The following is a 57,671-nucleotide window of genomic DNA, read 5'->3' on the forward strand; positions in this document are numbered from 1 at the left end:
ATGGTGGCCATGGTGGCGAGGATCGCGTAGCCCTGCTTGATCGAGCCGACCATCACGCCGAAGGTGCGGGTCAGCGCGAACGGGATGACCAGCAGCAGGAAGATCTCGAAGAGGTTGGTGAAGGGCGTCGGGTTCTCGAACGGGTGGGCGGAGTTGGCGTTGAAGTAACCGCCGCCGTTGGTGCCGACCTCCTTGATGGCCTCCTGCGAGGCGACCGCACCACCGTTCCACTGCTGGTGCCCGCCCATGAACTGCCCGACTTCATGGATGCCGGAGAAGTTCTGGATGGCACCACAGGCGACGAGTACGAGCGCGGCCACGACGGACAGCGGCACCAGGATGCGGATCGTGCCGCGCACCAAGTCGGCCCAGAAGTTGCCGAGTTCACCGGTACGGGAGCGCGCGAAGCCCCGTACGAGAGCCACCGCCACCGCGATGCCGACGGCCGCGGAGACGAAGTTCTGCACGGCCAGGCCTGCGGTCTGCACGACGTGACCCATGGTCTGCTCGCCGTAGTACGACTGCCAGTTGGTGTTCGTCACGAACGACACGGCCGTGTTGAACGACTGCGCCGGGTTCACCGAGGAGAAGCCCAGCGAGCCGGGCAGGATGCCCTGGAGGCGCTGGAGCAGGTAGAGGAAGAGAACGCCGACCGCCGAGAACGCGAGCACGCTGCGCAGATACGCGGGCCAGCGCATCTCGGTGTTCGGGTCGGCACCGATGCCCTTGTAGATCCACTTCTCGACCCGCAGGTGCTTGTCGGAGGAGTAGACCCTGGCCATGTAGTTGCCGAGCGGGATGTAGGCGAGTGCCAGCGCGCCTATGAGGGCGAGCAGCTGGAGGACGCCTGCGAGTACGGGACCCATGTCGTGGCTCAGAACCTCTCCGGGAAGATCAGGGCGAGGACGAGATAGCCCAGCAGGGCGACGGCCACGACGAGGCCGACGATGTTCTCGGCGGTCACAGCTTCGTCACCCCCTTGGCGACAAGGGCCACCAGCGCGAAGACCGCGATCGTGGTGACGACGAAGGCCAGATCGGCCATCGTGAGCTCCTGGAATGAGGTTCGAATGGAACGGACGCTTAGAGGTAACCGCGCCCGTGACCGGATTCGGCCGCCGTTGACGGGTCCCTTACGGCGACGCACACGCCTTTGACGCGACTCTTACGGCGGGGCCGCGAACCGGGCGCGTGCACCGGACCGGGGATCAGAACAGCCGGAACCGCAGCCGGCAGATCACCGCGTCCGTGTCCCGCCGTACGGCATGGGCGACGACGGCCCCGCGCTGGTTCTGGAGCAGCCGCTGCCACAGCCGTACGGGCTCCACCTCCGCGATCAGGACGGTGACCCGGGTGTCCGGTTCCGTCGCCGAGACGTCCCGTACGTAGGCGGCGATGGGGCGGCCCAACGTGCGGCGTTCGCAGGGGAGTTGGACCAGGGGGACGCCGGGGTCCCATTGGGCCCAGGCGCGTTCCAGGGCGTGGAGGTGGGCGCGGTCCTCGGGGTCCGGGTAGCAGACGGTGACCGCGCGCACCTCGTCGCCGAGGGAGGCGGCGGCCGTCAGTGCCTCGGAGGTGAGGCGGGAGAGCGACGAGACCGGCACGATCACGACGGACCGGTCGCGGTGCGGGGGCTCCGGGATACGGCCGAGGCCGAGCCGTTCGCCGATGTGCGCGTAGGCGCGGTGCACGGTCTCGAAGGCCAGCACCAGCAGCGGCAGGGTGATCACGATCAGCCAGGCGCCCTCCTCGAACTTGCTCGCGGTGACGACGACGGCCGCGACGCCGGTGAGGAGCGCGCCGAACCCGTTCAGCAGGGCCTTGCCACGCCAGCCGGTGCCGCGTTCGCCGCGCCAGTGCCGGACCATGCCGACCTGCGCGACGGTGAAGCCGACGAAGACGCCGATCGCGAAGAGCGGCACGAGGGTGTTGGTGTCACCGCCGGAGAGGACGAGCAGCGCCGCCGAGACCGCGGCCAGCGCGAGCACGCCGTGCCGGTGCACCTGGCGGTCGGCCTTCAACGCGAAGACGTGCGGGAGGTAGTTGTCGCGGGCCAGCAGCTTCAGGAGCACCGGCAGCCCGCCGAAGGACGTGTTCGCGGACAGGGCGAGCAGGATCATCGTCGCGAACTGGATGACGTAGAAAGCCCAGTTGTGGCCGAGGGAGGCGTCCGCGAGCTGGGCGAGGACGGTGACGCCCTGGACCGGCTGGAGATGGAAACGGGAGATCAGCACCGACAGACCGATCAGCATCACGCCGAGCACCGCGCCGAGGGCGACCTCCGCGCGCTGGGCCCGCTTCGCGCGGGGCCTGCGGAAGGAGGGCACGGCGTTGGCGATGGCCTCGACGCCGGTGAGGGCGCTGCATCCGGAGGCGAAGGCCTTCAGCAACAGCAGGGTGCCGACGCTCGTGGCGTTGTCGGCGAGCGCGGAGGCGTGTCCGTCGGCGGTCGCGGTGCTCACCGGCGCGGACCGGAACAGGCCGACCGCGATCAGCACGAGGATGGAGCCGACGAAGACCACGGTCGGCACGATGAAGGCGCGGGCCGACTCGACGATCCCGCGCAGGTTCACCCCCGTGACCAGCACGAGCACGGCGAGGCAGAGCCACAGCCGGTCGTCGTACAGTCCCGGAAAGGCCGAGGTCAGAGCGGCCACCCCGGCCGTGACGGCGACCGCGACGTTCAGTACGTAGTCCAGCACCAGCGAGGCAGCCGCCACCAGGCTGGTCCGTGCGCCCAGGTGGGTCTTCGCCACGGCGTAGGAGCCGCCGCCGTCCGGGAAGGCCGCGATGACCTGCCGGTACGAGGCGACGAGCACCGCGAGCAGACCGGCGATGGCGAGCGTGACCGGCAGGGTGAAGCCGAGCCCGTGCGCACCGGCGGCGGCCAGCACGAGGACGATCGCCTCGGGGCCGTACGCGACCGACGCCATGGCGTCCAGGGACAGGGCGGCGAACCCGGCGAGAGCGGTCAGCCGGTGGCGTTCGCCGGTATCCGGGGGCTCCTCGTCGGCCGGTGTCTCACCCGGCTGGACAGTCAGAACGGTCATGCTGATGGCTCCTTCACGTACGGACGCGCGGTGACGGGAACGCGCGAGTGCGCTCCAGGTTCTGTCCCGCCGCCGCCGGTTTCTCCTTCTCCTTGCGTCTTCTTCGCGCCGAACACGCGTTCTTTGACGCGAACTTGACGACCGTGTGACCTGCGCGACCGCCCTCCCCCGCTGCGACGGCGTCAAGAAGCACCGGCCGCCCGTCAGAGTCCCGTCAAGGCCCGGCCGTCGTACGCCCGGAGTCCCTACCGTCGCCACCATGGGACGCTCCGACGACGCACCCGCGTCCGTGCACGACCGCCGGTGGAGGCGCGACCTGCGCGACACGTTCCGCTGCGCGGGCGCGCTGCTCGGACTCCTACTGCTCGTCGACCACTTGAGCGGCCGTCTCACCCTCTGGCGCGGCGCGCTCTGGCTCGCCCTCGCGGTCCTGCTCCTCGTGGTGCTGTACCCGGCCCGGGTCCGGGCGGGCGAGGGCTGGCTCTCCTCACGCGGCCTGCTGCGCGAGCACCGCGTCCGCACGGACCGCCTGGTGTCGGTGCGCTGCCTGGACGGGATCTCTCAACGACTTTTGCTACGGGACGAGTTGGGCGGCCGGGTCGAGATCGACCCCGACGTCCTGGTGCACAACCCCGACCTGTGGCACCGCGTCTCCGAGGACTCCCGCAAGTCGGTCACCTCCGGCTCGCTCACGTGCGGGGCAACGGCGCTGCGCCGGATCGCGGAACGCGTCGAGCGCGAGACGGCGGAGACCGTGTTCAAGGTGTCCGGCCTGGAGTAGCCACCGCTGTTGAAGCCGAGGGGTCCGCCCCTTCGGCCAGCGGCAACGACACGACCATCGTCAGGCCACCCCCCGGTGTGTCCTCCGGCGTGAGCGTCCCGTTCATCGCCTCGGTGAGGCCGCGTGCCAGGGCGAGCCCGAGTCCGAGCCCGGCGGTGTTGTCCGTGTCGCCAAGTCGCTGGAAGGGCTCAAAGAGGCGCTCACGTCCGGTAGTCGGGAGCCCGGGTCCCCGATCCACCACCCTCAACTCGACCCGGCCGCCCAGCGCACTGGCGGTGACCATGACCCGGCGCCCGGCCGGGGTGTGCCGGGCCGCGTTGCCCGCCAGGTTGGCGATCACGCGTTCCAGCAGCGGCGGATCGACGAGCACCGGCGGTATCGACTCCACGTCCCGCAGATCCACATCGGGCACGTCCGCGAGCGCCATCGGCAGCACCTCCTCCAGGCTCGTGGCCCGCAGGCTCAGCGGAAGAACCCCGGCCTCAAGGCGGCTGAGATCGAGAAGGTTCTCCAGCAACCGGTTCAGCTTGGCCATCGACTCGTCGGCGGTGGCGAGGAGTTCGTCCCGGTCCTCTTCCGAGAACTCCACATCCCGCCCGCGCAACGACGTGACCGCCGCCCACCCCGCCGCGAGCGGCGTCCGCAAGTCGTGTCCTACGGCCCGCAGCAGCGCCGTACGCAAACGGTCGGCGGCCTTCACCGGCTCGATCTCGGCGGCGGCCTCGGCGAGTTGGGCCCGTTCGACGGCGGAGCCGACATGCGCGGCGAAGGCGGCCAGCACCCGCCGCTCCGACGACGACAGGGTGCGTCCGCGCAGGACCAGGAAGGCGCCGGGGCCCGCGGGGACGGTCGTGACACCGCCGCCGATCTCGTGATCCGGTGGCCGGTCCACGAGTTCGGCCGAGTCGGTGCCGAAGGTCTCCCGCGTGCGTTCGAGCAGCGCCGGGATCGTCTGGCCGCCGCGCACGATGCTGCCCGCGAGGGACGACATCGTCTCCGCCTCGGCGGTGGCACGCGCCGAGCGCCGGGACAGTCGTAGCGAACGGTCGACGACGGCGGCCACGGTCGCCGCCACCACCGTGAACACCCCCAGCGCCAAAATGGCGTTGGGGTCGTCCAGGGTGAACTGCCCGATGGGCGGGATGAACCAGTAGTTGAGCAGCAGCGAGGCCGTGACCGACGCGATGACCGCCGAGGTGACCCCGCCTATGCAGGCCACCCCGACCACGGCGAGCAGGAACAGCAGTGCCTCGCTGGTGAGGTTGACCGTGCCGCGCACCTGCGCGAGGCAGACGGTGAGGAGCACCGGCAGCACAAGTCCCGCCACCGGACCGGCGATCAGCCGTGCCGTCGACAGAGTGCGCCGACGCGAGGGCAGCAAGGTGCCGCGTCCTGCGCGCTCGTGGGTGACCCGGTGGACGTCGATGTCACCGGAGAGTTCCGTGACCGTCTCGCCCGTGCCGGGGCCGGTCAGGAACCGCTCGAAGCGGCCCCGGCGGCTGGTGCCGAGGACGAGTTGGGTGGCGTTCTCGGTGCGGGCGAAGTCGACCAGGGCGGTGGCGACGCCGTCGCCGACCACCGAGTGGTAGCTGCCGCCGAGGTCCTCGACGAGGCGCCGCTGCCGGGCGAGCGAGGCATGTGAGACCCCGGCGGCGAGTCCGTCGCTGCGGGCCACGTGCACGGCGAGCAGATCACCGCCGGCGGAACGGTCGGCGATGCGGGCGGCACGCCGGATGAGCGTGTCGCCCTCGGGTCCGCCGGTGAGCGCGACGACGACCCGCTCCCGGGTCTCCCACACCCCGCCGATCGCGTGCTCGGCGCGGTAGGTGTGCAGCGCCTCGTCGACCCGGTCGGCGACCCACAGCAGCGCCAACTGCCGTAGGGCGGTGAGGTTTCCGGGCCGGAAGTAGTTGGCGAGGGCCGCGTCGATCTTCTCCGGTGTGTAGATGTTGCCGTGCGCCATGCGCCGCCGCAGTCCCTCGGGCGGCATGTCGATCAGCTCGATCTGCCGGGCCCGGCGTACGACGTCGTCGGGCACCGTCTCGTGCTGCGGGACCCCGGTGATCTTCTCGACGACGTCCTTGAGGGAGGCCAGATGCTGCACGTTGACGGCGGTGACGACGTCGATGCCGGCGGCGAGCAGCACGTCGATGTCCTGCCAGCGCTTGGCGTTGCGCCCGCCGCCGGGGACGTTGCTGTGCGCGAACTCGTCGACCACGGCGACCTCGGGGCAGCGCGCGAGCACCGCGGGGAGGTCCATCTCCTCGAAGTAGCCACCCCTATAGGCGCATTGGGCCCGGGGCACCACCTCCAGGCCGTCGAGCATCGCCTCGGTCAGCGGGCGCCCGTGGCACTCGGCGAACCCCACCACCACATCGGCGCCGCGAGCGGCCCGGCGCCGTGCCTCGTCGAGCATGCGGTAGGTCTTGCCGACACCCGGGGCCGCCCCGAGGTAGACCTTCAGTCGCCCGCGTCGTACGTCGTTCATCGCCTCCCAGACAAGCGTCCCGCGGCCGCTCGGGCGGCCTTCTTGACGCGTCTCTGGCGCCGCCCGCAAGGACGTTGACACTGTCTTGACGGCGCCCGGCCGGGTTAGGGTGAGCGCGGTGTGCCGGGAAGTCTGGTCGGCGGGGAGTCCGCATGGGCTCGTCCAAGACCACAAGGGGACGGCATGCGCGGCGTCGGTACGGTTCTGGCACTCGTGGTACTGGCGACGCTGGTCGCGACGTTCGCCCGCCGCTGGCGGATCCCCGCACCCTCCCTCCTCGTGGTCGCCGGTCTCGCCGTGGCCCTGCTGCCGGGCACCCCGTCGATCGAGATCAGCCCGGACGTGATCGGCCTGGTCGTCCTGCCGCCGCTCCTCTACGCCAGCGCCGAGGACATGTCGTGGCGTGAGCTGAAGGCGGTGTGGAAGCCGGTCGGGATCCTCGCGATCGGCCTGGTCCTCGCGTCGGCGGCAGCGGTCGGCTGGGTCGCGTCGACGGTCACCCCGCTCTCCTGGCAGATGGCGCTCGTGCTCGGCGCGGTCCTGGCCAGCACCGACCCGGTCGCCGTCACCGCACTGGGCCGCCGTCTCGCCCTGCCGCCCCGGGTCCAGGTCCTGGTCCAGGCGGAGTCCCTCTTCAACGACGCGACCTCGCTGGTCCTGTTCCGGGTCGCGGTGAGCGTCGCCGTGGCTTCGGCGGCGGCCAACTGGGGTGCTGCGGGCGGGGAGTTCGTCGTCCTCGCGGGCGGTGGCACGGTCATCGGGGCGGCCGTGGCGTACGTCGTGACCCTGATCCGCCGACGCACCGAGGACCCGGTCCTGGAGACGGTGATCTCCCTCGTCACGCCGTACGCGGCCTACGTCCTGGCGGAGGGCGCCCACACGTCCGGCGTAACTTCGGTCGTGGTCGCCGGAGTTGTCCTCGGCGGTCGCGGGGACCGCCTCACCAACGCCCGCATACGGCTCCAACTGCACGCCGTCTACGGCACGGTGGTGTTCCTCCTGGAGAGTGTGGTCTTCTCCCTGATCGGCCTCGCCCTGCCCGCCCAGGTACGGGCGCTGTCCGACGGCGACCGGGCATGGCCCCTGTACGCGCTCGCGGTGGCGGGCACGCTCATCGCCGTACGACTGCTGTGGCTGGCGCCGCTGTCGGCGGTGGTACAGCGCAAGGGCGGTGTGCACAGGGTGAATTGGCGGGTCCCGATGGTGTTGACCTGGGCGGGCACCCGGGGCGTCCTCCCCCTGGCGGCGGCCCTGTCGATCCCCGAGGTCACCAAGACCGGCGCCACCCTCACCGACCGCCCCCTCGTCCTGGTCCTCACCACCTCGGTCGTGGTCGTCACCCTCGTCGTCCAGGGCTTCACCCTCGCGCCGGTCGTCCGCCGTTCCGGCATCGCCCTGGAACCCGACCACACAGAACGCGAAGAGGCCTCCGCCCGCTGCCGGTTGGCCGACGCGGGCATCCGCCGCCTCGACGAACTCGCCGAGCTGGAAGCCGTACCGGACGTCGTCCTGGACCGCCTCCGCCGCGGCCTCAACGCCCGCCTCGACGACGCCCGAGACCGCCTCTCCGACAACAACTCCCAAGCGGCACACGCGGAATCGGCCGACCTGGTCTACCGCCAACTCCGCCGCGACCTGATCGCCGTGGAAACCGTCGAACTACAGCGCCTCTACGACGACCACACCATCAGCGACACAACGCGTAGGCGGCTCCAGCGGTCGTTGGACCTGGAGGAGGCACGACTGACGGACGTGTGACTGCTCCGTGGAGATCAGCGGGCCGCGCCCGCAGCCCGAGAACGACCGATTGACACACGCCAAGCCCGCCAACGTCCCCATCCCGGCCCCCTACACCCCCTAGGGGCGCGGGGAACTGCGCGACCAGCCCCAACGCACCCGCACTCGCCACACAAGAGCGCCCCCCGAGCTCCAAGGCGACAAAACGCCCCCCGCCCCGTAACGCTGGGTATCCGCCACCCCCACCCACCCACACCCCACCCCCCATACAGCCCAACCCACCCCCAACCAGCCCCATCCCCCCTTCCTTGACGCACCCCCTCCCCCAACCAGGCCAGTCTTAACGCAAGATTGACGCCGAAGCCCCCCACATCCATGGGCCCACACGTCACTCTCCGCTTACGCTGGTGCCGCCGTCCGCGTGATGGCCAGAGCCCACACGCCGACCCGCACCCGCACCTCAGGAGCACGCCGATGGCCACCACCGAACCCCCTCCCAGTCGTATGCGCGCCTGGATGCTGGAGGGCCTGGCCGACATGGGCAAGGGCGGCCACCAGATCGCGCAGACCGCACCGGAACCCCAGCAGCACGTCCACCAGGGCCAGCGCTGGTGGCGGGTGATGTGCCTGACCGGCGTCGACTACTTCTCCACCCTCGGTTACCAGCCCGGCATCGCGGCCCTCGCCGCCGGACTGCTCTCCCCCGTCGCGACGATCGTGCTCGTGATCGTCACCCTGGCCGGCGCCCTCCCCGTGTACCGCCGCGTCGCCGAGGAGAGCCCCCACGGCGAGGGTTCCATCGCGATGCTGGAACGGCTGCTGTCCTTCTGGAAGGGCAAGCTGTTCGTCCTGACCCTGCTCGGGTTCGCGGCGACGGACTTCCTGATCACGATCACCCTGTCGGCGGCGGACGCCTCCACCCACCTGGTGGAGAACCCGCACCTCACGAGCATGCTGCACGACAAGCAGATGCTGATCACGTTGATCCTGGTCGCCCTGCTCGGCGCGGTGTTCCTCAAGGGCTTCCTGGAGGCGATCGGCGTCGCCGTGTACCTGGTCGCGGCCTACCTCAGCCTCAACGTCGTCGTCGTGATCGTCGGCATGTGGCACGTGGTCACCCAGGAACACGTGGTCACCGACTGGACCAGCGCCCTCACCACCGAACACGGCAACGTCTTCGCGATGATCGGCGTGAGCCTGCTGGTCTTCCCCAAGCTCGCGCTCGGCCTCTCCGGCTTCGAGACCGGCGTCGCCGTCATGCCACACGTCGAGGGCGACCCGGACGACACCCACGACAACCCCAAGGGCCGGATCCGGGACACCAAGAAGCTGCTGACGACCGCCGCGCTCATCATGAGCGTGTTCCTGATCGCCACCAGCTTCATCACCACCGTGCTGATCCCGGAGAAGGAGTTCAAGGCGGGCGGCCAGGCCAACGGCCGCGCGCTCGCGTATCTCTCGCACGAGTACCTGGGCAACGCCTTCGGCACGGTCTACGACCTCTCGACCATCGCCATCCTGTGGTTCGCCGGCGCCTCCGCGATGGCCGGCCTCCTGAACCTCATGCCGCGCTACCTCCCCCGCTACGGCATGGCCCCGCACTGGGCCCGCGCCGTCCGCCCGATGGTCATCGTCTTCACCCTGATCGCGTTCCTGGTCACCTGGATCTTCGACGCCAGCGTCGACGCCCAGGGCGGCGCCTACGCCACCGGCGTCCTGGTCCTCATGTCCTCGGCGGCGATCGCGGTGACCATCGCGGCCCGCCGCGCCCAGCAGCGCAACTGGACCGTCGTCTTCGGCATCGTCTCCGCGGTCCTCCTCTACGTCACCGTCGTGAACGTCATCGAACGCCCCGACGGCGTGAAGATCGGCGCCTGCTTCATCGCCGGCATCATCCTGGTCTCCCTGCTGTCCCGGCTGGCCCGCGCCTTCGAACTCCGCGTGACGAGCGTGCAGTTGGACCCCATGGCGGAACGATTCATCCGCGACGTGGCCAGCCGGAAGATCCGCTTCGTCGCCAACGAGCCCGACCGCCGCGACAAGGCCGAGTACCGGGACAAGATCGAGCAGATCCGCAACGACAACGACATCCCCGGCGAGGACTTCGTCTTCGTGGAGGTGACGGTGCTCGACGCCTCCGAGTTCGAGGCGGGCCTGACGGTGCGCGGCGAGGTCCTGCACGGCCGCTACCGGGTCCTGACCCTGGAGTCGTCCTCCATCCCGAACGCCTTGGCCGCGCTGATGCTCAACGTCCGCGACTCGACGGGCCGCATCCCGCACATGTACTTCGAGTGGACCGAGGGCAACCCGTTCGCCAACTTCCTCCGCTTCTTCCTCTTCGGCCAGGGCGAGGTCGCCCCGGTCACCCGAGAGGTCCTCCGCGAGGCAGAACCGGACCGCACCCGACGCCCCCGCGTACACACGGGCTGACACCGACCGGGCATGACACCCCGGGTCGGCACGCACCGCCCCACCCGCTCACACCCACCCCCGACCACCCATTCGAGCCCACCCGAGCCGACCCCACCGTAAGAGGCACGACAAAATCCGGCACCGGTGTGTAAGAGCCCCGTCAGCGGCCCCCGCAGCGCGCCGTCCGCGGCCTACCGTCGGCCTCATGCGGCACAGCACACTCCCACCGGACCCGGCCGGCGACCGCCACTGGCGTGGCGACGCCCGGCTGGCGACGGGCTGCGCGGTCGGCTTCCTCGGCATGACCCTGCTGGTCGACTGGGAGGCGGGAACCCTCACCCTCACCCGCGCGCTGCTGTGGTTCGCCCTGTCGACGACGCTCTTCGCCGTCCTGCTGCCGCACCGCGTCACCGCGGGCCCCGGCTGGCTCACCGTGGACAGCCCGCTGCTGCGGCGCACGGTGCACACGGACGCGCTGACCGTCGTACGGCAGTACGGCGACGTCTCCACGCGCCTGCTCCTGCGGGACACGCACGGACAGTGGCTCGAACTCGACCCCCGTGTCCTGGTCGCCAACCCCCTGCTCTGGCACGAGCTGGACACGGGCATGCGGCACTCGATGGAACGCGGCACACTGCTCCAGGGCACCGATGTCCGGCGTCACCTGGGTCATCTGATCGACGACGAGACCGCGCGGTCGGTCCTCAGGGCGTCGGGGATTTCCTGACCGCGCGACGCGTCCGGCGCACCCTGACCTTCCCGAAGCCCAGTTGCCCGGTGATCTCGATCCGCAGCTCGATCGGGGTCCCGGCGTCACCGGCCCCGCGCGTCTTGACCTTGCTGTAGTTGAGCACCAAGGAATCCGTGTCCACCACGATGCCCGGCGGCACCAGCAGCCGTAGCGAACCGCAATGCATGTCCAGGTCTATGCGCAACGTGCCCTGGGTGATCACCGCCTGGGTGAAGTCGAGGGTCACATCGCCCAGACGCGACTGGATCTCCAGCCGGCGCGGCACCACCCAGCCGTCACCGCGCCGCGTCGATCCGCCGTTCTGCTCGATGCGGGCGACGTCCTCCACCTCGACCGGAGTCGCGCCCGCCACCACCGGCAGGTCGGCCGTCAGGACCGCCAACTCGCCCATCGTGCGGGCGGACAGGGCCGCCTCGACCCGCTCGTCGAGTTCCTCGGCGGTCAGTCTGCCGTCGCCGGCCGCGCCGGTCAGCACATCCACGACGCGGTCCCGGTCCGCATGCGAGGCCCGCAACGCGGTCGTGCTCATCAGCTCACCCGACATACCCTCACCCCGATCGACGGACTGACGCTATATCGCGTTATACCCCAGAGCCAACCCCCCGTCCACCGGTTACCGTTTCTGGCCCTAGGGTTGCGCGTATGCAGTCCTACACAATCGGCCAGGCGGCGCGGCTGCTCGGCGTGAGCCCGGACACCGCCCGCCGGTGGGCGGACGCGGGCCGGGTCACCACCCACCGCGACGAGGGCGGGCGCCGGCTCATCGACGGGGTCGATCTGGCCGCGTTCTCCGTCGAGTTGGCGAAGGCGGGCGAGGTCGAGGAGGACCCTTCCTACACCTCGGTCCGCAACGCGTTCCCCGGCATCGTCACCGCGATCAAGCTCGGCGATGTCGCGGCCCAGGTCGAGATCCAGTCGGGCCCGCACCGGCTCGTCTCCCTGCTGACCCGCGAGGCCGTCGAGGAACTCGGCCTGGAGGTCGGCATGGAGGCCACCGCCCGCGTGAAGTCGACGAACGTGCACATCGACCGCGTGTGAGGCGTGCGGTGACCTCCGTCCGTCACCTGGAGGGAGCTTCCGTCACTTGTTGACCGAGTAGGAGTGCGCGCCGGTACCCGCCAACGCGCCCCCGTCCACGATCAGATACTCGTCCCGGATGGGCCGCCCCGCGAAGAACGCCTCCAGGATCTCCCGCGTGCCCGCCGCGTACCGGGCCTGCGCCGACAGCGACGACCCGGAGATGTGCGGGGTCATCCCGTGGTGCGGCATGGTCCGCCACGGGTGGTCCGCCGGAGCGGGCTGCGGGAACCACACGTCACCGGCGTAACCCGCCAACTGCCCGCTGCGCAGGGCCCGGTCGACGGCGTCCCGGTCGACGATCTTCGCCCGCGCGGTGTTGATGAGATACGCCCCGCGCTTCATCTGCGCGAGCAGCTTGTCCCCGAACAGCCCCTCCGTCTCGGGGTGCAGCGGCGCGTTGATCGTCACGACGTCGCAGTGCGGGACCATGTCCTCGGCGCTCTCGTGCCAGGTCAGCCCCAACTCCCGCTCCACGTCCCCGGAAAGCCGGTGCCGGTCGGTGTAGTGCAGCTTGACGTCGAAGGGCGCGAGCCGCCGCAGCACCGCGAGCCCGATCCGCCCGGCGGCGACCGTCCCGACGTGCATGCCTTCGAGGTCGTACGAACGGGCCACGCAGTCCGCGATGTTCCAGCCGCCGTCGAGCACCACCTGGTGGGACGGCAGGTAGTTGCGCACGAGGGACAGCGTCATCATCACGACGTGTTCGGCGACGCTGATGCTGTTGCAGTACGTCACTTCGGCGACCGTCACGCCGTGCGAGATCGCCGAGTCGAGGTCGACGTGGTCGGAGCCGATGCCGGCGGTGACCGCGAGCTTGAGGTTCTTCGCGGCGGCGATGCGCTCCGGGGTGAGGTACGCGGGCCAGAACGGCTGCGAGATCACGATGTCGGCGTCGACCAGTTCGCGGTCGAAGACCGAGCCCGCGCCGTCCTTGTCGGAGGTGACGACGAGGGTGTGCCCGGCCGCCTCCAGGTAGGCGCGCAGGCCGAGTTCACCGGAGACACTGCCGAGGAGCTGTCCCGGGGTGAAGTCGACCGCCTCGGGAGTGGGGGTGGTCTGGCCGCCGGGGTAGTGGTCGATCACCGGCAGGTCGTCGCGGGCGTACGAGGTCGGGTATCCGTCGATCGGGTCGTCGTACAGGACACAGAGAACCTTGGCCATGTCGCGGCTCCTCAACTCCGTTGTCGGAAGGTGCACTTCACGATCCTCGGGGTCGATCGCCCTGGTCAAAGCGAACGTTGCTATGCCGACATAGCCCGCTCCTATCAACGGCTGTCAGCGTCCGTCGCCGCCCAGATAGGTGTGCAGCAGCTCGTCGAGCGCGTCCCGTACGCCCGCTTCCCTGGCCACCTTCAACAGCGCCTCCGCCAGCACCGATCGGGGCTCGCTGCGGGCGACGACCAGTCCGACCCGGGGGCCGTGCGCGGGCCCGTTCAGCGGTACGACCCGCATCCCCTCCGGCACGTCGAACATGTGCAGCCAGGCGTGCGAGATCACGCTGGACCAACGGCCCCCGGGCAGCAGGGTGTACAGCCCGGCGACGCTGTCGGACTCGACCGCCGGGGAGGCCGTCGCGCCCTCGGCCGCGAAGCACTCGTCGATGATGCGGCGGTTGCGCATCCGCGAGTTGAGCAGGCAGAGCGGAAGCGTGGCCGCCTGCGCCCAACTCGCCCTGGAGACACTGCCGAGCGGCCCGTCGACCGGGGTCAGGAGGACGTACCGCTCCTCGTAGAGCGGGAGGCGGCGGACGTTGCGCAGGGTGTCGTCGTCCAGGTACGTCATCGCCGCGTCCAGCTCGAACTCGGCGAGCCCGTGGGTGATGTCGACGGACGCGAGCGACTCCAGGGCGACCCGGGCCTGGGGATGCCGTACGCAGAACGGGGTGGTGAGGAGGGACGCGGCGGGCAGCGCGGTCGGCACCACCCCGAGTCGCAGCGTGCCGGTCAGTCCACCCCGCAGCACCGACAACTCCTGGTGCAGCGCGTCCCGTTCGGCCAGGATGCGGTGCGCCCAGGCCAGCACCACCTCGCCCTCCGGGGTCAGCCCCTCGTACCGTCTGCCGCGCCGCACGATCGGCACGTCCAACTCGTGCTCCAGGCGCCGGATCGCGGCCGAGAGCGAGGGCTGCGAGACGTAACAGGCCGCCGCGGCGCGCGCGAAGTGCCGCTCACGGGCGAGCGCGACCAGGTACTCCAGCTGACGCAGCAGCACGCCCAACCTCCCCTGGACTGTTGGAGCGTAGAACGTGCAGGTTAGGCGCTGTCCGTCCGGCACAACAGGGCCGCCCACAGGTCGAGGCGGTCGTAGAGGCGGGAGAGGTCACGGCCGGTGAAGTGCTCGATGCGCCCGATGCGGTAGTGCACGGAGTTGACGTGCAGATGCAGTGCCTCCGCCGTCCGCGCCCAGGAACCGTCACAGGCCAGGAAGGTCTCCAGGGTCTCCAACAGCACGGCGTTGGACCGCAGTTCACCGAGGACGGTACGGCTGTAGGCGGTACGGACCTCCGCCGGAACACCGGTGAGCAGCGCGTCGAGCCCCGTGAGCGTCGCGGCATCGGTGAGCGCGGAGCCACCCGCCCCAGCGGTGCTCCGCGCCGAGGCGAGTGCGTAACGCGCCTCCGCCAGCGCCCCGTTGAGCTCCCGCGCACTGTCTACGGGCGCCCCGGTCCCGCCGTAGAGCGGCACCGCTGGTTCGGCCGCGGCGACAAGCGGCCACACCTCGTGCAGCGCGTCGGCCTCGGCCCCACTCACGACCGCGAACGCGGCCCCGTCCGGCAGCCGCCCCACAGCACCCGCGACCGCCGTACCGTCAGGCAACGCATGCGCGACAACCTCCGCCAACGCCCCCTCCGCCAGCCCCGCCCGCTGCGCCCCGGTCTCCGCGACCAGCACCCGGTACGGCCCGTCGTCCGGCAACCCACAGGCCCGCAGCGCAGCCGCCACAGCCGCGCCATCGGCACCCGGCACGGCGAGCAACGCCCCCAACTCGTCGGCCGTCTGCCGCTCTTCGGCCCGCGCGCGGACCCGCGCCTCCTGGCAGCGCCCCAGCACCGAGGCCAGCTCGTGCACCATGCGCGGCGGCGCGTCGTCGGGGTCGGGAAGGCAGAGGTGCCAGCGCTCGTACGGCGAGACCCCGTCGGCGTCGACGGGCACGGCCTCGGCCAGCAGCCCGGCCGCCTTCCCCACCGGTATCGCGGGGGCCCCCGCCGTCGCCGCGACTGACCGTCCGGAGGGCGTGAGGACATAGGCGACCGTCCGTTCGAGGAGAGCGAAGGCCGTTGTCACGATCGCGTCCGGCCCCGCACCCTGCGCGGCCATCCGGCTCAGCCGCCCCCGCACGTTCTCCGGCAGCGTGTGGCGGCGGCTCAGCTCGCCCCACCGCCCGAGGTACACGGTGTCGGTGATCGCGCGGAACATGATGTGCGCCGGTACGGCGGCCACCGGCAACCCGTGCCGCACACAGGCCTCGACGAGATCGTCCGGCACCGAGCCGTGCGTCTCCTCCCCCGCGAGCAGCGCGGCGGCCCCCGCACCACGCAGCGCGGACACGAACCGCTCGGCCCGCTCCGGCCCGTCCTCGGCCGACCACCACACGAGCCCGCTCAGCACGACCTCGTCCCGCCGCACGAACCGCGCGGGGTCCTCCAGGTCGGTCACGGTCACTCCGCTGATCTCCCGGGCCAGCTGGGCGTCCCGGGCCCACAGCAGGCGCAGGCCGAGGGACTCGTCCTGAAGAAGGTGTTCGACGTGCATGGTTCCGGCTCCTCGCATCTCGCATTCGCCAGGTGAATGCGAGTGATTGCATGGTAAGTGCAAGACCAATCGGCCGAAACGCCTCTTGGTTGATCCTCCAGTGTCCGGCCGTGGAACATCGGCGTTTCCGTGCTGTGAACCAGTCGTCCCGACCGGGTCCGCGTTGCTTCACTGGCGGTCATGGACCTGAACACGGTGGCCGAGATCCTCGACGCCCGGCAGCCGACACCCTGGCGGCCGGGCGACGCCTGGCTCGGCGGCGGCACGTATCTCTTCTCCGAGCCGCAACCGCACCTGCGCCGCCTGGTGGACCTGAGCCGCACCGGCTGGACGCCCGTCGAGCGGCACCCGGACGGTTCCCTGGAGATCGCCGCGACCTGCACGATCGCCCAACTCTCCCGTTTCGCGAAGGAGTTGACGACCACCGCGGCCCCGCTCTTCGAGCAGTGCTGCCGCGCCTTCCTCGCCTCCTTCAAGATCTGGAACATGGCGACGGTCGGCGGCAACCTCTGCAACGCCCTCCCCGCGGGCCCGATGATCTCCCTCACCACCGCTCTGAACGCCGAGTGCCTCCTCCTGTCCCAGGACGGCGTACGCCGCCGGGTCCATGTCGCCGACTTCATCACCGGAGCGGGCCGCAAGGACCTCGCCGACGGCGAACTCCTCCGCTCGATCACCGTCCCGCCCCGCGCCCTGACCTGCCGTACGGCCTTCCGCCAGGCCTCCCTCTACGGCCTCGGCCGCTCCGGAGTCCTGGTCATCGGCACCCTGGACCCGCTCGACGGCTCGCTCGCGCTGACGATCACCGCGTCGACGGTCCGCCCGTTCCGCCTGTGGTTCCCGCTGACGCCGACGGCTGACCGACTGCACACGGCGATCGCCTCCGCCGTAGCCGACGACGAATGGTTCGACGACATCCACGGACTGCCGGAATGGCGAGCGCACATGACGTTCCGCTACGCGGAGGAGATCCGCCGGGAGCTGGGAGAGACAGCGGCATGAACATCGACGTCAACGGCCGCTCCTTCACCGAAGACCCCCGCCCGGGTCAGTGTCTGCGCACGTACCTCCGCGAGCGCGGCTGGTACGGCGTGAAGAAGGGCTGCGACGCGGGCGACTGCGGCGCCTGCACGGTTCACGTGGACGGCGAACCGGTGCACAGCTGCCTCTACCCCGCCTTCCGCGCCGACGGCCGCGCCGTCACCACGGTCGAGGGCCTGGCCGCCGAGGACGGCGAACTCCACCCGGTCCAGCGGAAGTTCCTCGACGCGCAGGGTTTCCAGTGCGGCTTCTGCACGGCCGGCTTCCTGATGACGACGGCCGCCCTGAACGAGGACCAACTCACCGACCTCCCCCGGGCGTTCAAGGGCAACCTGTGCCGCTGCACCGGCTACCGCGCCATCGAGGACGCGGTACGAGGCGTCTGCCACGCCGAGGCACCGGGCGCGGGCGAGGCGGTGGGCCGCAACCTCCCCGCCCCGGCCGGACCGCAGGTCGTCACCGGCACCGCCCGCTACACCTTCGACATCGACGTCCCCGGCCTGCTCCACATGAAGCTCCTCCGCTCCCCGCACGCCCACGCCCGCATCACCGCGATCGACACCGCTGCCGCTCTCCAAGTCCCAGGCGTGCACGCCGTGTTCACCCACTACGACGCCCCGGAACGCCACTTCTCCACGGCCCGCCACGAACACCCCACCGAGGACCCGGACGACACCCGCGTCCTCGACGACACCGTCCGCTACGTCGGCCAACGCGTCGCCGCCGTCGTCGCCGACAGCGAGGCCGCCGCCGAGGAGGGCTGCCGACGCGTCGAGGTGACGTACGAGATCCTCCCGTCGGTCCTCGACCCGGAGGCGGCGATGCGCCCCGGCGCCCCGGTCGTCCACGACAAGGACGCTGCCAAGGCCCGGATCTCACGCCCGCAGAACAACGTCGTGGGCGAGGCACACGGCGAGATCGGCAGCGTGGAGACGGGCTTCGCCGAGGCCGACGCCGTCTACGAGGACACGTACCGCACCCAGCGCGTCCAACACGCGAGCCTGGAGACGCACGGCGCGGTGGCCTGGTTCGACGAGGACAACAGGCTTACGGTACGCACCAGTTCACAGACCCCGTTCCTCACCCGCCGCGCCCTCTGCGCGCTGTACGACCTCCCCGAGAAGCAGGTCCGGGTCGTCGCCGGCCGGGTCGGCGGCGGCTTCGGCGGCAAGCAGGAGATGCTCGTCGAGGACATCGTCGCCCTCGCGGTCCTGCGCCTGCGCCGCCCGGTGAAACTGGAGTACACCCGCGCCGAACAGTTCTACGGCGCCACCACCCGCCACCCCTTCACGATCAACGTGAAGGCGGGCGCCCGCCGCGACGGCCAACTCACCGCACTCCAGCTACGAGTTGTCTCCAACACCGGCGCCTACGGCAACCACGGCCCCGCCGTCATGTTCCACAGCGTCGGCGAGTCGATGGCCGTCTACCGCGCCCCGCACAAGAAGGTCGACGCCTTCTCCGTCTACACGCACACCGTCCCGGCGGGCGCCTTCCGGGGCTACGGCCTCGGCCAGGTGATGTTCGCCGTGGAGTCGGCCCTCGACGAACTCGCCCGCCAACTCGACCTGGACCCGCTGGAGTTCAAGGCGAGGAACATCATCGGCCCCGGCGAGCCGATGCTCTCCCCCGGCGGCGAGGAGGAGGACCTGCACATCGCGAGCTACGGCCTCGACCAGTGCCTCGCCATCGTCCGCCGCGCCCAGGCGGAGCCCGTCTCCCAACTCGCCCCGGACGGCTGGCTGATGGGCGAGGGCACCGCCCTGGCAATGATCGCGACCGGCCCGCCCGGCGGCCACATCGCCGACGCGAAGGCCAGCCTCCTCCCTGACGGCGGCTTCGATCTCGCCGTAGGCACAGCCGAGTTCGGCAACGGCACCACCACGGTCCACCGCCAGATCGCGGCCGGTGAACTCGCCACCACCGTCGACCGCATCACCGTCCGCCAGTCCGACACCGACGTCGTACGGCACGACACGGGCGCCTTCGCCTCCACGGGCACGGTCGTCGCGGGCAAGGCCACTCTGCGCGCCTCCCGCGCCCTCGCCGACCAGCTGCTCGACTTCGCCGCCGCCCATCTGCAACTCCCGCGCGCCGAATGCGCGTTGGCCGAGGAAGCCGTACTGCACCCGGGCGGCCGTCTCACCCTGAAGGAGCTGCACGCGGCGGGTGCGGCGGTCGGGGTGGACTTCAGCGCCGACGGGCACTTCGGCGGCACCCCTCGCTCGGTGGCCTTCAACGCGCAGTGGTTCAGGGTCGCCGTGGACCCGGGAACGGGCGAGATCCGCATCCTGCGCAGTGTGCACGCGGCCGACGCGGGCAAGGTGATGAACCCGATGCAGTGCCGGGGTCAGGTGGAAGGCGGGGTCGCCCAGGCCCTCGGCGCGACCCTCTTCGAGAACGTACGGATCGACGAGCAAGGTGCGGTGGAGACGGCCGCGTTCCGCCGTTACCGACTCCCCCAGTACGCGGACGTGCCGCGCACCGAGGTGCATTTCATGGAAACGGCGGACGCCATCGGCCCGTTGGGCGCCAAGTCGATGAGCGAGAGCCCCTTCAACCCGGTCGCGCCCGCCTTCGCCAACGCGCTGCGGGACGCGACCGGCGTGCGCTTCACCGAACTTCCGCTGACCCGAGACCGGGTGTGGCGGGCACTGGCCGACTCGCCGCATACCCACCGTCCACCCGTATCGCCCTGATCCCACTGATGTGCCGGGCCCCGCAACGGTCCTGCGGAAGCACCAGTTGCGGTCCCGCACGGTCCAGCGGGGTGTCATCGATGCTCACGGCGAGCAGAACAGGGGCATGAGCGAAGTCGGGGTCGATCTCGGCCCAGGACAGCAGCGCGTGGTGCCCGTCCGCACCGCTGACCGCGATGAGGAAGCGCAGCCGGTCCTTGCGGCGGACGGGGTCGAAGCCGGGCCCGGCCGAGGACAGGACGTCGTAGAGCCGGGGTCCCGCGAAGCGGTGCTCCTGGGTGCCGCTGGTGGCGCACTCGAAGCTGACCCGGACCCGGTGCAGCGGCCAGTTCGACAGGTCGGGCACGGTCAGCCGGGTGGGTCGGGCGAGGTCCCCCGTCAGGTCGAGCTGTGCGAGCGTCACGAGCCATCACCTCCCGGAATGTGGTACCCGGACGACACTCCCGTACAAACGCACATGCGCACCCCACAAGCGAACAGCGCAGCTCATGCGATGCGACAGGAGACTTATGCCTTGCAAATGCGGCAGTATCATCGCGGCACGGCCGTTGCGGTCGTCCCAGGGCGCGACAACCCCTTTCATGAGCCCCTTTCATGAAGAGACCAGAGGAGTAGAACCGTGATGACCCGTTCCGCGCGTCGGACCCGCCGGACCCTGCAGGTTGCCGGGGCGGGAGCCGCCGCGCTGCTGGCCCTGAGCGCCTGCTCCTCCAGCGACGACTCGTCCTCCTCGAAGTCCGACTCCTCGGCGTCCGCGTCCCCGAAGATGTCCGGCACCGTCACCGTCTTCGCCGCCGCCTCGCTCCAGGAGTCGTTCACGACCCTGGGCAAGGAGTTCGAGAAGGCGAACCCGGGCACCAAGGTCACCTTCAACTTCGGCGGCAGCGACACCCTCGCCGCGAGCATCACCGGCGGCGCCCCGGCCGACGTGTTCGCCGCCGCGAGCCCCAAGACCATGGCGATCGTCACGGACAAGGGCGACGGCGTCGGTACGCCGGCCACCTTCGTCCGCAACCAGCTGGAGATCGCCACCCTGCCGGGCAACCCCGACAAGGTGACCTCCCTGAAGGACCTCACGAAGTCGTCGCTGAAGGTCGTGCTCTGCGACAAGACGGTGCCGTGCGGTGCGGCGGCCCAAAAGGCGCTGACGGCAAGCAAGTTGAAGCTCACCCCGGTGTCGTACGAGGCGGACGTCAAGAGCGCACTGACGAAGGTGGAGCTGAAGGAGGCCGACGCGGCGGTCGTCTACAAGACCGATGTGCACGCCGCCGGCAGCAAGGTCCAGGGCGTCGAGTTCCCCGAGTCCGCCAACGCCATCAACGCCTACCCGATCGTCCTCCTCAAGAACGCGCCCAACGCCGTCGCCGCCAAGGCGTTCATCGCGCTGGTGCAGTCCGCCGAGGGCCAGAAGGTGCTGTCCGCGGCAGGCTTCCTCAAGCCGTGACCCAGCTCGACACCTCCGACGCCGCGGCCGAGACCCTCAAGGGCGGTCCGCGGCGTCGCCGTGTCCGGATGACAGGGCGGGGAGTGCCACTCCCCCTCCTGATCCCCGCGCTGGTAGGGCTGGCGTTCCTGCTCCTCCCCCTGATCGCCCTCCTGGTACGGGCCCCGTGGCGGTCCCTCCCATCACAGCTGACCAGCACGGAGGTCTGGCAGGCGCTCCAGCTCTCCCTGTTCAGCGCGACCGCGGCGACGGCCGTGAGCCTCGTCCTGGGCGTCCCCCTGGCCTGGGTCCTGGCCCGCACGGAGTTCCCCGGCCGCGGCTTCCTCCGCGCCCTGGTGACGCTCCCGCTGGTGCTGCCTCCGGTGGTAGGCGGCGTGGCATTGCTCCTCGCCCTCGGCCGGAACGGCGTCGTAGGCCAGTGGCTGGACTCCTGGTTCGGCATCACGCTCCCCTTCACGACGACGGGGGTCGTGGTGGCGGAGGCGTTCGTGGCGATGCCCTTCCTCGTCATCAGCGTCGAGGGCACCCTGCGCGCCGCGGACCCCCGCTACGAGGAGGCGGCCCAGACCCTCGGCGCCTCCCGGTTCACCGCGTTCCGCCGGGTCACGCTCCCCCTGATCGCCCCGGGCATCGCGGCGGGAGCGGTCCTCGCCTGGGCCCGCGCGCTGGGCGAGTTCGGCGCGACGATCACTTTCGCCGGCAACTTCCCCGGCCGCACCCAGACGATGCCGCTGGCGGTCTACTTGGCTCTCCAGAACGACCCGGAGGCGGCCATCGCGCTGAGCCTGGTCCTGCTGGCCGTGTCGATCGCGGTTTTGGCAGGCCTACGGGACCGCTGGATGACCACGTCATGAGCAACAGCCGTACGACCGCCCGCACATCAGCCCCCTGGACGTGCACGTCATGACCGACACCGCCGACGTCGAACTCACCGGCGCGCAGGGCCTCGACGCCCATCTCGTCGTGGACCGCGGCACGTTCCGCCTCGACGTAGAACTGACAGCCGCCCCCGGAGACGTCGTAGCCCTGCTCGGCCCGAACGGCGCGGGCAAGACGACCGCGCTGCGCGCCCTGGCGGGCCTGGTCCGCCTGACGGACGGTCACCTACGGCTGGACGGCGCCGAGTTGGACCGCACACCACCGGAGTCCCGCCCGGTAGGAGTCGTCTTCCAGGACTACCTGCTGTTCCCCCACCTGACCGCGCTGGACAACGTCGGCTTCGGCCCACGCTGCCAGGGCGCGACGAAGGCGGAGTCCCGCGCGGTGGCCGCCGAGTGGCTGGACCGCATGGGTCTCGCCGAGCACGCGGGCGCCAAGCCCCGCAGACTCTCCGGCGGCCAGGCCCAACGCGTGGCCGTGGCAAGGGCGTTGGCAACCCGCCCGCGCCTGCTCCTCCTCGACGAACCCCTGGCCGCCCTGGACGCCCGCACCCGCCTCGACGTAAGGGCCCAACTCCGGCGCCACCTGGCCGAGTTCGAGGCGGTCGCCGTCCTGGTCACCCACGACCCGCTGGACGCCATGGTGCTGGCCGACCGCCTGGTCGTGATCGAGCAGGGCACGATCGTCCAGGAGGGCACCCCCGCCGACATCGCCCGCCACCCGCGCACGGACTACATCGCCCAACTCGTAGGCCTCAACCTCTACAAGGGCCGCTCCGACGGCCACACGGTCACCCTCGACACGGGCCCCACGATCACGACGACGGAGGACCTACAGGGCGAGGTGTTCGTAGCGTTCCCGCCGAGCGGGGTAACTCTCTACGGGAACCGCCCGACGGGTGCCAGCGCCCGCAACCTCTGGCACTGCGAGGTAGCGGGCCTGGAAACCCACGGTGACCAGATCCGCGTAGACCTCACCGGCGAACTCCCCCTGACCGCCGACCTGACGACGGTAGCGGCGGCCGAACTGGACCTACACCAGGGCGCGTTGGTCTGGGCAACGCTGAAGGCAACCCAGACCCACGCATACCCCGCCTGAGCTACCGCGCCCCAAAGAGGCGCGGGACTGTATCAATTCGCGGCTCGGCCGCGGGGCGCGACCAACCACAACGAACCCGCAGCCGAGGTCGCGCCTGGCTCGGCAGCGCCCCTTAGGGGCGCGGGACTGTATCAATTTGCGGCTCCGCCGCGGGGCGCGACCAGCCACGACGGTGCCGCACCCAAAAGACGGCACCTCGCGGCACTACCAGCAGAACGCTCAGTCCTCGTACGCATCCAACGGCGGGCAGGAACACACCAGGTTCCGGTCCCCAAACGCCTGGTCGATCCGCCGCACCGGCGGCCAGTACTTGTCGGCGACGGACACCCCGGCCGGGAAGACAGCCTCCTCACGCGTGTACGCGTGCTCCCACTCCCCACCGAGCGCGGCAGCGGTGTGCGGGGCGTTGCGCAGCGGGTTGTCCTCCGCCGGCCACTCCCCCGCACCGACCTTCTCGATCTCCCCACGAATCGCGATCATCGCCTCGCAGAACCGGTCCAGCTCGATCAGGTCCTCGGACTCCGTCGGCTCGATCATCAGCGTCCCGGCCACCGGGAACGACATGGTCGGCGCGTGGAAGCCGTAGTCGATGAGCCGCTTGGCGATGTCGTCGACGCTGACGCCGGTCGCCTTGCTGATCGGCCGCAGATCGATGATGCACTCGTGCGCGACAAGCCCTCCGGGCCCGGTGTAGAGCACGGGGTAGTGCGGCTCAAGGCGCTTGGCGATGTAGTTGGCGCTGAGCACAGCCACCTGCGTGGCCCGCTTCAACCCCTCGCCCCCCATGAGCCGGACGTACGCCCAAGAGATCGGCAGGATCCCGGCGGAACCCCAGGGAGCCGCCGAGATCGGCCCAACTCCCGTCTCCGGCCCAGCCGCAGGCTGCAACGGATGGTTCGGCAGATACGGCGCGAGGTGCGCACGCACACCCACCGGCCCGACCCCCGGCCCACCGCCACCGTGCGGAATGCAGAACGTCTTGTGCAGATTCAGATGCGAGACGTCCCCGCCGAAGTGCCCCGGCTTGGCAAGCCCCACAAGGGCGTTGAGGTTGGCGCCGTCGACGTAGACCTGCCCGCCCGCCTCATGGACCTGCGCGCAGATGTCGGCGACGTGCTCCTCGAACACCCCGTGCGTGGACGGGTAGGTGATCATCAGCACCGACAACTCGTCGCGGTACTGCTCGATCTTCGCCCGCAGATCCTCTACGTCGATCTCACCGTCCTCGGCGGTCTTCACGACGACGACCTTCATCCCGGCCATCACGGCACTGGCAGCGTTCGTGCCATGCGCGGACGACGGAATCAGACACACGGTCCGCTGCTCATCGCCATTGGCCCGGTGATACCCACGAACAGCGAGCAGCCCGGCCAACTCCCCCTGCGAACCGGCATTCGGCTGCAACGACACCTTGTCGTACCCGGTGACCTCGGCGAGCCGCTCCTCCAACTCCCGGATGAGCGTGAGGTATCCCTGCGCCTGCTCGGCGGGCGCGAAGGGGTGCAACTGCCCGAACTCGGGCCAGGTGACCGGCTCCATCTCGGTGGTCGCGTTGAGCTTCATCGTGCAGGAACCGAGCGGGATCATGCCCCGGTCGAGCGCGTAGTCCCGGTCGGCGAGCCGACGCAGGTACCGCAGCATCGCGGTCTCGGAACGGTGGTCGCGGAAGACAGGGTGCGTGAGATAGGCATCGGTGCGCAGCAGCCCGGCAGGCAACGTGTCCTCGGCACTCGCATCAAGCGCCTCGATGTCGCCATCCACCCCGAACGCGGTCCATACGGCGGCCAGTTGGGCACGCGTGGTGGTCTCGTCGCAGGCGATGGACACCTGGTCGGCGTCCACGAGGTGCAGGTTGACGCCGTCCTCGCGAGCGGCGGCGACGACCTCGGCGGCCCGGCCCGGAACGCGGACGGTCAGCGTGTCGAAGTAACCACCATGCACGACCTCGACACCGCCGACGCGGAGGCCAGCCGCAAGGATCGTGGCGTACCGATGCGTCCGCCGAGCGATGCCCTTCAGCCCCTCGGGCCCGTGATAGACGGCGTACATGCCGGCCATCACCGCGAGCAGCACCTGGGCGGTACAGATGTTGCTGGTGGCCTTCTCACGGCGGATGTGCTGCTCGCGGGTCTGCAGGGCGAGGCGGTAGGCCCTGTTTCCGTCGGCGTCGACGGAGACGCCCACGAGCCGCCCGGGCAGGCTGCGCGCGAACTTCTCGTGCACGGCCATGTATCCGGCGTGCGGCCCGCCGAAGCCCATCGGCACCCCGAACCGCTGCGTCGTACCGACCGCGATGTCCGCCCCCAGCTCACCCGGCGACTTCAGCAACGTCAGCGCGAGCAGATCGGCGGCGACGGTGACGAGCGCACCGAGCGCGTGCGCCTGCTCGATCAGCGGCTTGATGTCGCGTACGGCACCGGAGGCGCCCGGGTACTGCACGAGCACGCCGTTGATCTCCCGCTCGGCGATCCCGGCAGGGATGCCCTCGCTGAGGTCGGCGACGACGACCTCGACACCGGCCGGCTCGGCACGGGTCTCGATCACGGCGATGGTCTGCGGCAACGCGTCCGCGTCGACCAGGAACAGACCCTTCTTGTTCTTCCCCATGCGCCGCGACAGGGCCACGGCCTCCGCGGCGGCCGTCCCCTCGTCGAGCAGGGAGGCGCCGGAGGTCGGCAGCCCGGTCAGATCGGCAACCATCGTCTGGAAATTAAGAAGGGCTTCGAGCCGCCCCTGGGAGATCTCCGGCTGATACGGCGTGTAGGCCGTGTACCAAGCCGGGTTCTCCATGACGTTGCGCAGGATCACGGGCGGGGTGAAGGTTCCGTAGTACCCGAGCCCGATCATGGAACCGAGGACCTCGTTGCGGTCCGCGAGGGAGCGCAACTCGGCCAGCACCTCGGCCTCGGTACGGGCGCCCGGCAGATCGAGAGCGTCAGCGTTCTTGATCACATCCGGGACCGCTGCGGCGGTCAGCTCGTCGAGGGAGCCGTATCCGACCTGCGCGAGCATCTTGGCCCGCGCCTCGTGGTCGGGCCCGATGTGGCGCTGCTCGAACGGGATGCCCTGTTCGAGCTCGGAGAGCGGAATGCGAGGAACGGTCATTAGGGAGGCCTCCTGGTCGGACACGACCTTCGAGGGCACCACGACAGCGGGGTGCCGGACGGCCTCCCCCTCTGTCATCTCAACCTGAGAGCTTCACCGGCCACCCGAAGGTCACCGGCTTTCACCGTCGGTGAGAGCGCAAGCCGTCGACACCGTCGACGACACGCGCCCTGCTTTCCAGAGTGACCTCGTCCGTGCGGTACGTGAGCCTGAGAGATTCCGGGGAGGATTTGCTCCTTCGGCGCCTCCGATGAAGTCTGGAGGACTCTCCCGCACGGGGTCAGCAGCCGTTCGCCAGCCTACCAGCGCGCGTTGAAGCCGAGCTTTCGAGTGGCCACCTTCCCCAATGTGCTCTTTTGTAGTGCTTACGGATGAGTTGCGACCAGGAGGAGGGCCCGTGCAGACCGATATCGATCCGCGCAACCTGATCGGCCGCAAGGCGTTCGACCGCACCGGCGCCAAGATCGGCACGATCGACGAGGTCTACCTCGACGACGCGACCGGCGAACCGGAGTGGGCGGCCATACGCACCGGCCTGTTCTCCAGGGACGCCTTCGTCCCCCTGGAGCCCAGCGAACTGATCGAAGGCACCCTCCACATCCCCTTCGACCGCTCCCTGATCAAGGACGCCCCCGACTTCGGAGTGGGCCGCCACCTCTCCCCCGACCAGGAACTCCAGCTTTACCACCACTACGGCCTCGACGTGGGCCCGCCTCCGTCAGTCCCGGACCACGACTTCGGCAAGCTGGCGGGGTCGGAGGACAACTGAGCGGGGTCGGCGGGCGGGGCCTTGCTGGGGCTTGGAGTCTCCGGGGGTGGTGACGGGGCGGGAGGGTCATCGACGCCCGACACCACCAAGGGTGTCGGCAGGTCAGGCATGACGTCGGCACACCCCGCGTCCGGTGGCAACGGCTCGGCCTGAGGAACGCCGAGGCTTGGCTCCGCCGACGACAACGGCTCGGCCGACCGATCGCCGGTTCCACGCGCCGCCAGCAGCAACGGCATTGCCATCGCCCCCGCCACCAAGCCCCCCACCCGTCGCGCCACCAACGGCAACGGCTCCGCCAACTCCAGCTCAGGATCATCGGTCCGGAACGTCCGCACCCGCCCCGGCCCCGAATCCTCAGGCGTCTCGAACCGCACGGTCACCCGCCCCAGCCCGCTCCCCTGCACCCACCCGTGCCCGAACCCGGCGTGGCGCACATCGTGCCCCGCGGGCCAGCGCCGCTCCACCGGCGCCGCCGGCTCCTCACCCCCCTCTTCGTCGGTGTGCTCCTCCTCAAGAAGATCGACCTGCTCCCCCGCCGCCTGCGCGAACAGGTCCTCCTGCGTGTAGTCGGCCAGCCCGGAGACCCCCACCCCGAGCAGCCGTACCCCGCCCGTCGTGTCGACAGAGTCCAGCAACCGGGCCGCCGCCTCCCGCACCACCCCCGGGTCGTCGGTGGGCCCGCGCAGCGTCTCGGACCGGGTCAGCGTCGAGAAGTCGTACCGCCGCACCTTCAGGACGATGGTCCGCCCCGACAGCCCGGCCGCCCGCAGCCGTCGCACGCACCGGTCGGCGAGCCGCTGCACCTCCAGGCCGACCCGGGTCCGGTCATGGATGTCCACGTCGTACGTGTCCTCGACCGACACCGACTTGGTCTCCCGCTCGGCCACCACGGGCCGCACGTCGTGCGCCAGCGCCATCGCGTACAGCGCGTGCCCGTGCGCCTTGCCCACCAGCCGTACGAGTTCGTCCTCGCCCGCCTCGGCGATCTCGTCGACCGTGGTGATCCCGGCCCGCCGCAGATGATCACCCGTCGCCGGTCCGACCCCCGGCAGCGTGCGCACCGACAACGGCCCCAGCAACGCCCGCTCGGTCCCGGGCTCGATCAGCACGAGCCCGTCCGGCTTGGCCCGCTCGGAAGCGATCTTCGCGATCATCTTCGAGGCGGCGAGTCCCACCGACCCCGTGAGCCCCGTGACCGCCCGTATGTCGGCCCGCAGCCGCTCCCCGGTCAGCCGCGCCGACTCCGCGTCCCGGGCCGCTCCCCCGGCCTCCAGGTCCACGAACGCCTCGTCCAGGCTCAGCGGCTCCACCAGCGGCGACAACGCCCGCAGCAGCGCCATCACCTGCTCGCTGATCGAGCGGTAGAACCCGAACCTCGGCACGAGATACGCCGCGTTTGGCGCTAGCCGCCGCGCCTGGGCCATGGGCATCGCCGAGTTCACCCCGAAGACCCGCGCCTCGTACGACGCGGTGGCCACCACCCCGCGCGGCCCGAGCCCGCCCACGACGACGGCCTTCCCGCGCAGGCTCGGCTTGGACGCCTGCTCCGCCGAGGCGAAGAAGGCATCCATGTCGAGATGCAGGATCGTGGGCGCGGTTCTCACATCTCCGATGCTGCCCTACGCCACTGACAATGCCCCGCTACGGCTCCCACCCGACCCTCAGACGGCCCGGTTGCGCCGCCTGGCCAGCTCGTCGGCGGGGTTGGACCCGACGAGCGTCTCACCGGTGTCGACGCGCTCCCCGTGCAGCTGCGACAGGGCGCTCTCGACGTCCCGCCACACGACCCCCACGGCGATCCCGAAGACCCCCTGGCCGCCCTGGAGCAGCGCGTGCACCTCGTCCGGCGACGTGCACTCGTAGACCGTCGCACCATCGCTCATCAGCGTCATGCGCTCCAGGTCGCGGAAGCCGCACTCCCGCAGGTGCAGAACGGCGCTGCGGATGTTCTGCAGCGACACGCCCGTGTCGAGGAACCGCTTCACGATCTTCAGGACCACGACGTCCCGGAAGCTGTAGAGCCGCTGCGTCCCCGACCCGTGTGCGGGCCGCACGCTGGGCTCGACGAGCCCGGTACGCGCCCAGTAGTCCAGTTGCCGATAGGTGATGCCGGCCGCCGCACAGGCCGTAGGCCCCCGGTAACCGATCTCCTCGGACGCCATGGACGTCGCCCCTCCGCTGCTCGGCACTGCCGCCGGCCGCTGCGGAATGCGATCGGCCGTACTGCCGTGAAGCGGGTACGGACCTCTGTCCCCGAAACTGCGTTCCGGGGCACCCCCAGCCGTACCGTCGCCGCTGCTTCTCACGCCGACCTCCGTCCTTGACCTGCCTTCTCGACGGTAGGCAGTCACCAGGGGTGCGTCAACGATCGCCACACTCGGCACGCCGAGTGATAATCACCCAAGGAGTGGTTTCCCGTGTCCCACCGCGGGGAAAGGCTAGCCGAATGCGCTCGCGGAGGGCCGCAGGACGCTCTCACACGCCGGTGGCAAATGCCGGCATTTTCTCGCCGGCCCTCGGCTCACTGGCTGTTGGTGCCGAAGTCCTCGGGCGAGATCTGGTCGAGGAACTCGCGGAACTTCTCCACCTCGTCCTCCTGCTCGTCCGGAATCGCGATCCCCGCGTCGTCGAGCACACCGTCACTGCCGTAGATCGGCGTCCCGGTGCGCAGCGCCAGCGCTATGGCGTCGGACGGACGGGCGCTCACCTCGACGCCGCTGGCGAAGACCAGCTCCGCGTAGAAGACGCCCTCCCGCAGATCCGTGATGCGCACTTCGGTCAGCTCCTGGCCGACGGCCTCCAGCACGTCCTTGAACAGGTCGTGGGTCAGCGGTCGTGCGGGGGCCATGCCCTGCTGAGCGAAGGCGATCGCCGTCGCCTCCCCGGGCCCGATCCAGATGGGGAGGTAGCGGTCGCCTCCCACTTCACGCAGGAGCACGATCGGTTGGTTGGAGGGCATTTCGACCCGGACACCTACGACATCGAGCTCGTTCACACAGCAACCCTAGGCCGTGCCCGGGACGTTTGGGTAGTCGGGCCGAGAACGGGTGACCGATCAGGCAGCCGCGGGGCCGCCCGTCTCAGGGCAGGCGGACGCCGAGCGCGGTCTGCACCAGAGCGGCGTGCAGCTTCACCGTGAGCCCCGCCAGTTCCTTCGTACGGGCCTCCGCGTGGGCCCTGGTCTGCGGATTGCGGTGGCGCTTGAGCGGGGCCACCACCTGGTCGACGAGCCCGGCCTCACGGTCGGCGGCGGCCTTCATGGCGCGCAGGTGCCGCGGTTCGATCCCGAACCGCCCGAGTTCGAGGACAAGTCCGGCCACGGTGACGGATTCCGCGTCGTAAACCCCGTCCGGCAGCGGGGCGATGAGTCCGTACGACTCCCACTCGTCGAGCTCCTGCTCGCCGATCCCGGCGGCGGCCATCAGTTCGGCCCGCCCGATCCGGGCCACCGTGGGCCCCTCCACGGGCTCCAGGACGACCTCGCCGTCCCGCTGACGCCCCACCGTGGGCAGGGGCGCGGCCTCACCGCGCTCCATGGCGTCGAGATGCTCGCGGATCACCTTGAGCGGAAGATAGTGGTCCCGCTGCATCCTCAGGACATGGCCGAGGCGCTCGACATCGGCGGGGCTGAACTTGCGGTACCCGGAAGGGGTCCGCTGCGGCTCGATGAGGCCCTCCGACTCCAGGAAACGAATCTTGGAGATGGTGACTTCGGGGAACTCGTCGCGCAGCACGTTCAGCACCGTGCCGATGCTCATCAGCCCGATGTCCGCGGCGGCGGTACCGTGCCCGGCACCGCCGCTCGGTGTTTGAAGCATGGACCTTCCTGGGGGAATCCCCCGGACCCAGTCCGAGGGAGGGTCAGTAACCCCGCTGGCTCGCGTAGAACACCAGCCGGTACTTGCCGATCTGAACCTCGTCACCGTTCGCCAGCGAAACTGAGTCGATGCGCTCACGGTTGACGTACGTGCCGTTCAGGCTGCCGACGTCGGCGACCGTGAACGAACCGTCAGGAGAGCGGCGGAACTCCACATGGCGGCGCGATACCGTCACGTCGTCCAGGAAGATGTCGCTCTGCGGATGACGGCCGGCCGTGGTCAGCTCGCCGTCCAGCAGGAAGCGGCTGCCCGAGTTCGGACCGCGCCGCACCACCAGCAGCGCCGAGCCCAACGGCAGGGCGTCGACGGCGGCCTGCGCCTCCGGGGAGAGCGTGGGCATCTGCGTCTGACCGGTCACTTCGGCGTCGTAGGCCTCAAGACCGGAGATGGAGATCGTCGAGGTCGTCTCGGACGGACGCTCCGGGGTCGCGCCGGGGCGCAGCGGCGCACCGCAGTTGGAACAGAAGCGGCTGTTCTCCGCGTTGCGGTTACCGCACCTCGTACACACCAGGGCCGACATAGGGGAAAACCCTCCACCCGTACTTGAGGTTGACGGTTGCCCGAAACCTATGTCGCCGGACTGCGCAGGGTCAACCGACGGCGCGCCCTGGCCGCCGACCTGGTCGCGGAACAGTGGGCGCTGGCCTTCTGCGTCCGGTTGTGCGCGGTGGCGAGCGGTCTGGTTGTCGCTGCCCTCTTTCGCACTCTTGCCGAACAACTTCGCAAACAACTTCACGGGCGATTCCCCTTGACCGAAACAGACCCGCCCGTGGGGCAGGACGAACCCTGATTGAACACACCGGTTGACCCGGACATCCTCACAACGTCCGTATCCACCAGACAGTTTCCACCACGCACCACCCAATCGGTGCGTCGACCCCCCGCAACCTCATGCCCTCGCACAACGCCCCCCATGCACCCGCGGTTCACCGGGAGGACGACCGAGCGTAGTCAGGCTGCTTCGCCGCTCGCAAGGCATCCACGACGATCTTGGCGGACCGCCCGACGGTAACGGTGGCCTGCTCCTTCTCAAGAGTCTGCACCACACCTCCAGGGATGTTGAGCGCCGGTTCGAGATCCTGCGGCTTGCCGATGACCTTGAAACGATAGGGGGCGTTGATCTTGTTCCCGTCGACGCTCACGCTCTTGCCGGAGTCCGTCAGATACGTGTTGGCGACGACCCGTACGTCGTTCACCTGGATCGCCTCCGCGCCGGCCGCACGCAACTCCTGGACCGCGTCGAGCAGCATGTCCGCCTCGACCGTTCCCTTCGTGTCGTCGATGGTCATCGTGATGCCGGGTCCCTGCGCAGCCACGGTGCCCGCCAGAATGCCGAGTTGCTTCTCCTTCTCGGCGGTCTGCTTGCGGGCCTCCTCAGCCTGGTCGGAGCTGTTCTCCAGCTCGTCGCGCTGTTTCTGCAGACCCTGCTTCTCGTCTTCAAGACGCTGAGTACGGTCGTCCAGTTCATCGAGAATGCGCACAAGATCTTCCTGCCGTGCCCCACGCAGCGCGCTGTCGCTGTTGCTGTTCGAGGCGACCTGTACGGCCAGCCCGAAACCGAGGCCGAACAGCAGCACCGCGACGATGAGTTGGGCCCGGCTCACGCGCGGCGGCCACAGCCCCTGCACCAGCCGCTGCCGACCCGTCACGGTGGGCCCGGACTTCTCCTCGGGGACCGGCGCCTCCGAGGAGACAGACGCCGGAATCTCTTCGGGCAGTTCCCTGCGCAGCCTGTGTTCAGGCCGCTCGTCCTCGTTGCTCATCGACCTCACGCCCGGAAGACGTGCCGGCGAATGGCCGCGGCGTTGGAGAAGATCCGGATACCGAGGACGACCACGACACCCGTGGACAGTTGGGCACCGACGCCCAACTTGTCGCCCAGGAACACGATCAGGGCGGCCACGACCACGTTCGACAGGAACGACACCACGAAGACCTTGTCGTCGAAGATCCCGTCGAGCATGGCGCGCAAACCGCCGAAGACCGCGTCGAGCGCCGCGACGACGGCGATCGGCAGATAGGGCTCGACGACCACCGGCACCTCAGGCCGGACGAGGATTCCGGCCACCACTCCCACGATGAGGCCCAGTACGGCGATCACGATGTGCCCTTCTCAGTTCTCGGCTGTGCTGTACGTACGATCACACTCGGCGCGGCGGGCAGCCGGAGATCGCTCTCCACGGCGATGGTCGCCCTGATGCCGTAGTTGTCTTCCAGGGCGTGCAGATAGAGCCCGTCGGCACCGTTCTGGAACCTGGTGCTCAGCCGCTTGCCGTCCCCCACGGCGAGCACCGTATAAGGCGGTACCAGCGGCCTGTTGTCGACCAGTATCGCGTCCCCCGCGGCCCTGATCGCGGACAGCGCCGTCAGCCGCTGCCCGTTGATGGAGACGGCCTCGGCGCCCGCCGCCCACAGCCCGTTGACGACGCGCTGCATGTCGCGGTCGCGCACCCGCCCGGTGTCGGAGAAGTCCGCGGTCTCACGCGGGTTGTCGCCCCCGCCGGTGCTGGCTTCCTTCGCGTCGTCGACGACGAGCTTCACACCGGGGCCGTGCACCGCGGTGGCACCGGACAACATGCTCACCAGGTCCGCCTGTCCGCTGCCGCCGCTCGTCTTGAGCGCCGCCCGCTGCCGCGCGCTCACATCGTCACGAAGGTCGTCGACGGTGCCTTCCAGCTTGTCCGCCGACGTCGTCTCCTTGTCGATACGGTCGATCAGCTCCTGGCGCTCCTTGGCCACCACGGGGGCGGCCACACGCGCCTGTGCCGCACCCACGGTCACGACAAGAGCCGCCAGCACCAGGCCGGCGGCAAGACCGAGCTTCGCCCGGAGGGTCTTCGGCATGCCGCTCTCGCCCGCGGCCTTCTTCCGGGCGGCGGCCTCGGCGTAGCCGTCGTCGAGGCTGTGGTCCATGACATTGGTGAGCAGCGACATGGACGCGTCCGGGCGCGCAGGGCGCGTGGGTGTGCTCCGAACGGGGGGCTGCTGCGGCATGCCGCACATCGTCGCACGTGGTGGCCTGTACCTCCGAATGGCCCCACCTGCGTGCCGGACAGGCCCCCTTGGGGACGCATGTCCGGCACGCGCGCGTGCGTAGTGTTTTACCGTCCGGCGCTGTCCACGACCGCCGACCACTCGTCCAACAGGGCCTGCGCGGAGGCGTCGTCGGGCCCTTCGGCCCACAGATGCGTGACCGCCTCGGCGGGGTCGGGCAGTACCATCACCCAACGCCCGTCCGTCTCCACGACCCGCACACCGTCCGTCGTATCGACAAAGCGATCGCCGGCCGCCTCGACGACCCGGCGCATCACAAGTCCCTTGACAGCCCAGGGAGTAGCCAGGTCCCGCTTGAGGACATGCGCCCGCGGAATCCGGGCGTCGATCTGGCTCAGCGTCAACTGCGTCCGCGCCACCAGCCCGATGAGTCGTACGAAGGCTGCCGCGCCGTCGAAGACGCTGCTGAACTCCGGGATGATGAACCCGGCCTTGCCGTCCCCACCGAAGATGGTCGTCTCGTCACGCCCGACCCTCGTCAGGTCGTCCGGCGAGGTCGTCGTCCACTCGACCTGCGTCCCGTGGTACGCCGCCACCTGCTCGGCGATCCTCGTGGTGGTCACCGGCAGCGCCACCCGCCCACTGCGGCGCTCAGCTGCCACCAGGTCGAGCATCACGAGCAGGGCCCGGTCGTCCTCAACGATCCGCCCCTTCTCGTCGACCAGCGAGAGCCGCTCACCGACGGGGTCGAACCGCACCCCGAACGCGGCCCGCGCGGAGGCCACGATCTCGCCGAGCCGCACCAGCCCCGACCGCCGTGTGTCCGCGGTCTCGGTCGGCCTGGACTCGTCGAGCCCGGGATTGATCGTCAGCGAGTCCACACCGAGCTTGCCGAGCAGGCTGGGCAGCACAAGCCCGGCGCTGCCGTTCGACGCGTCCACCACGACCTTCAGGCCGGATTCGGCGATCCCGGTCGTGTCGACATTCCGGAGCAGAGACCCGGTGTACGAGTCGAAGACGCTGGCCGGGAAGTGCAGGTCCCCGATCTCGCCGGGGAACGCGCGCCGGTACTCCTGCCGCGCGAACACCCGGTCCAGCTTGCGCTGACTCCCCTGCGAGAGATCAGCGCCCTGGCTGTCGAAGAACATGATGTCGACGGAGTCCGGCACACCGGGGGTGGTCCGGATCATGATCCCGCCGGCACTGCCCCGCGCGGTCTGCTGCCGGGCCACGGGCAGCGGTACGTTCTCCAGGTCCCGTACGTCGATGGCACTCGTCTGCAGGGCGGAGATCACCGCCCGCTTGAGCGCACGGGCACCTCGGGAGTGGTCACGGGCCGTGGTGACTGTGGACCCCTTCTTGAGGGTCGTGGCGTAGGCGCCGGCGAGGCGGACGACGAGCTCCGGAGTGATCTCCACGTTCAGGATCCCGGACACACCGCGCGCGCCGAAGAGATGCGCCTGGCCTCTGTTCTCCCAGATGACCGACGTGTTGACGAAGGCACCGGCTTCGATCGTCTTGAACGGGTAGACCCGCACATTGCCCTGCACGATCGATTCTTCACCGATCAGGCACTCGTCACCGATGACCGCGCCGTCCTCGATCCGGGCCGCACGCATGATGTCGGTGTTCTTTCCGACGACACAACCACGAAGGTTGCTGTGCTGACCCACGTACACGTTGTCGTGTACGACGGACCTGTCCAGGAAAGCCCCGGCCTTCACGACGACGTTCGAACCGATGACGGTGTACTCACGGATTTCGGCACCGGCCTCGACCTTGGCGTAGTCACCGATGTACAGCGGCCCGCGGAGAACCGCGTCGGGGTGCACCTCTGCGCCCTCGGCCACCCATACGCCCGGCGACAGCTCGAAGCCGTCGATCTCGACGTCGACCTTGCCCTCCAGGACATCGGCCTGCGCCTTCACATAGCTTTCGTGGGTGCCGACGTCTTCCCAGTAGCCCTCGGCGATAAAGCCGTAGACCGGCTTGCCTTCCTTCATCAGCTGCGGGAAGACATCGCCGGACCAGTCGACGGGAACATCGGCCTCGACATAGTCGAAGACTTCGGGCTCCATCACATAGATGCCCGTGTTCACCGTGTCCGAGAAGACCTGACCCCAGGTCGGCTTCTCTAGGAAACGCTCGACCTTTCCCTCTTCGTCGACGATGGTGATGCCGAATTCCAGCGGATTGGGCACACGGGTCAGACAGACAGTGACCAGCGCGCCCTTTTCCTTGTGGAAATTGATCAGTTCGGTGAGGTCGAAGTCGGTCAGGGCATCACCGGAGATGACGAGGAAGGCATCGTCCTTCAACGCCTCTTCGGCGTTCTTGACGCTTCCGGCGGTACCGAGTGGCTTCTCCTCATTGGCATACGAGAGCTCCATGCCGAGCTCTTCGCCGTCACCGAAGTAGTTCTTGACCAGCGAGGCCAGGAACTGCACGGTGACTACGGTCTCATTGAGCCCATGCCTTTTGAGCAGCCTGAGCACGTGCTCCATGATCGGTCGATTGACCACGGGCAACAGTGGCTTGGGCATGCTTGAGGTCATGGGGCGAAGGCGTGTGCCTTCGCCTCCGGCCATCACGACGGCCTTCATGTCGGAAGCGTCCTCCTCTGCGAGACGACGGTCTAGCCGACTTCACCAGTCCAGATTGTCCCGCACTTTTGCGCAACGGGCCATCGAGCGACTGTTACCACCCAATCGGCAAGGTCAGTCGGCCATGGCGTCCGCACGCAGTAGGCGGCGGACTTGTACCACGTAGAGGACTCCTGCCCACCAATAGAGCGTTGTACCCCATCCTGCGAACGCCCATCCGAAAATGGCTGCGAGTGAGGGGAGCCATCCACTTCCGTCACTGAGCAGCAGCAACGGGAAGGCATACATCAGGTTGAACGTAGCCGCCTTGCCCAAGAAGTTCACCTGCAGCGGCGGATAGCCGTGCCGCCTGAGGATGGCCACCACCACCAGCAGGACCAGCTCTCGCGCCAGCAGTGCGGCGGTCAACCAGATTGGCAGGATCTCGCGCCAGGTGAGCCCGACGAGAGTCGAGAGAATGTAGAGCCGGTCCGCGGCGGGATCAAGCAGCCGGCCAAGGCTGCTGATCTGGTTCCAGCGCCGCGCGAGCTTGCCGTCCAGGTAGTCGCTGATCCCACTCAGCATCAGCACCAGAAGCGCCCAGCCGTCGCTCTTGGGGCCACCGAACTCGGGCCTGAGGATCAACCACAGGAAGATGGGTACGCCGACCAGGCGCGCCATACTGAGGATGTTCGGGATGGTGAGCACCCGCTCTGTCTGGACGCGGGTCTCCTGGACCTCCACCCGGGGGCCTCCTGTGGGAAAACGTGCCGACGATGCCCCCTGACCTTACCCCAACGCAAAAAAGCTCCGGCTCTTGGGCTGTGTGCCCAAGAGCCGGAGCTCTAAAAGGAGTTCGGCGGCGTCCTACTCTCCCACAGGGTCCCCCCTGCAGTACCATCGGCGCTGTGAGGCTTAGCTTCCGGGTTCGGAATGTAACCGGGCGTTTCCCTCACGCTATGACCACCGAAACACTATGAAACAGACAACCGCACCACACCCGTGGCCCCGGGCATGGGGTTGTTCGTGGTTTCAGAACCAACACAGTGGACGCGAGCAACTGAGGACAAGCCCTCGGCCTATTAGTACCGGTCACCTCCACCCATTACTGGGCTTCCAGATCCGGCCTATCAACCCAGTCGTCTACTGGGAGCCTTAACCCCTCAAGGGGGTGGGAACACTCATCTCGAAGCAGGCTTCCCGCTTAGATGCTTTCAGCGGTTATCCCTCCCGAACGTAGCCAACCAGCCATGCCCTTGGCAGAACAACTGGCACACCAGAGGTTCGTCCGTCCCGGTCCTCTCGTACTAGGGACAGCCCTTCTCAATGTTCCTGCGCGCGCAGCGGATAGGGACCGAACTGTCTCACGACGTTCTAAACCCAGCTCGCGTACCGCTTTAATGGGCGAACAGCCCAACCCTTGGGACCGACTCCAGCCCCAGGATGCGACGAGCCGACATCGAGGTGCCAAACCATCCCGTCGATATGGACTCTTGGGGAAGATCAGCCTGTTATCCCCGGGGTACCTTTTATCCGTTGAGCGACGGCGCTTCCACAAGCCACCGCCGGATCACTAGTCCCGACTTTCGTCCCTGCTCGACCCGTCGGTCTCACAGTCAAGCTCCCTTGTGCACTTACACTCAACACCTGATTGCCAACCAGGCTGAGGGAACCTTTGGGCGCCTCCGTTACTCTTTAGGAGGCAACCGCCCCAGTTAAACTACCCATCAGACACTGTCCCTGATCCGGATCACGGACCCAGGTTAGACATCCAGCACGACCAGACTGGTATTTCAACGACGACTCCCCCTGAACTGGCGTCCAGAGTTCACAGTCTCCCAGCTATCCTACACAAGCCGAACCGAACACCAATATCAAACTGTAGTAAAGGTCCCGGGGTCTTTCCGTCCTGCTGCGCGAAACGAGCATCTTTACTCGTAGTGCAATTTCACCGGGCCTATGGTTGAGACAGTCGAGAAGTCGTTACGCCATTCGTGCAGGTCGGAACTTACCCGACAAGGAATTTCGCTACCTTAGGATGGTTATAGTTACCACCGCCGTTTACTGGCGCTTAAGTTCTCAGCTTCGCCACCCCGAAGAGTGACTAACCGGTCCCCTTAACGTTCCAGCACCGGGCAGGCGTCAGTCCGTATACATCGCCTTACGGCTTCGCACGGACCTGTGTTTTTAGTAAACAGTCGCTTCTCGCTGGTCTCTGCGGCCACCCCCAGCTCAAGGAGTAAATCCTCTCACCGGTGATGGCCCCCCTTCTCCCGAAGTTACGGGGGCATTTTGCCGAGTTCCTTAACCATAGTTCACCCGAACGCCTCGGTATTCTCTACCTGACCACCTGAGTCGGTTTAGGGTACGGGCCGCCATGAAACTCGCTAGAGGCTTTTCTCGACAGCATAGGATCATCCACTTCACCACAATCGGCTCGGCATCAGGTCTCACCCTTGTGTCATCCGGATTTGCCTAGATGACGGGCTACACCCTTACCCCGGGACAACCACCGCCCGGGATGGACTACCTTCCTGCGTCACCCCATCACTCACCTACTACCATCTTGGGCCGGCGGCTCCACCACTTTCCATTCCCCGAAGGGTCCGGAACGGCTTCACGGCCTTAGCATTAATGGGCTCGATGTTTGACGCTTCACAGCGGGTACCGGAATATCAACCGGTTATCCATCGACTACGCCTGTCGGCCTCGCCTTAGGTCCCGACTTACCCTGGGCAGATCAGCTTGACCCAGGAACCCTTAGTCAATCGGCGCACACGTTTCTCACGTGTGTATCGCTACTCATGCCTGCATTCTCACTCGTGAACCGTCCACCACTAGCTTCCGCTGCGGCTTCACCCGGCACACGACGCTCCCCTACCCATCCATACAGGCGTTGGCCCTATTGTATGAATGACACGACTTCGGCGGTACGCTTGAGCCCCGCTACATTGTCGGCGCGGAATCACTAGACCAGTGAGCTATTACGCACTCTTTCAAGGGTGGCTGCTTCTAAGCCAACCTCCTGGTTGTCTCTGCGACTCCACATCCTTTCCCACTTAGCGTACGCTTAGGGGCCTTAGTCGATGCTCTGGGCTGTTTCCCTCTCGACCATGGAGCTTATCCCCCACAGTCTCACTGCCGTGCTCTCACTTACCGGCATTCGGAGTTTGGCTAAGGTCAGTAACCCGGTAGGGCCCATCGCCTATCCAGTGCTCTACCTCCGGCAAGAAACACACGACGCTGCACCTAAATGCATTTCGGGGAGAACCAGCTATCACGGAGTTTGATTGGCCTTTCACCCCTAACCACAGGTCATCCCCCAGGTTTTCAACCCTGGTGGGTTCGGTCCTCCACGAAGTCTTACCTCCGCTTCAACCTGCCCATGGCTAGATCACTCCGCTTCGGGTCTTGAGCGCGCTACTAAATCGCCCTATTCGGACTCGCTTTCGCTACGGCTTCCCCACACGGGTTAACCTCGCAACACACCGCAAACTCGCAGGCTCATTCTTCAAAAGGCACGCAGTCACGAGAGTGCATGCAAGCATGCACTCCGACGCTCCCACGGCTTGTAGGCACACGGTTTCAGGTACTATTTCACTCCGCTCCCGCGGTACTTTTCACCATTCCCTCACGGTACTATCCGCTATCGGTCACCAGGGAATATTTAGGCTTAGCGGGTGGTCCCGCCAGATTCACACGGGATTTCTCGGGCCCCGTGCTACTTGGGTGTCTCTCAAACGAGCCGTTGATGTTTCGACTACGGGGGTCTTACCCTCTACGCCGGACCTTTCGCATGTCCTTCGCCTACATCAACGGTTTCTGACTCGCCTCACAGCCGGCAGACTGTGAAAGAGAGATCCCACAACCCCGCATACGCAACCCCTGCCGGGTCTCACACGTATACGGTTTGGCCTCATCCGGTTTCGCTCGCCACTACTCCCGGAATCACGGTTGTTTTCTCTTCCTGCGGGTACTGAGATGTTTCACTTCCCCGCGTTCCCTCCACTTGCCCTATGTGTTCAGGCAAGGGTGACAGCCCATGACGACTGCCGGGTTTCCCCATTCGGAAACCCCCGGATCAAAGCCTGGTTGACGACTCCCCGGGGACTATCGTGGCCTCCCACGTCCTTCATCGGTTCCTGGTGCCAAGGCATCCACCGTGCGCCCTTAAAAACTTGGCCACAGATGCTCGCGTCCACTGTGCAGTTCTCAAACAACGACCAACCACCCGTCACACACCGCTTACACGATGTTTTACCGGGGTCGGCACTGAAGGCAGCCTTACGGCCGTGCCCTCAGACACCCAACAGCGTGCCCGGCCCTGTCGCCACCCATGATCAGCTTTCCACGCCCCGAAGAGCAGTACTCGCAGCCATGAGATGACCGACAGTGCCGAATAATCAACGTTCCACCCTTGAGCAACCAGCACCGGACGTTCGCCGATGAACTGGCCTCTGACCTCACCCCGGAGGGATCGGTAAGAAGTGCTCCTTAGAAAGGAGGTGATCCAGCCGCACCTTCCGGTACGGCTACCTTGTTACGACTTCGTCCCAATCGCCAGTCCCACCTTCGACAGCTCCCTCCCCACAAGGGGGTTGGGCCACCGGCTTCGGGTGTTACCGACTTTCGTGACGTGACGGGCGGTGTGTACAAGGCCCGGGAACGTATTCACCGCAGCAATGCTGATCTGCGATTACTAGCAACTCCGACTTCATGGGGTCGAGTTGCAGACCCCAATCCGAACTGAGACCGGCTTTTTGAGATTCGCTCCACCTCACGGTATCGCAGCTCATTGTACCGGCCATTGTAGCACGTGTGCAGCCCAAGACATAAGGGGCATGATGACTTGACGTCGTCCCCACCTTCCTCCGAGTTGACCCCGGCGGTCTCCTGTGAGTCCCCGTCACCCCGAAGGGCACGCTGGCAACACAGGACAAGGGTTGCGCTCGTTGCGGGACTTAACCCAACATCTCACGACACGAGCTGACGACAGCCATGCACCACCTGTACACCGACCACAAGGGGGGCACTATCTCTAATGCTTTCCGGTGTATGTCAAGCCTTGGTAAGGTTCTTCGCGTTGCGTCGAATTAAGCCACATGCTCCGCTGCTTGTGCGGGCCCCCGTCAATTCCTTTGAGTTTTAGCCTTGCGGCCGTACTCCCCAGGCGGGGAACTTAATGCGTTAGCTGCGGCACCGACGACGTGGAATGTCGCCAACACCTAGTTCCCACCGTTTACGGCGTGGACTACCAGGGTATCTAATCCTGTTCGCTCCCCACGCTTTCGCTCCTCAGCGTCAGTAATGGCCCAGAGATCCGCCTTCGCCACCGGTGTTCCTCCTGATATCTGCGCATTTCACCGCTACACCAGGAATTCCGATCTCCCCTACCACACTCTAGCTAGCCCGTATCGAATGCAGACCCGGGGTTAAGCCCCGGGCTTTCACACCCGACGTGACAAGCCGCCTACGAGCTCTTTACGCCCAATAATTCCGGACAACGCTTGCGCCCTACGTATTACCGCGGCTGCTGGCACGTAGTTAGCCGGCGCTTCTTCTGCAGGTACCGTCACTTTCGCTTCTTCCCTGCTGAAAGAGGTTTACAACCCGAAGGCCGTCATCCCTCACGCGGCGTCGCTGCATCAGGCTTTCGCCCATTGTGCAATATTCCCCACTGCTGCCTCCCGTAGGAGTCTGGGCCGTGTCTCAGTCCCAGTGTGGCCGGTCGCCCTCTCAGGCCGGCTACCCGTCGTCGCCTTGGTGAGCCATTACCTCACCAACAAGCTGATAGGCCGCGGGCTCATCCTGCACCGCCGGAGCTTTTAACCCCCACACATGAGTGCGGGAGTATTATCCGGTATTAGACCCCGTTTCCAGGGCTTGTCCCAGAGTGCAGGGCAGATTGCCCACGTGTTACTCACCCGTTCGCCACTAATCCCCACCGAAGTGGTTCATCGTTCGACTTGCATGTGTTAAGCACGCCGCCAGCGTTCGTCCTGAGCCAGGATCAAACTCTCCGTGAATGTTTTCCCGTAATCGGGATCGCATACACGAGAGCGGAACAGTCAGGCGGAATAAGCCCGACCGTTCACAGCGTCCTCGCTGTATGTTTTCTTCAAAGGAACCTCGCCCCAGACATCAGATGATGCTTGGAGACGGGGTATCAACATATCTGGCGTTGATTTTTGGCACGCTGTTGAGTTCTCAAGGAACGGACGCTTCCTTTGTACTCACCCTCTCGGGCTTTCCTCCGGGCTTCCCTTCGGTGTTCCAAACTCTATCAGTGTTTTTCCGGTCCCCTGACCACCATCCTGCAGGCATGCAGAAGGTGACCCCGGGATAGGATCTGACAAGTTGGGTGCTGCCAAGCCAAGCAAAGACGCTTGGTCGCGTCGCTCGGCCTCAAGCAGGAGTACGACTGTACATGCGGCCGTAGAGCAGGTGCAAATCGATTAGAGGTGTGGTCTAGACCACTAATCCGGACCTCTCAGGCGGAACCGGTACTACATATGACATACCCTGCTGCTCAGTGTGCCGTCCGGGACAGGCAGTGACGGCCCCATCACATTTCCACCCCTGGGAGGCTTCCCATGACCAGCGTGACGTCCCCTCTCGCAGGACGTGCCATCGGACTGACCGAGGTGCCGGATCCGGTCTTCTCCGGAGCCATGGTCGGCCCCGGCACGGCCATCGACCCCGTACGTGAACCTTCCGAGGCCGTCTCTCCCGTGGACGGAGTCATCGTCTCCCTCCACCCGCACGCCTTCGTCGTCGTGGACAGTGAGGGGCACGGCGTGCTCACTCACCTCGGTATCGACACCGTGCAGCTCAATGGCGAGGGCTTCGAGCTGCTCGTCAACAAGGGCGACACCGTGACCCGCGGCCAGAGCGTCGTGCGCTGGAACCCGGCCGCCGTCGAGGCCGCCGGCAAGTCCCCGGTGTGCCCGATCGTGGCTCTCGAAGCCACCGCCGATGCTCTCTCCGGTCTCCGCGAGGACGGCGATGTGAAGGCCGGCGACAGTCTCTTCACCTGGGAGTGACGTCAATGCCGTCGTATGACGGTGAGCAGGACAACCACCGCGGCGGCGGGACCCGCCGCACTATCGGAGACGGGTGAGATGGAGACAACGCTGCGAGGCGTCGGTGTGAGCCACGGTGTGGCGATCGGCGAGGTTCGGCACATGGGGACGGCGGTTCTGGAACCGCCTGCCAAGCAGATTCCGGTGGAGGACGCGGAGCGTGAACAGGGGCGCGCCCGCCAAGCCGTGGATGCTGTGGCGGCCGACCTGATGGCGCGCGGCAATCTGGCGGGGGGCGAAGCCCAGGCGGTGCTCGAAGCGCAGGCCATGATGGCCCAGGACCCCGAGCTGATGACGGACGTGGAACGTCGTATCACGGTCGGCAGTACCGCGGAGCGGGCCGTCTACGACGCCTTCGCCGCCTACCGTGCTCTGCTGGCCGGTGCCGGTGAGTATCTCGCCGGTCGGGTGGCCGACCTTGATGACGTGCGGAACCGTATCGTCGCCCGGTTGCTCGGGGTGCCGATGCCGGGTGTTCCGGACAGCGACGAGCCGTACGTCCTTATTGCTCGTGACCTTGCGCCTGCCGATACGGCGCTGTTGGACCCGACGCTGGTGCTCGGTTTCGTCACCGAGGAGGGCGGGCCGACGAGTCACAGCGCGATCCTGGCGCGGGCACTCGGCGTGCCGGCCGTGGTGGCGCTGCCGGGGGCCGGGGAGTTGGCCGAGGGCACGGTGGTCGCCGTGGACGGCAGCACCGGCGAGATCTTCGTGAATCCCAGTGATGAGAAGAAGGAGCAGCTGGAGGCCGCGGCCGCCGCGCGCAAGGCCGCTCTCTCCATTTCTACGGGTCCCGGTGCCACCTCCGACGGGCACAAGGTGCCGCTGCTGGCCAATGTCGGCGGACCTGCTGATGTACCGGCCGCGCTGGAGGCGGGGGCCGAGGGTGTGGGGCTCTTCCGTACCGAGTTCCTTTTTCTGGACGACAGCAAGAACGCGCCGTCCGAGGAGAAGCAGGTCGAGGCCTATCGGCAGGTGCTTGAGGCGTTCCCCGAGGGGCGTGTCGTCGTGCGAGTGCTGGACGCCGGCGCGGACAAGCCGCTGGACTTCCTGACGCCGGCCGACGAGCCGAACCCGGCTCTGGGGGTGCGCGGTCTGCGGTCGTTGCTCGACCACCCGGACGTGCTGCGTACCCAGCTGACGGCGCTCGCGAAGGCCGTCGAGGGGTTGCCGGTCTACCTTGAGGTCATGGCGCCGATGGTCGCGGACCGTGCGGACGCGAAGGCGTTCGCGGACGCGTGCCGGGAGGCCGGATTGCGGGCCAAGTTCGGTGCGATGGTGGAGATTCCGTCCGCCGCGTTGCGAGCGCGCTCGATTCTGCAGGAGGTCGAGTTCCTGTCGCTGGGGACCAACGACCTCGCGCAGTACACCTTCGCCGCCGACCGTCAGGTGGGGGCGGTGTCCCGTCTGCAGGATCCGTGGCAGCCCGCGCTGCTCGACCTGGTCGCGATGTCCGCCGAGGGGGCGAAGGCCGAGGGCAAGAGCTGTGGTGTCTGCGGTGAGGCCGCGGCCGATCCGCTGCTCGCTTGTGTGTTGACCGGTCTTGGGGTCACCTCGCTTTCCATGGGTGCGGCTTCGATTCCTTATGTGCGCTCGACGCTGGCGAAGTACACGCTGGCGCAGTGCGAGCGGGCCGCGCTGGCCGCGCGCGCTGCGGACAGTGCCGAGGAGGCGCGCACGGCGGCTCAGGCTGTGCTGTCCGGCGAATAAGGCGAGCAGCAGGATTGGGCGGGCGGGAAAAGTCGTCTGTCGATTGTGTTCCAGGGGCGCCTCACCAGTGGGTGGGGCGCCCCTGGCATGTTCAGTGGTGGTGTCCTCCCGGGGGCTGCTCCAGGTCTCCGAGGTCCGGTGGCACGCAGTAGTCGACGCCTGATTCCGGGGAGATGAGGTCGCCGGATTCGACGTCGGTGCAGTAGGCGTCGAAGACCTCGCCGGCGGTCAGGGCTTCCAGGCCGTTGCCGCGCAGGCGCCAGCCGTAGATGCAGTCGGGTGTGTCGGGGCTGGTGGTGCGCATGACGAGGCCGCCGGGGCTTCGGGTGGCGAGGCCGAGGGCGAGGACCGTGGTGAATTCGAGGGCCCCGGCGTCGTCCACGTGCGTGGTGCCGTCCTCGTCCTGGTCGGCGTGGAGGACGGCGACGATGGTTTCCGCTGCTCCCGAGACGCTGCAGACGAGGTGCCGGTTACCGGGTCGGGCTGTGTCGAGGATGCGGACGAGGAGGCCGGAGGCCCGGGTGAAGGCGGCGCGGCCGATGTCCTCGCCGCAGGAGGCGCAGGCGCCGAGACGGGCGAGGAGTGTGGTCGCGTACTCCCAAGTCGCCTGACGGACGGCCTCATCGACCAGGGCCGAGAGGAGGTCGACCAGTGGCTGGCCTTCGTAGAGCAGGGTGGGGCCGGTGGCGGCGAGTTCGGCGGTGAAGCGGGCGCGGCTCGACGGGATGTCGGGGTCGAGGCCGCTGTCGACGCAGAACTCGGCGTATTCCTCGGGGTCGAAGAGGGCCACGCTGGTGTGGCTGCCCTGGAGGGCGCGGCTCCTGAGGAGGGTCTCCACCTGCTGGAGGTAGGCGGTGTGGTCGTCGAAGGTGAAGCTGCGATAGCGCCGCATGGCGCTGAAGTCCTGCTCGTCGGTCAACAGGCCGATGGTGCCCGCGATTTCGCGGCGCAGAACGCGTCGCATGGTCTGGTTGTCGGTGTGCGCCATGTTTCCCCCTGTGCACGGTTGATCAATGCTCACTCACAGTAACCGGCGGCACTGACAATGACCCCCGAGCGAGTGGCTCGCGGACCATGCGGTGCTGAATTCATGCAGGTCAAAGCGATGCTCGCGCCGAGGAAGGTCCAGCCGAGCGGGCCGGTGGCGATGGCCGCGGTGACCGCGAGTGGGCCGATGCGGCGCTGGGCGGACTGGGCGAGTCCGTGCACGCCGAGATGGGCGTCCCTGCGCGGTGTCGGGTGCGAGGGCGACGGAGAGTTCCCACGAGATGGTGGCGTGCAGCATTTCCGCCATGGTGAAGGCAACTGCCGAGGCGGTGAGGAGACCGTGGCCGTGACGGCTCCGCCGGTGGCCGGGAGAGCCAGGGTGGCGCCGCCCAGGGTGAAGGCTGCGGAGAGCGGTATCAGCGGATTGCGGGTGGCCGCCGTCGTGGTGCCAAAGCAGGCCAGGGGGACTTGGAGCACCACCGCCATCACGTTGTTGAGGACCTTCAGCAGAAGTGCCAGGCCGTGCGGTGCGTCGCTGGCGTGGGCGATCCAGAGTGGCGCAGTCCGACCTTGAAGACGGCGTCGTCGAGGAAGAGGACGGTCTCGGTCGCGACGTACGCGAGGTAGGTGCGGTCGCGCCAGAGGTTCGGCGGCTTGCTCACGGGTGGCGCGTCCGTCGACGTCGCTACGGTGGCATGGGTTCGCCGCAGCCCACGGTGACGGTCGTGACCGTGACGAAGGGGAGGGCGTCGCCGAGGAGGAGCCAGTGGTAGGCGGCGGTTGTGCCGAGGGCGAGGGCGGCCGCGGCGGTGAGACCTCCCAGGGCCCAGTCCGCGTTGGCCGCGGTTCGGCTGATGGTCTGGTAGCGGATGCGGTCCGGGCCCGCCACGCGGGTCGCGTAGAGCTTGGTGAGCACGTTGGCGGCGCGGTCCCCGAAGCCGCCGACGGCCGAGAAGAGGATCAGCAGGACGTAGTTGTCCGTGGTGAGCAGGGCGAACGAAGCCAGGGCGCGCAGGAGTTGGAGGGCGACGAGCACGCGGGTGAGCGAAAACCGGTCGGCAAGGCGCCCTCCCAGGGGTGCGCCGGCGATGCCGATGGCTCCGGCGATCGCGGCGAGGGTGCCCATCTGGGCCACGGAGAGATGCGAGACGTAGGTGAAGTACCGGACGGAGACGGAGACGGAGGCCCACAGGCCGCTGCCAGTGCGGTCGACGAGGGCGATTGCGAGCATTCTGCGGGCGTCGCGTCCGTCGAACGGCGTGTGGCCGAGGGGGCGTTGGGGCCCGGTGCCGCGCTGCCTCTGGTGCGGCGGCTCGCGGACGGGCTCGGGGTGAGTCCGAGGACTGTTGCCATGGCGTAGAAGGAGCTGCGGCAGCGGGGCATCGTTGTTACGCGCGGGCGGGGCGGGACCGTGGTGGCGCAGGCTCCGGCGGTGGCGCCGCGGCGGCCGCCCCGAGTCTCGGAGGGCTTGCGGGACTTGGCCGGTGGGCATCCCGATCCGGCGTTTCTGCCGGCCCTGGGGCCGCCTTCGCGGCTCTCCCCCGGTGCGCGGTCCCACCGGTCGCCGTCTCGGCCGGCGCGGTTGGAGGAGGCCGTGCGGGAGTGGCTTCGGCCCGACGATGTGCCAGTGGAGTACGTGACCTTCGCGCACGGGGCGCTGGATCTGATCGGGCGGCTGCTGTCCGTGGAGTTGCGGCCCGGGGACGCCGTGGCCATGAAGGACCCCGGTTATCACCATCTACTGGATCTGGTCACGGCGTTGGGGCTGCGGATGGTGCCTGTCGCCGTGGACGACGAGGGCATGCGTCCCGATGCCCTGCGCGCGGCGCTTCGGGTGGGTGTGCGCGCCGTGGCGTGCAGTCCTCGGGCGCGGAATTCGTACGGGGGTTGCTTCTCGGCGCGCGTCGGGACGCGCTCGTCGAGGTGCTCAGGGACGAGCCGGAGGTGCGGGTCGTGGAGAGCGATCACGCGTCCTACGTGGCGGCCACTCCCGTGTGGTCGCTGACGTCGGTGGGCTGTCGCGCTGGGTGCATGTGCGGATGGTGAGCAGGTTCCTCGGCACCGACCTGCGGTGGGCCGGGGCCGCCTGCGATCCGGTCACGCTGGCGCGGCACGACGGGCGGATGCTGATGACGTCCGGCTGGGGCAGTCGTCTGCTCCAGGAGACCGTCCACGGGCTGATGACGGAGGACGGCACGCGCGCGTTGGTCACGCGCGCAGGAGGCGTATGTGCGGTGCCGGGAGACTCTCTGCAAGGAGTTGGGCGGGCGGGGCATCGACGCGCACGGGGTGAGCGGCATGAACCTCTAGGTGCCTGTGCGCGACGAGTCCGCTGTCGTCAACGGGCTGTGGTCGTACGGCTGGTGGGTCGACGCGGGGGCGCGGTTCCGGCTGGCGTCCGAGCCGGGCGTACGGATCTCCGTCGCCGAGCTCGCACCGGCCGACGCGGTGCGGCTGGCCTCGGACTTCGCCGCTGTGCTCGGCGAGGACGAGGGCGAGTCCGAGGCCACCTATGGAGGGTGATCGTCCTCTACGGGAGGCCGATCAGGCGCGTTTGCGGGCGAGGTCCTCGTAGAAGCTCAGCAGGTCGAGGTTGTCGATGGAGCCGGGGTTGACCGCCTTCTCCAACGGGGTGCCCTGGAGGAGGCGTTTGACGGGGACCTCGATGCGCTTCCCGGTGAGGGTGTGCGGGACGCCGGGTACCTCGATGACCTCGTCGGGTACGTGGCGCGGTGAGAGCTGTTCGCGGATCGTCTGCTTGATGCGGCCCAGGAGGGCGTCGTCGAGGACGGCTCCGGGGGCGAGGTGGACGAAGAGGGGCATCCAGTAGCCGCCGTCGGGTTGTTCGATGCCGAGGACGAGGGATTCTTTGATCTCCGGGAGCCGTTCGACCGCTTCGTAGATGTCGGCCGAACCCATGCGCACGCCTTGCCTGTTGAGCGTGGAGTCGGAGCGGCCGTGGATGACGACGGAGCCTCGGGAGGTGACGGTGATCCAGTCGCCGTGGCGCCACACTCCGGGGTACGTGTCGAAGTAGCTGTCGTGGTAGCGGGTGCCGTCCGGGTCGTTCCAGAAGTAGATCGGCATGGACGGCATGGGGTTGGTGACCACGAGTTCGCCGACCTCGTCGATGAGGGGTTCGCCGTTCGGGTCCCAGGACTGGAGGTCGGTGCCGAGGCCGGGGGCCTGGAGTTCGCCGATGTACACAGGGAGGGTCGGTACGGCTCCCGCGAAGCAGGAGCAGACGTCCGTGCCGCCGCTGACCGAGGCGGTCCACAGGTCGTCGCGGACCTCGTCGTGCAGCCAGCGGAACCCGTCCGGGGGCAGGGGTGATCCGGTCGTGGCGACGCACTTCACCTTGGAGAGGTCGAATTCGCGCGACGGGTGTACGTCGGCCTTGCGGCAGGCCATGACGTATGCGGCCGAGGTGCCGTAGAGGGTCGCTCCGGTGCGTTCGGCGACGCGCCACTGGGCGCCGATGTCGGGGTACCCGGGGCTGCCGTCGTAGAGGACGATCGTCGTGCCGGTCAGGAGGCCGGAGACGAGGAAGTTCCACATCATCCAGCCGGTGGACGTGTACCAGAAGAAGCGGTCCTCGGGGCCCAGGTCGCAGTGCAGGCCGAGTTGTTTGAGGTGTTCTACGAGGATGCCGCCCTGGGACTGGACGATGGCCTTGGGGAGGCCGGTCGTGCCGGAGGAGTAGAGGACCCACAGGGGGTGTTCGAAGGGGACTTCTTCGAAGACGGGCTCCACGTCGGACGAGGTCAGGGACGACCACTCCAGGGCGCCCTCGGGGGCGTCGGTTCCCAGAAGGGGGATGTGGACCACGGCGCGCAGGGTGGGGAGTTCGCGGCGGAGTTCGGCGACGGTGTCGCGGCGGTCGTGTTCCTTGCCGCCGTAGCGGTAGCCGTCGACGGTGAACAGGACGACGGGTTCGACCTGTTGGAAGCGGTCGAGGACGCTGCGGGCGCCGAAGTCGGGGGCGCAGGACGTCCAGACGGCGCCCACGGCGGCCGTGGCGAGCAGGGCGACGACGGCCTGCGGGATGTTCGGGAGGTAGCCGCTGACGCGGTCTCCGGGGCGTACGCCGAGGGTGCGCAGCTCGGCGGCCAGGGAGCCGACCTGGCGGCGCAGCTCCGCCCAGGTGACCGGGCTCGGCTCGTGGGTCTCGTCGACGTACAGGAGGGCCGGTTCGTCGGCGCGGGTCGCCGATGCGCGCAGGGCGTGCTCGGCGTAGTTGAGGGTCGCTCCGGGGAACCAGTGGGCGCCGGGCATCGAGCGGTCGCCGAGCACGCGCGCGTAGGGGGTCGAGAACCGGACGTCGAACCACTGGGTGACGGCCTGCCAGAAGGTGTCCAGTTCGTCGACGGACCAGCGGTGCAGGGCCGCGTAGCCGCCGTCGGAGGGGGCTCCGTGGTGTTCGGCCGCCCAGGACTGGAACTTGGTGACCTGTGCCTGGGCGATGCGTTCCGGATCTGGCTGCCAGAGCGGCAGGGGGTTCGCGGTCGACATGGGGCGGCTCCCGGGACTGTGCGCGTCGTGTGCGTCGGTCGCGCACGTGCGGGGGTGTGCGCGTGACGCGGCTGACACGGACGATGCCATGTGATCGACTTCTGCACCAGGGCAGGCCCCACATGGTCCGTGTCGTGAAGATGTGGTCCCACCACGGGTGAACGGCAGTTGAACGACACGGTTATCCGGGGCTTGTAATGGCAGGGTGAGCAGCATGGACGGTCGTGACCTGGTGCGTTCGGTGAAGGTGGTCGGCTCGACGGGGGCGGCGCAGGGTTTGCGTACCGTACGGGCGGCATGGCGCAGAAGGCGTGCCGACGCCACCGGGCTGCCCTCGCGGGGCGCTGAGCGGGCTCGTGTCCCCGGGCCGGTGCGCGAGGCGGAGCCGGGGCCCGGCGGCGGGGTCGTCCGGTTCAGCCGCTCCGAGCTGCGCATCACCGTCGCCGTGAACGGAGCTGTCTTCTGGGGCTGGGACGGGGCCGGTCCTGAGCCGTCGTACGCGCTCGGCGGGCGTTGCCCGGAGCCGGATCCCCGGGCGGTCCTGGAGCCGGACAAGGACGGCGGCTGGCGGGTCGTGGCGGAGCGGGTGACGGTCGCGGTGTCGCGGCACGGCGCGGTCGAGGTGCGTACGCCCGGAGGTGTGACGCTGCGCCGGGATCTGCCGCCGCGTTGGTGGGAGCCGGTGGGCGGGGGCACGGCTCGCTGGATGCAGCGCTCGGAGGTGGCGGCGGACGCCCGGTTCTTCGGGCTGGGCGGTCGCGCGTCGGGCCCGCGGCTGCGCGACGGGACGTACCGACTGTGGAACACCGACCCCGGGCACGCCTTCGCGCCGGGTGACGATCCGCTGTACATCACCATGCCGGTGCAGTTGGTGGTCGCCGACGCGGCCACGCATCTGGTGTTCCACGACACCTCCTGGGACGGCACGGTGACTCTGCGGGAGGGCGAGGAGGGCGCCGGTTCCGGGCACGACCGGGCCGGGGCGTCCGAGCTGCGGATGGACGGCGGCCCGCTGCGCTGCTGGGTGATGGTCGGCACCCCCGCGCGCGTGCTGCACGCCTGGGCCTCGCTCACCGGCGCGCCCGCGCTGCCGCCGGCGTGGGCGCTGGGCCACCATCACGCGCGGTGGGGCTTCGGCAGCGAGCAGGAGATACGGCGGATCGTCGCCGGCTACCAGGAGCGCGGCCTGCCGCTGGACGCCGTCCACCTGGACATCGACCACTACGACGAGCACCAGGTGTTCACCGTCGACCACGAGCGCTTCCCGGAACTGCCGGTGCTCGCCGAGGAGTTGCGACGGGACGGCATCCGCCTGGTGTCGATCGTCGACCCCGCGGTGAAGGCCGAGCCGGGAAACGCCGTCTACGACAGCGGGACGGCCGAGGACGCCTTCGTGCGGGACGCCTCGGGGCGGCTGGTGCGGGGCGTCGTATGGCCCGGGGAGGCCGTTTTCCCGGACTTCACGCACGCGCGTGTGCGTGACTGGTGGGGCTCGCTCTACAAGGAGCGGCTCGCGCAGGGGTTCGCGGGTTTCTGGCACGACATGAACGAGCCCACGTCCTTCACGGCCTTCGGGGAGTCGACCCTGCCCCGTTCGGCCCGGCACGACCTGGAGGGGCGGGGCGGGGACCATCGTGAGGCGCACAACGTGTACGCGCTGTGCATGGCCAGGGCCGCCTACGAGGCGTTGCGCGAACTGGCCCCCCAGGAGCGGCCGTTCCTGTTCTCGCGCTCCGGGTGGGCCGGGATGCAGTCCTACGGGGGCACCTGGTCCGGCGATGTGGCCACCGGCTGGCCGGGGTTGCGGGCCTCGCTGTCGCTGGTCATGGGGCTCGGGCTGTGCGGGGTCCCGTACTCGGGTCCGGACGTGGGCGGCTTCGACGGGAGTCCGTCGCCCGAGCTGTATCTGCGCTGGTTCCAACTCGGCGCGTTTCTGCCGCTGTTCCGTACGCACGCGAGTCTGCGGGCGGGGCGTCGGGAGCCCTGGGAGTTCGGTGCCGACGTGCTGGAGCACGCGCGCGTGGCGCTCGTCGAACGGCGGCGGCTGCTGCCGTACTTCATGACGCTGGCGCATCTGGCGCGGCGGACCGGGGCGCCGTATGTGCGGCCCCTGTGGTGGGGTGCGCCGGAGGATCGCGCGCTACGGGACTGCGAGGACGCCTTCCTGCTCGGTGACTGTCTCCTGGTGGCGCCGGTTCTCGATCCCGGGTCGGACCGGCGTGCGGTGCAGTTGCCGAGGGGGCGCTGGTACGACACGGAGACGGAGCAGGCCTATGAGGGGCCGGCCCAGATTCTGGTCGATGCCCCGTTGTCGCGGATTCCGGTGCTCGCGCGCGCGGGTGCCGTGCTGCCGGTGCGGGGCGCGGACGGCGGGCTTGAGCTGGAGGTGTGGGCGCCCGCCCGGGGGCGGACCGGGGGCGGGCTGGTGGTGCCGGACGCGGGCGACGGCTGGGACGAACCGGAGATCGAGCGGTACGTCGCCCGCTGGGAGGGCCGGCGGGTGGTCGTGGAGCGGGAGTTGGAGGACGGTGTGAGCGCGCCGTCCTACCCGGTGCGGGTGCGAGGGCTGGGTGAGGGCTGACCTCAGATGTACCGGCCCTCGAACCAGGCCTTGACGGCCACGGAGTGCAGCGGGAAGGCGAGCTCCTCCGGCCGGCGCAGGAGGTGCCAGCCTTCCGTCTCGTCGGTGGCGACGGACTTGGGCAGTCCCTCGACCGGGCGCTCGGGGAGGACCCCGAAGAGCAGGAGATGCCCGTCGGGCGAGCTGATGGCGTCGACGAGCCGTACGTCGCGGCTCGCGGCGTCGATGCCCGTCTCCTCCCTGAGTTCGCGGACGAGGGCCTGTCGCCAGTCCTCGCGGTCGTCGACGTAACCGCCCGGCAGGGCGACGCCTCCGCGCGCGGGGGCGACGGTTCGGGTGATGACGACCAGGGCGGTGCCCTTGGTGTCGTACACGGGCTGGAGTGCGACGGCTACGGGCAGCGGGTTGCGGTACGCGACGGTGCCGCAGGCCGGACAGGTGCGGGGCCAGCCGGAGACGCCCTCTCCGTAGGGCGATCCGCAGCTCGAACAGTGGCTGTTCGGCCCGGAGTTGGGGACGGAGGCTTGAGTTTCGGACACCCGGCGGACTGTATCCGATCAAGCGGAGGGCGTCTTTCCAGGGGCCGCGCGCGTGAACGGGAAACGGCCGGAACCACCCCCGTGGGCCCCGGCCGTCTCTCCCGATACGACGACGCCGTAAGCGGCTCGATGGTTCACCGAAACGCCCTGCTCATTTTCCGTTGCCCGTGGCACACTTCTGACGTTCCGTCAGATCCATTGCTGTGGAGGGACGTTGTCGCGGACACGCACACCTGCTGTCACCGATTGGTTCACCGGGGACGGGGACGACTTCCGGTTGCTCGGCACGCGCTGTTCCGCGTGCGCCTCGGTCTTCTTCCCCCGTGAGGACGGCCACTGCCGCAATCCGGCCTGCGGGGGCGGCGAGCTGGCCGAGGTCCCGCTGTCGCGGCGCGGCCGGGTCTGGTCGTACACGGACAGCCGGTACCGGCCACCGTCACCGTATGTGAGCGATCCGGAACTTCCGTGGGAACCGTACGCGTTGATCGCTGTGGAGCTGGAGTCCGAGCGGATCGTGGTGCTGGGACAGGCGGTTCCCGGGATCACCGTCGCCGATCTGACGGTGGGCATGGAGATGGAGGTCGTCCCCGGTGTGCTCAGCGAGGACGCGGAGACGACCTGGACGACCTGGCACTGGCGGCCCACGGAGGTGACGGCATGACGGCGGACGTGGCGGTGCTCGGCGCGGGCATGCACCCCTGGGGCAAGTGGGGGCGCGGCTTCGTCGAGTACGGGACGGCGGCGGCGCGGGCGGCGCTCGCCGACGCCGGGCTGGAGTGGCGGGACGTCGGCTCGATCGTCGGCGCGGACACGGTGCGTGGCGGGTATCCCGGGTATGTGGCGGGCGCGACGTTCGCGAAGGCGCTGGGCTGGCAGGGCGCCCGGGTGGCGAGCGTGTACGCGGCGTGCGCGTCCGGGGCACAGGCCGTCAACGCGGCGCGGGCACAGATCCTTTCGGGGCTCGCGGACGTGGTGCTGGTCGTGGGCGCCGACGCGGCCCCCAAGGGGTTCTTCCGGCCGGCCGGCGGCGAGCGGCACGACGATCCGGACTGGCTGCGCTTCCGGGTCCTCGGGGCGACCAATCCGACGTACTTCGGGCTGTACGCGCGCCGGCGGATGGCCCTCTACGGGGACACCCCGGAGGACTTCGCCCAGGTCAAGGTGAAGAACGCCGCCCTGGGGGCGCTGAATCCGTACGCCCGCTACCGCAAGCGGGTCTCCGCCGAGGAGGTCGCCGCCTCCGCGGTGGTCGCCGATCCGCTGCGGCTGCTGGACATCTGCGCGACCTCGGACGGCGGGGCCGCACTGGTGCTGTCAAGCATGGAGTTCGCGCGCCGGCACGGGACGGCGGACCCGGTGCGGATCCGGGCGGTGTCCACGGTGACGCCGCGCTATCCGAACACCGTGCTGGACCTCCCGGACATCGCCACGGACTCCGCGGCGGCGGTGGCGCCCCCGGACGAGACGTTCCGGGCGTCGATCGCACGCGCGGCCTACGAGGAGGCGGGCGTCGGCCCCGAAGAGCTCTCCCTGGCCGAGGTCTACGACCTGTCCACCGCCCTGGAGTTGCAGTGGTACGAGGATCTGGGGCTGTGCGGCGAGGGCGAGGGCGCCAAGCTGCTCCGGGAGGGCGCGACGGCCCTGGGCGGGCGCATACCCGTGAACGCGAGCGGCGGGCTGGCCTCCTTCGGAGAGGCGGTTCCGGCGCAGGCGATCGCCCAGGTCTGCGAGCTGACCTGGCAGTTGAGAGGCGACGCGGGTGACCGGCAGGTCGCGGGGGCGCGGGTGGGGCTCACCGCGAACCAGGGGCTGTTCGGGCATGGGTCGGCGGTGCTCGCCGTGCGGTGACCGACGGAGCGCCGCGCACACGGTGCGATCGGCCCGCAAGGCCGCGTGAACGTCTTATGAACTGGGCCTGGGCATACGCCGGTGACGTCATCATGCTGCCGTGCGCTCCTCGACGGACACTCTCCGCTTCGCCTTCCAGCCGGTGGTCAATCTGACCACCGGTGGGGTCGCGGGGCTGGAGGTCCTCGTCCGCCCGGAGACTGGGGACATCCTGGCCGAGGCCCGCCGCGACCCCGAACTCGACGGCAGGCTGGCCGTGTTGGCGGTCCGCGCCGCCGCGCGCAAGGAGACGCTGCTGCCGCTGCACATCAACGTGTTCGCCGGCACCCTCGCCGACCTCGGCGGGCTCACCCCGCTGCACAGCGCCGTGCGCGAGGCGGGCCGGCTGCCGTGGGAAGTCACGATCGACATCGTCCCGCCGTACACGCACGTGCCCCAACGGGCGCTCCTGGAGGCGGTGTCCGAGCTGCGCGGCCAGGGGTTCCGGATCTGTGCGGACGGCGTCGGCGACGGTGACGTACCCCTGCGGCTGCTCACGGACCTCGCGCCCGACCTGGTGAAGCTCGACGCGTCGCTGCTGGAGCGGCCGGCCGCGGTGCGGGCGATGCGGACCCTGTGCGAGCAGTTGGGCGCCCTGCTGTCCGTGGAGGGCGTCGAGACCGAGACGCAGTGCGCGACCGCGCGGTCGGCGGGGGCCCAGTTGGCGCAGGGCGAGCTGTTCGCGCCGCCGACGCGGATCCCCACGGCGGACGTATACGTTCCGCCCCGCGCCCCCGGTCTCGCGACGACACCGCCGTCGGGTCCCTGGGTGCGGGAGTTCGTACGGCCGGCCGCGCTGCTGCCCGACACCGCGTCCGCCGGTGAGGTGCGGGCGCTGCTGACCGGCTCGCCGGACGTCTCCGGGGTGGTCCTGGTGGACCGGGACGGGGTGCCGGTCCGCTCGGTGCACCGCTCGCGCTTCCTGCTGTCGATGTCGGGGCGCTACGGCCATGCCCTGTACGCCGACCGGCCCGCCGCCAAGCTCGGCGACGTACCGCGGACGGTGGGCGTCGACGCGACCGCCTGGGAGGTCCTGGACGTGGTCGCGGTCGGCGACCGGGACCGCACGTCGGACGATGTGGCGGTGGTCGACCGGTACGGGCGGTGCGTCGGCGTCGTACGACTCGCCGATCTGGTGCGGACGTTGGCCGAGACGCGGGTCGAGGAGGCCGCGGGGCTCAACCCGCTGACCAGGCTGCCCGGTTCGGACACGATCACCGGTGAGGTGGACCGGCGGATCGCGGACGGGCGGACGTTCGCGCTGAGTTGGCTGGATGTCGACCACTTCAAGCAGGTCAACGACGGGGCCGGTTTCGCGGCGGGCGACGAACTGATCCGCTCGGTCGGGCGCGCGCTCCAGCTCGCGGCGACCGGGCACACGCGCGTGGGGCACATCGGCGGGGACGACTTCCTGGTGCTCACCGATCCGGAGGGGCTGCGTCCGCTGGCCGCCGCCGTGCTCGACATGCCCTGGGAGGCGGGCGGCAGGGCCGTGACGCTGTCCCTGGCCACCGTCCTGTGCGGGCCGGGCAGTGTGGCCGACCACCGGCAGGCGGCCGCGTGTCTGGCGCCGCTGAAGAAGGCAGCGAAGGCGCTGGACGGCACGAGTTGGGTGCTGGGACGGGCGGAGCGGAGCGAGTACGAGATCCTGCGCGGATCGCATGTGACGCCCGCACAGGCCCCCCGCACGGCCGCGGAGTCCCCCGGGCGCTGAGCGCGGCCCGACGGCCTCCTACGGGGCTCCAGGGGCCGTCAGGGCGGGTGTCACCGTTGCCGTCCGCGACCTTGACGCTCCACAGGCACCGGTGAACACTTCCCGGTGTCGGTCGACATC

The 57,671-nt window shown here is 68.9% G+C and carries 43 protein-coding genes, 3 rRNA genes and 1 riboswitch (1 of these 47 cut by a window edge); of the genes, 18 read left to right on the forward strand and 28 right to left on the reverse strand.

Annotated features, from left to right (window positions below; genetic code table 11):
• The 3 genes from kdpA to OG407_RS10755 all read right to left on the reverse strand — a co-directional run.
• Positions 1-866, reverse strand: the 5' portion of a protein-coding gene (gene kdpA / locus OG407_RS10745; protein ID WP_405857238.1) for a potassium-transporting ATPase subunit KdpA. Its footprint begins 799 nt before the window's first position; 866 of the gene's 1,665 nt are visible here — the first part of the coding sequence; it begins with the start codon at positions 864-866; the stop codon falls past the left edge of the window.
• Positions 867-874: 8 nt separating this feature from the next.
• On the reverse strand, positions 875-964 hold the full coding sequence (gene kdpF, locus OG407_RS10750) for a K(+)-transporting ATPase subunit F (protein WP_016434100.1): 90 nt from the start codon (positions 962-964) through the stop codon (positions 875-877).
• Between the two features lie 243 nt (positions 965-1,207).
• Positions 1,208-3,049 (reverse strand): APC family permease, encoded by a 1,842-nt coding sequence (locus OG407_RS10755; protein ID WP_405857240.1) that lies wholly within the window; start codon positions 3,047-3,049, stop codon positions 1,208-1,210.
• Between the two features lie 259 nt (positions 3,050-3,308).
• Between OG407_RS10755 and OG407_RS10760 the strand changes: the two genes are divergently transcribed.
• Positions 3,309-3,830, forward strand: a complete 522-nt coding sequence (locus tag OG407_RS10760) for a hypothetical protein (protein ID WP_405857242.1) — start codon at positions 3,309-3,311, stop codon at positions 3,828-3,830.
• Here OG407_RS10760 and OG407_RS10765 read toward each other — a convergent pair.
• Complete coding sequence (locus OG407_RS10765) at positions 3,808-6,318, reverse strand: ATP-binding protein (protein WP_405857244.1); 2,511 nt, start codon at positions 6,316-6,318, stop codon at positions 3,808-3,810. The genes OG407_RS10760 and OG407_RS10765 overlap by 23 nt on opposite strands.
• Before the next feature lie 183 nt (positions 6,319-6,501).
• On the opposite strand from OG407_RS10765, the gene OG407_RS10770 reads away from it, so the two are divergent.
• The 3 genes from OG407_RS10770 to OG407_RS10780 all read left to right on the forward strand — a co-directional run bounded on the left by OG407_RS10770 (position 6,502) and on the right by OG407_RS10780 (position 11,194).
• Positions 6,502-8,076 (forward strand): Na+/H+ antiporter, encoded by a 1,575-nt coding sequence (locus OG407_RS10770; RefSeq protein ID WP_405857246.1) that lies wholly within the window; start codon positions 6,502-6,504, stop codon positions 8,074-8,076.
• Positions 8,077-8,529: 453 nt separating this feature from the next.
• Positions 8,530-10,485, forward strand: a complete 1,956-nt coding sequence (locus OG407_RS10775; protein WP_405857248.1) for an amino acid transporter — start codon at positions 8,530-8,532, stop codon at positions 10,483-10,485.
• Positions 10,486-10,672: 187 nt separating this feature from the next.
• Positions 10,673-11,194, forward strand: coding sequence for a hypothetical protein (locus tag OG407_RS10780; protein WP_405857250.1), 522 nt, complete (start codon positions 10,673-10,675; stop codon positions 11,192-11,194).
• On the opposite strand, the gene OG407_RS10785 is transcribed toward OG407_RS10780, so the two are convergent.
• Positions 11,172-11,747, reverse strand: a complete 576-nt coding sequence (locus OG407_RS10785) for a DUF1707 domain-containing protein (RefSeq protein WP_405857252.1) — start codon at positions 11,745-11,747, stop codon at positions 11,172-11,174. The two genes, OG407_RS10780 and OG407_RS10785, sit on opposite strands and share 23 nt — an antisense overlap.
• Positions 11,748-11,860: 113 nt before the next feature.
• On the opposite strand from OG407_RS10785, the gene OG407_RS10790 reads away from it, so the two are divergent.
• On the forward strand, positions 11,861-12,256 hold the full coding sequence (locus tag OG407_RS10790) for a molybdopterin-binding protein (RefSeq protein WP_019059368.1): 396 nt from the start codon (positions 11,861-11,863) through the stop codon (positions 12,254-12,256).
• A 42-nt stretch (positions 12,257-12,298) separates the two neighbouring features.
• On the opposite strand, the gene OG407_RS10795 is transcribed toward OG407_RS10790, so the two are convergent.
• The 3 genes from OG407_RS10795 to OG407_RS10805 all read right to left on the reverse strand — a co-directional run bounded on the left by OG407_RS10795 (position 12,299) and on the right by OG407_RS10805 (position 16,050).
• Positions 12,299-13,459: an NAD-dependent formate dehydrogenase gene (locus OG407_RS10795; RefSeq protein WP_405857254.1), complete on the reverse strand. Its 1,161-nt coding sequence runs from the start codon at positions 13,457-13,459 to the stop codon at positions 12,299-12,301.
• A 114-nt stretch (positions 13,460-13,573) separates the two neighbouring features.
• Complete coding sequence (locus OG407_RS10800) at positions 13,574-14,509, reverse strand: LysR substrate-binding domain-containing protein (RefSeq protein ID WP_405857256.1); 936 nt, start codon at positions 14,507-14,509, stop codon at positions 13,574-13,576.
• A gap of 41 nt (positions 14,510-14,550) precedes the next feature.
• On the reverse strand, positions 14,551-16,050 hold the full coding sequence (locus OG407_RS10805; protein WP_405857258.1) for a helix-turn-helix domain-containing protein: 1,500 nt from the start codon (positions 16,048-16,050) through the stop codon (positions 14,551-14,553).
• 180 nt (positions 16,051-16,230) lie between these two features.
• Between OG407_RS10805 and OG407_RS10810 the strand changes: the two genes are divergently transcribed.
• Both OG407_RS10810 and OG407_RS10815 read left to right on the forward strand, forming a co-directional pair.
• Positions 16,231-17,052, forward strand: a complete 822-nt coding sequence (locus OG407_RS10810) for an FAD binding domain-containing protein (RefSeq protein ID WP_405857260.1) — start codon at positions 16,231-16,233, stop codon at positions 17,050-17,052.
• Entirely contained in the window at positions 17,049-19,790 is a 2,742-nt protein-coding gene (locus tag OG407_RS10815) for a molybdopterin-dependent oxidoreductase (protein WP_405857262.1), read from the forward strand. Before OG407_RS10810 ends, OG407_RS10815 begins: the two co-directional genes overlap by 4 nt.
• Here OG407_RS10815 and OG407_RS10820 read toward each other — a convergent pair.
• Positions 19,705-20,193, reverse strand: coding sequence for a molybdopterin-dependent oxidoreductase (locus OG407_RS10820; protein ID WP_405857264.1), 489 nt, complete (start codon positions 20,191-20,193; stop codon positions 19,705-19,707). The two genes, OG407_RS10815 and OG407_RS10820, sit on opposite strands and share 86 nt — an antisense overlap.
• 219 nt (positions 20,194-20,412) lie before the next feature.
• Between OG407_RS10820 and modA the strand changes: the two genes are divergently transcribed.
• Genes modA through OG407_RS10835 form a run of 3 tightly spaced genes read left to right on the forward strand, consistent with a single transcriptional unit; the run spans position 20,413 to position 23,211 of the window.
• On the forward strand, positions 20,413-21,234 hold the full coding sequence (modA, locus tag OG407_RS10825; RefSeq protein WP_403597030.1) for a molybdate ABC transporter substrate-binding protein: 822 nt from the start codon (positions 20,413-20,415) through the stop codon (positions 21,232-21,234).
• Complete coding sequence (gene modB, locus OG407_RS10830) at positions 21,231-22,088, forward strand: molybdate ABC transporter permease subunit (RefSeq protein WP_366497349.1); 858 nt, start codon at positions 21,231-21,233, stop codon at positions 22,086-22,088. Before modA ends, modB begins: the two co-directional genes overlap by 4 nt.
• Positions 22,089-22,137: 49 nt before the next feature.
• Positions 22,138-23,211 (forward strand): ABC transporter ATP-binding protein, encoded by a 1,074-nt coding sequence (locus tag OG407_RS10835; protein ID WP_405857267.1) that lies wholly within the window; start codon positions 22,138-22,140, stop codon positions 23,209-23,211.
• A gap of 219 nt (positions 23,212-23,430) precedes the next feature.
• On the opposite strand, the gene gcvP is transcribed toward OG407_RS10835, so the two are convergent.
• A complete protein-coding gene (gene gcvP / locus OG407_RS10840) occupies positions 23,431-26,316 on the reverse strand; it encodes an aminomethyl-transferring glycine dehydrogenase (RefSeq protein WP_405857269.1) in 2,886 nt (961 codons plus the stop codon).
• A gap of 187 nt (positions 26,317-26,503) precedes the next feature.
• Positions 26,504-26,599: riboswitch (glycine riboswitch) on the reverse strand.
• Between the two features lie 114 nt (positions 26,600-26,713).
• On the opposite strand from gcvP, the gene OG407_RS10845 reads away from it, so the two are divergent.
• Entirely contained in the window at positions 26,714-27,085 is a 372-nt protein-coding gene (locus OG407_RS10845) for a PRC-barrel domain-containing protein (RefSeq protein WP_405857271.1), read from the forward strand.
• Here OG407_RS10845 and OG407_RS10850 read toward each other — a convergent pair.
• The 13 genes from OG407_RS10850 to OG407_RS10910 form a co-directional block, all read right to left on the reverse strand.
• Entirely contained in the window at positions 27,007-28,689 is a 1,683-nt protein-coding gene (locus OG407_RS10850; protein WP_405857273.1) for a DNA polymerase IV, read from the reverse strand. The genes OG407_RS10845 and OG407_RS10850 overlap by 79 nt on opposite strands.
• Before the next feature lie 57 nt (positions 28,690-28,746).
• Entirely contained in the window at positions 28,747-29,391 is a 645-nt protein-coding gene (locus tag OG407_RS10855; RefSeq protein WP_327405541.1) for a MerR family transcriptional regulator, read from the reverse strand.
• A gap of 215 nt (positions 29,392-29,606) precedes the next feature.
• Complete coding sequence (locus tag OG407_RS10860) at positions 29,607-30,080, reverse strand: bifunctional nuclease family protein (RefSeq protein WP_006123076.1); 474 nt, start codon at positions 30,078-30,080, stop codon at positions 29,607-29,609.
• 85 nt (positions 30,081-30,165) lie between these two features.
• Complete coding sequence (locus OG407_RS10865; protein ID WP_405857276.1) at positions 30,166-30,903, reverse strand: MerR family transcriptional regulator; 738 nt, start codon at positions 30,901-30,903, stop codon at positions 30,166-30,168.
• Between the two features lie 43 nt (positions 30,904-30,946).
• Positions 30,947-31,828 carry an FHA domain-containing protein gene (locus OG407_RS10870; protein ID WP_403597050.1) on the reverse strand — a complete coding sequence of 294 codons (882 nt, stop codon included), beginning with the start codon at positions 31,826-31,828 and terminating at the stop codon, positions 30,947-30,949.
• Positions 31,829-31,889: 61 nt separating this feature from the next.
• Positions 31,890-32,726, reverse strand: coding sequence for a DUF881 domain-containing protein (locus OG407_RS10875; RefSeq protein ID WP_405857278.1), 837 nt, complete (start codon positions 32,724-32,726; stop codon positions 31,890-31,892).
• 5 nt (positions 32,727-32,731) lie between these two features.
• Positions 32,732-33,064 (reverse strand): small basic family protein, encoded by a 333-nt coding sequence (locus OG407_RS10880; RefSeq protein WP_019059351.1) that lies wholly within the window; start codon positions 33,062-33,064, stop codon positions 32,732-32,734.
• Positions 33,061-33,897 (reverse strand): DUF881 domain-containing protein, encoded by an 837-nt coding sequence (locus OG407_RS10885; protein WP_327407356.1) that lies wholly within the window; start codon positions 33,895-33,897, stop codon positions 33,061-33,063. Before OG407_RS10885 ends, OG407_RS10880 begins: the two co-directional genes overlap by 4 nt.
• Before the next feature lie 167 nt (positions 33,898-34,064).
• The gene (locus tag OG407_RS10890; protein WP_405857279.1) at positions 34,065-36,560 is read right to left on the reverse strand and encodes a sugar phosphate nucleotidyltransferase; all 2,496 of its coding nucleotides are present in this window, start codon (positions 36,558-36,560) and stop codon (positions 34,065-34,067) included.
• A 114-nt stretch (positions 36,561-36,674) separates the two neighbouring features.
• Entirely contained in the window at positions 36,675-37,283 is a 609-nt protein-coding gene (locus tag OG407_RS10895) for a CDP-alcohol phosphatidyltransferase family protein (protein WP_403597060.1), read from the reverse strand.
• Positions 37,284-37,393: 110 nt separating this feature from the next.
• Positions 37,394-37,510 (reverse strand): 5S ribosomal RNA (gene rrf, locus OG407_RS10900).
• A 91-nt stretch (positions 37,511-37,601) separates the two neighbouring features.
• Positions 37,602-40,723 (reverse strand): 23S ribosomal RNA (locus OG407_RS10905).
• Between the two features lie 314 nt (positions 40,724-41,037).
• A 16S ribosomal RNA gene (locus OG407_RS10910) occupies positions 41,038-42,565 on the reverse strand.
• Together the 16S, 23S and 5S rRNA genes form the textbook arrangement of a ribosomal RNA operon.
• Before the next feature lie 567 nt (positions 42,566-43,132).
• On the opposite strand from OG407_RS10910, the gene OG407_RS10915 reads away from it, so the two are divergent.
• Together OG407_RS10915 and ptsP are read left to right on the forward strand one after the other, a co-directional pair.
• Positions 43,133-43,582, forward strand: a complete 450-nt coding sequence (locus OG407_RS10915; RefSeq protein WP_405857281.1) for a PTS glucose transporter subunit IIA — start codon at positions 43,133-43,135, stop codon at positions 43,580-43,582.
• Positions 43,583-43,660: 78 nt separating this feature from the next.
• On the forward strand, positions 43,661-45,331 hold the full coding sequence (gene ptsP / locus OG407_RS10920; RefSeq protein ID WP_405857283.1) for a phosphoenolpyruvate--protein phosphotransferase: 1,671 nt from the start codon (positions 43,661-43,663) through the stop codon (positions 45,329-45,331).
• Positions 45,332-45,422: 91 nt separating this feature from the next.
• Here ptsP and OG407_RS10925 read toward each other — a convergent pair whose 3' ends face one another.
• From OG407_RS10925 to OG407_RS10935, 3 genes are all read right to left on the reverse strand, one after another.
• Positions 45,423-46,319 carry a hypothetical protein gene (locus OG407_RS10925; RefSeq protein WP_405857285.1) on the reverse strand — a complete coding sequence of 299 codons (897 nt, stop codon included), beginning with the start codon at positions 46,317-46,319 and terminating at the stop codon, positions 45,423-45,425.
• 502 nt (positions 46,320-46,821) lie between these two features.
• Positions 46,822-46,980, reverse strand: a complete 159-nt coding sequence (locus OG407_RS10930) for a hypothetical protein (RefSeq protein ID WP_405857287.1) — start codon at positions 46,978-46,980, stop codon at positions 46,822-46,824.
• Between the two features lie 23 nt (positions 46,981-47,003).
• On the reverse strand, positions 47,004-47,549 hold the full coding sequence (locus OG407_RS10935; RefSeq protein ID WP_405857288.1) for an MFS transporter: 546 nt from the start codon (positions 47,547-47,549) through the stop codon (positions 47,004-47,006).
• 1,079 nt (positions 47,550-48,628) lie between these two features.
• Between OG407_RS10935 and OG407_RS10940 the strand changes: the two genes are divergently transcribed.
• Positions 48,629-48,841, forward strand: coding sequence for a hypothetical protein (locus tag OG407_RS10940; RefSeq protein WP_405857290.1), 213 nt, complete (start codon positions 48,629-48,631; stop codon positions 48,839-48,841).
• Positions 48,842-48,862: 21 nt separating this feature from the next.
• Here the strand turns inward: OG407_RS10940 and OG407_RS10945 are convergent, their stop codons facing one another.
• Positions 48,863-50,830 carry an acetoacetate--CoA ligase gene (locus OG407_RS10945; protein WP_405857292.1) on the reverse strand — a complete coding sequence of 656 codons (1,968 nt, stop codon included), beginning with the start codon at positions 50,828-50,830 and terminating at the stop codon, positions 48,863-48,865.
• 214 nt (positions 50,831-51,044) lie between these two features.
• Here OG407_RS10945 and OG407_RS10950 point away from each other — a divergent pair, with 214 nt between their 5' ends.
• Positions 51,045-53,411, forward strand: a complete 2,367-nt coding sequence (locus tag OG407_RS10950) for a TIM-barrel domain-containing protein (protein WP_405857294.1) — start codon at positions 51,045-51,047, stop codon at positions 53,409-53,411.
• A 2-nt stretch (positions 53,412-53,413) separates the two neighbouring features.
• On the opposite strand, the gene OG407_RS10955 is transcribed toward OG407_RS10950, so the two are convergent.
• Positions 53,414-53,950: an NUDIX domain-containing protein gene (locus OG407_RS10955; RefSeq protein WP_328684621.1), complete on the reverse strand. Its 537-nt coding sequence runs from the start codon at positions 53,948-53,950 to the stop codon at positions 53,414-53,416.
• Between the two features lie 214 nt (positions 53,951-54,164).
• On the opposite strand from OG407_RS10955, the gene OG407_RS10960 reads away from it, so the two are divergent.
• The 3 genes from OG407_RS10960 (at position 54,165) to OG407_RS10970 (ending at position 57,551) form a co-directional block, all read left to right on the forward strand.
• Positions 54,165-54,611, forward strand: a complete 447-nt coding sequence (locus OG407_RS10960; RefSeq protein WP_405857296.1) for a Zn-ribbon domain-containing OB-fold protein — start codon at positions 54,165-54,167, stop codon at positions 54,609-54,611.
• Positions 54,608-55,798: a lipid-transfer protein gene (locus OG407_RS10965; RefSeq protein ID WP_405857297.1), complete on the forward strand. Its 1,191-nt coding sequence runs from the start codon at positions 54,608-54,610 to the stop codon at positions 55,796-55,798. Before OG407_RS10960 ends, OG407_RS10965 begins: the two co-directional genes overlap by 4 nt.
• A gap of 100 nt (positions 55,799-55,898) precedes the next feature.
• Positions 55,899-57,551, forward strand: coding sequence for an EAL domain-containing protein (locus OG407_RS10970; RefSeq protein ID WP_405857299.1), 1,653 nt, complete (start codon positions 55,899-55,901; stop codon positions 57,549-57,551).
• The last annotated feature ends 120 nt before the right edge of the window (positions 57,552-57,671 follow it).

The organism is Streptomyces sp. NBC_01515 (genome assembly GCF_045040345.1).
Classification (GTDB): Bacteria; Actinomycetota; Actinomycetes; order Streptomycetales; family Streptomycetaceae; genus Streptomyces.

What these genes read in the sequence shown, in the direction of transcription:
- OG407_RS10755 (WP_405857240.1), bottom strand. Translation starts at nt 3,049, where the DNA reads ATGACCGTTCTGACTGTCCAGCCGGGTGAGACACCGGCCGACGAGGAG.
- OG407_RS10760 (WP_405857242.1), top strand. Translation starts at nt 3,309, where the DNA reads ATGGGACGCTCCGACGACGCACCCGCGTCCGTGCACGACCGCCGGTGG.
- OG407_RS10765 (WP_405857244.1), bottom strand. Translation starts at nt 6,318, where the DNA reads ATGAACGACGTACGACGCGGGCGACTGAAGGTCTACCTCGGGGCGGCC.
- OG407_RS10770 (WP_405857246.1), top strand. Translation starts at nt 6,502, where the DNA reads ATGCGCGGCGTCGGTACGGTTCTGGCACTCGTGGTACTGGCGACGCTG.
- OG407_RS10775 (WP_405857248.1), top strand. Translation starts at nt 8,530, where the DNA reads ATGGCCACCACCGAACCCCCTCCCAGTCGTATGCGCGCCTGGATGCTG.
- OG407_RS10780 (WP_405857250.1), top strand. Translation starts at nt 10,673, where the DNA reads ATGCGGCACAGCACACTCCCACCGGACCCGGCCGGCGACCGCCACTGG.
- OG407_RS10785 (WP_405857252.1), bottom strand. Translation starts at nt 11,747, where the DNA reads ATGAGCACGACCGCGTTGCGGGCCTCGCATGCGGACCGGGACCGCGTC.
- OG407_RS10790 (WP_019059368.1), top strand. Translation starts at nt 11,861, where the DNA reads ATGCAGTCCTACACAATCGGCCAGGCGGCGCGGCTGCTCGGCGTGAGC.
- OG407_RS10795 (WP_405857254.1), bottom strand. Translation starts at nt 13,459, where the DNA reads ATGGCCAAGGTTCTCTGTGTCCTGTACGACGACCCGATCGACGGATAC.
- OG407_RS10805 (WP_405857258.1), bottom strand. Translation starts at nt 16,050, where the DNA reads ATGCACGTCGAACACCTTCTTCAGGACGAGTCCCTCGGCCTGCGCCTG.
- OG407_RS10810 (WP_405857260.1), top strand. Translation starts at nt 16,231, where the DNA reads ATGGACCTGAACACGGTGGCCGAGATCCTCGACGCCCGGCAGCCGACA.
- OG407_RS10815 (WP_405857262.1), top strand. Translation starts at nt 17,049, where the DNA reads ATGAACATCGACGTCAACGGCCGCTCCTTCACCGAAGACCCCCGCCCG.
- modA (WP_403597030.1), top strand. Translation starts at nt 20,413, where the DNA reads ATGACCCGTTCCGCGCGTCGGACCCGCCGGACCCTGCAGGTTGCCGGG.
- OG407_RS10835 (WP_405857267.1), top strand. Translation starts at nt 22,138, where the DNA reads ATGACCGACACCGCCGACGTCGAACTCACCGGCGCGCAGGGCCTCGAC.
- gcvP (WP_405857269.1), bottom strand. Translation starts at nt 26,316, where the DNA reads ATGACCGTTCCTCGCATTCCGCTCTCCGAGCTCGAACAGGGCATCCCG.
- OG407_RS10865 (WP_405857276.1), bottom strand. Translation starts at nt 30,903, where the DNA reads ATGCTTCAAACACCGAGCGGCGGTGCCGGGCACGGTACCGCCGCCGCG.
- OG407_RS10875 (WP_405857278.1), bottom strand. Translation starts at nt 32,726, where the DNA reads ATGAGCAACGAGGACGAGCGGCCTGAACACAGGCTGCGCAGGGAACTG.
- OG407_RS10885 (WP_327407356.1), bottom strand. Translation starts at nt 33,897, where the DNA reads ATGTCGCTGCTCACCAATGTCATGGACCACAGCCTCGACGACGGCTAC.
- OG407_RS10890 (WP_405857279.1), bottom strand. Translation starts at nt 36,560, where the DNA reads ATGAAGGCCGTCGTGATGGCCGGAGGCGAAGGCACACGCCTTCGCCCC.
- OG407_RS10915 (WP_405857281.1), top strand. Translation starts at nt 43,133, where the DNA reads ATGACCAGCGTGACGTCCCCTCTCGCAGGACGTGCCATCGGACTGACC.
- ptsP (WP_405857283.1), top strand. Translation starts at nt 43,661, where the DNA reads ATGGAGACAACGCTGCGAGGCGTCGGTGTGAGCCACGGTGTGGCGATC.
- OG407_RS10925 (WP_405857285.1), bottom strand. Translation starts at nt 46,319, where the DNA reads ATGGCGCACACCGACAACCAGACCATGCGACGCGTTCTGCGCCGCGAA.
- OG407_RS10935 (WP_405857288.1), bottom strand. Translation starts at nt 47,549, where the DNA reads ATGCTCGCAATCGCCCTCGTCGACCGCACTGGCAGCGGCCTGTGGGCC.
- OG407_RS10945 (WP_405857292.1), bottom strand. Translation starts at nt 50,830, where the DNA reads ATGTCGACCGCGAACCCCCTGCCGCTCTGGCAGCCAGATCCGGAACGC.
- OG407_RS10950 (WP_405857294.1), top strand. Translation starts at nt 51,045, where the DNA reads ATGGACGGTCGTGACCTGGTGCGTTCGGTGAAGGTGGTCGGCTCGACG.
- OG407_RS10965 (WP_405857297.1), top strand. Translation starts at nt 54,608, where the DNA reads ATGACGGCGGACGTGGCGGTGCTCGGCGCGGGCATGCACCCCTGGGGC.